The organism is Marinoscillum pacificum (assembly GCF_024714495.1).
GTDB lineage: Bacteria > Bacteroidota > Bacteroidia > Cytophagales > Cyclobacteriaceae > Marinoscillum > Marinoscillum pacificum.
The window spans coordinates 115,343-171,110 of sequence record NZ_JAMZMJ010000013.1 but is presented as its reverse complement, the minus strand read 5'-3'; the positions used below and the strand labels follow the sequence as shown (position 1 = coordinate 171,110).

At 39.8% G+C, this 55,768-nt stretch carries 43 protein-coding genes (1 of these 43 only partly in view); 12 read left to right on the top strand and 31 right to left on the bottom strand.

All coding sequences use genetic code 11. The annotated features are described in order from the left end of the window. Positions 1 to 445: 445 nt before the first annotated feature. From NXS00_RS22260 to NXS00_RS22235, 6 genes are all read left to right on the top strand, one after another. Positions 446 to 931, top strand: a complete 486-nt coding sequence (locus NXS00_RS22260) for a DMP19 family protein (protein ID WP_258101490.1) — start codon at positions 446 to 448, stop codon at positions 929 to 931. A gap of 87 nt (positions 932 to 1,018) precedes the next feature. Next, entirely contained in the window at positions 1,019 to 1,759 is a 741-nt protein-coding gene (locus NXS00_RS22255; protein WP_258101489.1) for a hypothetical protein, read from the top strand. Positions 1,760 to 1,816: 57 nt separating this feature from the next. Then, the gene (locus tag NXS00_RS22250) at positions 1,817 to 2,758 is read left to right on the top strand and encodes an SH3 domain-containing protein (protein ID WP_258101488.1); all 942 of its coding nucleotides are present in this window, start codon (positions 1,817 to 1,819) and stop codon (positions 2,756 to 2,758) included. A 194-nt stretch (positions 2,759 to 2,952) separates the two neighbouring features. Further along, a complete protein-coding gene (locus tag NXS00_RS22245) occupies positions 2,953 to 3,591 on the top strand; it encodes an MOSC domain-containing protein (RefSeq protein ID WP_258101487.1) in 639 nt (212 codons plus the stop codon). 155 nt (positions 3,592 to 3,746) lie between these two features. Next, positions 3,747 to 4,370: a DUF3575 domain-containing protein gene (locus NXS00_RS22240; RefSeq protein ID WP_258101486.1), complete on the top strand. Its 624-nt coding sequence runs from the start codon at positions 3,747 to 3,749 to the stop codon at positions 4,368 to 4,370. A 195-nt stretch (positions 4,371 to 4,565) separates the two neighbouring features. Then, entirely contained in the window at positions 4,566 to 5,363 is a 798-nt protein-coding gene (locus NXS00_RS22235; RefSeq protein WP_258101485.1) for a glutaminyl-peptide cyclotransferase, read from the top strand. 104 nt (positions 5,364 to 5,467) lie between these two features. Here NXS00_RS22235 and NXS00_RS22230 read toward each other — a convergent pair whose 3' ends face one another. The 3 genes from NXS00_RS22230 to NXS00_RS22220 all read right to left on the bottom strand — a co-directional run bounded on the left by NXS00_RS22230 (position 5,468) and on the right by NXS00_RS22220 (position 7,495). After that, a complete protein-coding gene (locus NXS00_RS22230) occupies positions 5,468 to 5,965 on the bottom strand; it encodes a DUF6169 family protein (RefSeq protein WP_258101484.1) in 498 nt (165 codons plus the stop codon). Next, a complete protein-coding gene (locus NXS00_RS22225) occupies positions 5,931 to 6,080 on the bottom strand; it encodes a hypothetical protein (RefSeq protein WP_258101483.1) in 150 nt (49 codons plus the stop codon). Before NXS00_RS22225 ends, NXS00_RS22230 begins: the two co-directional genes overlap by 35 nt. Before the next feature lie 212 nt (positions 6,081 to 6,292). Next, entirely contained in the window at positions 6,293 to 7,495 is a 1,203-nt protein-coding gene (locus tag NXS00_RS22220; RefSeq protein ID WP_258101482.1) for a GAF domain-containing sensor histidine kinase, read from the bottom strand. 93 nt (positions 7,496 to 7,588) lie between these two features. Here NXS00_RS22220 and NXS00_RS22215 point away from each other — a divergent pair, with 93 nt between their 5' ends. Continuing rightward, positions 7,589 to 8,527, top strand: a complete 939-nt coding sequence (locus NXS00_RS22215; RefSeq protein WP_258101481.1) for an FAD-dependent oxidoreductase — start codon at positions 7,589 to 7,591, stop codon at positions 8,525 to 8,527. 213 nt (positions 8,528 to 8,740) lie between these two features. On the opposite strand, the gene NXS00_RS22210 is transcribed toward NXS00_RS22215, so the two are convergent. The 3 genes from NXS00_RS22210 to NXS00_RS22200 form a co-directional block, all read right to left on the bottom strand. Beyond that, positions 8,741 to 9,715 carry a glycoside hydrolase family 43 protein gene (locus tag NXS00_RS22210; RefSeq protein ID WP_258101480.1) on the bottom strand — a complete coding sequence of 325 codons (975 nt, stop codon included), beginning with the start codon at positions 9,713 to 9,715 and terminating at the stop codon, positions 8,741 to 8,743. Between the two features lies 1 nt (position 9,716). Beyond that, positions 9,717 to 11,234, bottom strand: coding sequence for a sulfatase family protein (locus tag NXS00_RS22205; RefSeq protein WP_258101479.1), 1,518 nt, complete (start codon positions 11,232 to 11,234; stop codon positions 9,717 to 9,719). Positions 11,235 to 11,450: 216 nt separating this feature from the next. Beyond that, on the bottom strand, positions 11,451 to 13,868 hold the full coding sequence (locus NXS00_RS22200; protein WP_258101478.1) for an ABC transporter permease: 2,418 nt from the start codon (positions 13,866 to 13,868) through the stop codon (positions 11,451 to 11,453). Positions 13,869 to 14,125: 257 nt separating this feature from the next. On the opposite strand from NXS00_RS22200, the gene NXS00_RS22195 reads away from it, so the two are divergent. After that, positions 14,126 to 14,764 carry a hypothetical protein gene (locus tag NXS00_RS22195; protein ID WP_258101477.1) on the top strand — a complete coding sequence of 213 codons (639 nt, stop codon included), beginning with the start codon at positions 14,126 to 14,128 and terminating at the stop codon, positions 14,762 to 14,764. Between the two features lie 2 nt (positions 14,765 to 14,766). Here the strand turns inward: NXS00_RS22195 and NXS00_RS22190 are convergent, their stop codons facing one another. The 12 genes from NXS00_RS22190 to NXS00_RS22135 all read right to left on the bottom strand — a co-directional run bounded on the left by NXS00_RS22190 (position 14,767) and on the right by NXS00_RS22135 (position 39,087). Continuing rightward, the gene (locus NXS00_RS22190; protein WP_258101476.1) at positions 14,767 to 16,512 is read right to left on the bottom strand and encodes a glycoside hydrolase family 9 protein; all 1,746 of its coding nucleotides are present in this window, start codon (positions 16,510 to 16,512) and stop codon (positions 14,767 to 14,769) included. Between the two features lie 67 nt (positions 16,513 to 16,579). After that, positions 16,580 to 18,619, bottom strand: coding sequence for a hypothetical protein (locus NXS00_RS22185; protein ID WP_258101475.1), 2,040 nt, complete (start codon positions 18,617 to 18,619; stop codon positions 16,580 to 16,582). Positions 18,620 to 18,631: 12 nt separating this feature from the next. Further along, positions 18,632 to 19,891, bottom strand: a complete 1,260-nt coding sequence (locus tag NXS00_RS22180; protein WP_258101474.1) for a glycan-binding surface protein — start codon at positions 19,889 to 19,891, stop codon at positions 18,632 to 18,634. Between the two features lie 10 nt (positions 19,892 to 19,901). Continuing rightward, positions 19,902 to 21,614 (bottom strand): RagB/SusD family nutrient uptake outer membrane protein, encoded by a 1,713-nt coding sequence (locus NXS00_RS22175; RefSeq protein WP_258101473.1) that lies wholly within the window; start codon positions 21,612 to 21,614, stop codon positions 19,902 to 19,904. Between the two features lie 18 nt (positions 21,615 to 21,632). Then, positions 21,633 to 24,851 carry a SusC/RagA family TonB-linked outer membrane protein gene (locus NXS00_RS22170; RefSeq protein ID WP_258101472.1) on the bottom strand — a complete coding sequence of 1,073 codons (3,219 nt, stop codon included), beginning with the start codon at positions 24,849 to 24,851 and terminating at the stop codon, positions 21,633 to 21,635. Positions 24,852 to 25,330: 479 nt separating this feature from the next. Continuing rightward, entirely contained in the window at positions 25,331 to 26,437 is a 1,107-nt protein-coding gene (locus NXS00_RS22165) for an endo-1,4-beta-xylanase (RefSeq protein WP_258101471.1), read from the bottom strand. A 1-nt stretch (position 26,438) separates the two neighbouring features. Then, complete coding sequence (locus NXS00_RS22160) at positions 26,439 to 27,662, bottom strand: endo-1,4-beta-xylanase (protein WP_258101470.1); 1,224 nt, start codon at positions 27,660 to 27,662, stop codon at positions 26,439 to 26,441. Further along, positions 27,659 to 29,845, bottom strand: a complete 2,187-nt coding sequence (locus NXS00_RS22155) for a glycoside hydrolase family 3 protein (RefSeq protein WP_258101469.1) — start codon at positions 29,843 to 29,845, stop codon at positions 27,659 to 27,661. The genes NXS00_RS22160 and NXS00_RS22155 overlap by 4 nt, the downstream gene beginning before the upstream one ends. Positions 29,846 to 29,971: 126 nt before the next feature. Next, entirely contained in the window at positions 29,972 to 31,666 is a 1,695-nt protein-coding gene (locus tag NXS00_RS22150) for a glycosyl hydrolase (RefSeq protein WP_258101468.1), read from the bottom strand. Between the two features lie 221 nt (positions 31,667 to 31,887). Beyond that, positions 31,888 to 35,940, bottom strand: a complete 4,053-nt coding sequence (locus NXS00_RS22145; RefSeq protein WP_258101467.1) for a hybrid sensor histidine kinase/response regulator transcription factor — start codon at positions 35,938 to 35,940, stop codon at positions 31,888 to 31,890. A gap of 92 nt (positions 35,941 to 36,032) precedes the next feature. After that, a complete protein-coding gene (locus tag NXS00_RS22140) occupies positions 36,033 to 37,925 on the bottom strand; it encodes a sialate O-acetylesterase (RefSeq protein WP_258101466.1) in 1,893 nt (630 codons plus the stop codon). A gap of 7 nt (positions 37,926 to 37,932) precedes the next feature. Further along, complete coding sequence (locus NXS00_RS22135; protein ID WP_258101465.1) at positions 37,933 to 39,087, bottom strand: glycoside hydrolase family 26 protein; 1,155 nt, start codon at positions 39,085 to 39,087, stop codon at positions 37,933 to 37,935. A 303-nt stretch (positions 39,088 to 39,390) separates the two neighbouring features. Between NXS00_RS22135 and NXS00_RS22130 the strand changes: the two genes are divergently transcribed. Next, positions 39,391 to 40,095 carry an SIMPL domain-containing protein gene (locus NXS00_RS22130; RefSeq protein WP_258101464.1) on the top strand — a complete coding sequence of 235 codons (705 nt, stop codon included), beginning with the start codon at positions 39,391 to 39,393 and terminating at the stop codon, positions 40,093 to 40,095. A gap of 68 nt (positions 40,096 to 40,163) precedes the next feature. On the opposite strand, the gene NXS00_RS22125 is transcribed toward NXS00_RS22130, so the two are convergent. From NXS00_RS22125 to NXS00_RS22100, 6 genes are all read right to left on the bottom strand, one after another. Then, positions 40,164 to 40,760, bottom strand: a complete 597-nt coding sequence (locus tag NXS00_RS22125) for an HD domain-containing protein (RefSeq protein ID WP_258101463.1) — start codon at positions 40,758 to 40,760, stop codon at positions 40,164 to 40,166. 155 nt (positions 40,761 to 40,915) lie between these two features. Beyond that, complete coding sequence (locus NXS00_RS22120; protein ID WP_258101462.1) at positions 40,916 to 42,988, bottom strand: glycoside hydrolase family 3 C-terminal domain-containing protein; 2,073 nt, start codon at positions 42,986 to 42,988, stop codon at positions 40,916 to 40,918. A 206-nt stretch (positions 42,989 to 43,194) separates the two neighbouring features. Continuing rightward, positions 43,195 to 45,831, bottom strand: coding sequence for a DUF5916 domain-containing protein (locus NXS00_RS22115; protein ID WP_258101461.1), 2,637 nt, complete (start codon positions 45,829 to 45,831; stop codon positions 43,195 to 43,197). Between the two features lie 174 nt (positions 45,832 to 46,005). Beyond that, positions 46,006 to 46,131 carry a hypothetical protein gene (locus NXS00_RS22110; protein ID WP_258101460.1) on the bottom strand — a complete coding sequence of 42 codons (126 nt, stop codon included), beginning with the start codon at positions 46,129 to 46,131 and terminating at the stop codon, positions 46,006 to 46,008. Between the two features lie 62 nt (positions 46,132 to 46,193). After that, positions 46,194 to 47,585: a hypothetical protein gene (locus NXS00_RS22105; RefSeq protein ID WP_258101459.1), complete on the bottom strand. Its 1,392-nt coding sequence runs from the start codon at positions 47,583 to 47,585 to the stop codon at positions 46,194 to 46,196. Then, positions 47,563 to 48,123 carry an RNA polymerase sigma factor gene (locus NXS00_RS22100; RefSeq protein WP_258101458.1) on the bottom strand — a complete coding sequence of 187 codons (561 nt, stop codon included), beginning with the start codon at positions 48,121 to 48,123 and terminating at the stop codon, positions 47,563 to 47,565. The genes NXS00_RS22105 and NXS00_RS22100 overlap by 23 nt, the downstream gene beginning before the upstream one ends. A gap of 166 nt (positions 48,124 to 48,289) precedes the next feature. On the opposite strand from NXS00_RS22100, the gene NXS00_RS22095 reads away from it, so the two are divergent. Next, positions 48,290 to 49,582, top strand: coding sequence for a type IX secretion system plug protein (locus tag NXS00_RS22095; RefSeq protein WP_258101457.1), 1,293 nt, complete (start codon positions 48,290 to 48,292; stop codon positions 49,580 to 49,582). On the opposite strand, the gene NXS00_RS22090 is transcribed toward NXS00_RS22095, so the two are convergent. The 4 genes from NXS00_RS22090 to NXS00_RS22075 all read right to left on the bottom strand — a co-directional run bounded on the left by NXS00_RS22090 (position 49,562) and on the right by NXS00_RS22075 (position 53,044). Beyond that, complete coding sequence (locus NXS00_RS22090) at positions 49,562 to 50,371, bottom strand: CRISPR-associated endoribonuclease Cas6 (protein ID WP_258101456.1); 810 nt, start codon at positions 50,369 to 50,371, stop codon at positions 49,562 to 49,564. The genes NXS00_RS22095 and NXS00_RS22090 overlap by 21 nt on opposite strands. 77 nt (positions 50,372 to 50,448) lie before the next feature. Beyond that, positions 50,449 to 51,546 (bottom strand): redox-regulated ATPase YchF, encoded by a 1,098-nt coding sequence (gene ychF, locus NXS00_RS22085; protein ID WP_258101455.1) that lies wholly within the window; start codon positions 51,544 to 51,546, stop codon positions 50,449 to 50,451. A gap of 3 nt (positions 51,547 to 51,549) precedes the next feature. Beyond that, positions 51,550 to 52,641 (bottom strand): AI-2E family transporter, encoded by a 1,092-nt coding sequence (locus NXS00_RS22080; protein WP_258101454.1) that lies wholly within the window; start codon positions 52,639 to 52,641, stop codon positions 51,550 to 51,552. A 55-nt stretch (positions 52,642 to 52,696) separates the two neighbouring features. Then, positions 52,697 to 53,044: a DUF3276 family protein gene (locus tag NXS00_RS22075; RefSeq protein WP_258101453.1), complete on the bottom strand. Its 348-nt coding sequence runs from the start codon at positions 53,042 to 53,044 to the stop codon at positions 52,697 to 52,699. A 171-nt stretch (positions 53,045 to 53,215) separates the two neighbouring features. Here NXS00_RS22075 and NXS00_RS22070 point away from each other — a divergent pair, with 171 nt between their 5' ends. Beyond that, complete coding sequence (locus NXS00_RS22070; RefSeq protein WP_258101452.1) at positions 53,216 to 54,121, top strand: DUF58 domain-containing protein; 906 nt, start codon at positions 53,216 to 53,218, stop codon at positions 54,119 to 54,121. On the opposite strand, the gene NXS00_RS22065 is transcribed toward NXS00_RS22070, so the two are convergent. From NXS00_RS22065 to NXS00_RS22055, 3 genes are all read right to left on the bottom strand, one after another. Continuing rightward, positions 54,118 to 54,528, bottom strand: coding sequence for a PIN domain-containing protein (locus tag NXS00_RS22065; RefSeq protein WP_258101451.1), 411 nt, complete (start codon positions 54,526 to 54,528; stop codon positions 54,118 to 54,120). The two genes, NXS00_RS22070 and NXS00_RS22065, sit on opposite strands and share 4 nt — an antisense overlap. Further along, positions 54,521 to 54,769: a DUF6364 family protein gene (locus tag NXS00_RS22060; protein ID WP_258101450.1), complete on the bottom strand. Its 249-nt coding sequence runs from the start codon at positions 54,767 to 54,769 to the stop codon at positions 54,521 to 54,523. The genes NXS00_RS22065 and NXS00_RS22060 overlap by 8 nt, the downstream gene beginning before the upstream one ends. Before the next feature lie 107 nt (positions 54,770 to 54,876). After that, positions 54,877 to 55,224 (bottom strand): 4Fe-4S dicluster domain-containing protein, encoded by a 348-nt coding sequence (locus NXS00_RS22055; protein ID WP_258101449.1) that lies wholly within the window; start codon positions 55,222 to 55,224, stop codon positions 54,877 to 54,879. 84 nt (positions 55,225 to 55,308) lie between these two features. Here NXS00_RS22055 and NXS00_RS22050 point away from each other — a divergent pair, with 84 nt between their 5' ends. Further along, positions 55,309 to 55,768, top strand: partial view of an acyl-CoA reductase gene (locus NXS00_RS22050; RefSeq protein ID WP_258101448.1) — the 5' portion only. 539 nt of this gene lie beyond the right edge of the window; 460 of the gene's 999 nt are visible here — the first part of the coding sequence; the start codon lies at positions 55,309 to 55,311; the stop codon falls past the right edge of the window.

Sequence of the window (55,768 nt, the reverse complement as noted above, 5' to 3'; positions counted from 1 at the left end):
TGATGTTTGAAAGACGCTCGATAACCTGAGCCTGATTTGTATTTTACCAAGTCATTTGACTTTTCTTGTTTATCCATTTTTGACACTGTTTGTGTCAACCTATTTCAGGACCTGACCACGTATCCGGCAACAACAAAAACGCTCTCGACAGTGATAAAACCGCATCCGACAATCATAAAAACGCTCTAGGCAATCACAAGTGACCAGAAGAAAATCATCTATCACCGCTCGGCAACCACCTACCTCCTATCGGCAGTCATATATCCTCTCCTGGCAATCATTAACGACCATCAGGAAATCATTCACCTCCATCCGGCAATTACTGACCACCGGTGATTTGTCATTTTTTTTTGATAACGAGTGGTTTGAGGTGGAAGGCTTATCTTTAGGTGGTAATAGTTAATCTATTGAGCGTTGATCAAGACAAAACCTAAAAACTTAGTCATTGGAATACATTTCTAATTCCGAGCTAATTGATAGAATCTATGACTCTGCTGGTGATCATTTAAGAAACACGGTAACAGACTGGTCAAATTATATGCTCTGGAGAAGTGCAGTCAAGGAACTTAATAACGTTCAGCAAACAGTATACCTAATCGGGGTACTCAATCAACAAGTTATGAATGGTGGGCTCTGTCAATACTTTGACAACTCCTATGGAATATTTGGTTATGAAACCTTAAAATCTCTACGAGAAGTTGGAGCAAATCAATTTACTCAAATATTGGAACAAGCACTAAAAATTGTTAACCCTCAGAACCTTTCCGAACTTGAATTTTCAAGATTTATAGCGGAAAACGTAATTGACGATGAAGACATGGAAGATAAACTTGACGAGCTTGATGATCAATATTACGAATTGGAAGGCGATGAAGATTTAGAAGTCCTTCTTGCAACATGGATTAAAACCCATCCAAAACCTATTACCTGATTTAACATTCTCTAGCTAAGCATCCTTCCTTATCTTTAGGTGATTAAAGCAGGTAACTTCAATACTAAAGACTAGCCATAATAGAATATGAGAAAGACTTTATCATTCATCATTTTAATTTCAGTTTTGACATCTTGTACACCAAGCAAACAAAAGGATAAGGAGGCTGAAGTCTCAACAATCCAACCTGCAGAGGATTCTGTAGCAACGCAAACCGAAGTAATTTACCTTGACCCCATTGTTAATCAAGATTCCATTGATAACACTTTACAAGACTATACATCAATCATCGACTATGTCAAAAGCAATGTCTCTATAAGAACCGACACTTTAGACTTCAGAGAAGCCTTCCCATTTAATAAAAACTACCATAGACTGCCTAATGAATTTCGTGATCAGCTAGATGGACTCCCATTACAAAATGCATATAGACAAACACTTTCAATTGATGAATATAATCGATATAACATCATAGACTATTTTGAAGATAATCGCTATTTCTACTTCCGGATACTCATTGATGATGAGAATTGCTGTAGATCACTTTACTTAATCACAATGGAGCCAGAAAATGAACAAATCTTCAATATTTCATTTCTTGGATTAAAAGGAGGAGATGGTGGTTGGGGTGAATTCGATACTGAATACTGGACTTCTGATTCTACACTTCTATATGTGAAACTTTCAACCTATGACCAAGATATAGAACAAGATAGCTACCTAAGATCAACTGACTCAATGATCGTTGCATATTCCATTATCAATGGAAAAGTTCACCGAGAACTACTTGATAGTATCCATTATGAACACAAGATTACCAGTAATTAGAACTCAACTTAAATTCTCCTCCCTTCCTTATCTTTAGACAGCCAGAAGATTATTACCATGCGAGCAGCCCTAGTTCTAATTCTTTTATGTTCTCTACTTGATACTGTTGCTCAACAACCTATTAAGCCAGAGAAATTATACCGAGTAATTCCGGTTAATGGCTTAAATCTAAGAGAGCAGCCAAGTTTAAATTCAAGAGTACTCGTTTCTGTGCCTTTTTCAGAGGAGATTTCCACCACAGAAGTGGTTGGTTCCGACACAATCATTGATGGCAGTAAAGGACATTGGATTAAAGCAAAATACAAAAACCATTCAGGATATGTTTTTTCTGGGTTTATAGAAAATTATAAATATGTAAAGGCAGGCATCTTGAATTCCCAATATAGAATACAACCTGAAGGGTTAATCATAACTGAACTGAGTTATGATCCAGCATTGAATTGGTATGGTCTTTATCATGACCTGACGAGTGATATGTTCACTTTAGAAAATGTTGAAATTGTGTTAAAATCCTACAAATCGTCCGTCAATGGGCTCTGTGCGGATCTGAGTATTGAAAATCCCAATAGAAAGGGAAACCCAGGTTTCTTCATTGGATCTGATAAGAAATTTCATCACGGAATCATGAGAATTACAAGAACTGATCTAATGAAATGTACAACAGACACATCTGGTTGCAAGCTTAACATGGGTAATAATTACTATTTGATCTTTGTAGATTCGAATGACGAAAAAAATCTTAAATCAATCAAAGTATCCTCGAAACAAGTAGAACAGACGCTGGTTTCCGAAACATCAAAAAGTTCTTTTGTAAGGATTGAATTCGCTGAAGACCTGGACAATGATCAAAATATAGACCTGATTTTGAATATCTATGAAGACATTGGTGATGGAGCTCAAGGTGGTAAATATTATTTATTTCTGAGTTCGGAAGCTAAGGGAAGCAACATTGTTGAACTTGTATCAACGTATTCCTGGAGAACTGGAGGATGCGATTAATGGTTCTTACCTCCATCACCCTGAATTCACCTCCTTCCTTATCTTTAGAGTATTGAAACTGGTCTTGGTATATAAATAGCTCAATCAGACTAACTCTAGCTAGTCCTCGTTTGTAACGAGGACTCACTAATTATCAAGTTTGCAACTTGAAACCCTAAAGTCTCCGCCCTTCCTTATCTTTAACCTAACACACCATGAAAGTAATCTCCACAAATATTGGAAGCCCTACCACCTTCATTTGGAATGGCAAAGAAGAAACGACAGGGATCTATAAAAAGCCAACGGATGAGCCCATTTATTTGACAAGAAATGATGTTTCAAATGATGAAATCTCCAACCGGTTGAATCATGGTGGTTTCTATAAGGCGTGCTATGTATTTTCTTCCGAACAATATCCTTATTGGAAAGACCTATATCCTGACCTTGACTGGAATTGGGGAATGTTTGGAGAGAATCTGACCGTATCTGGATTTGACGAAAGACAAGTTTATATTGGAGATATCTATCAGGTAGGTGAAGCCCTGGTTCAAGTGTCGCAATACAGAGAACCATGCTACAAGCTGGGGTATAAGTTTGGAACTCCAAAAATGATCAAGCAGTTTATTAGTCATGGATTTGGAGGCACATATTTAAGTATTTTAAAGGAGGGGTTCGTACGCCCTGAAGATGAATTCACGTTAATAGAACGTCCAGAAACCAGCTTGACTGTAGCAGAATTGTTCCATTTGGTATTCGCCAAAGAGAAAGATCAGGAGCTATTAAAAATTGCCGCTAGTAGTCAAGCCATACCTCGTAAGAAACGACTATTGCTAAGCTCATATATCACTTCCTGAGTATCACCGATTCTGTATGCTACCTGCTTCTAATTCTTGGCTCCAAGATGATAGCGTCAGGCACATGCTATTTAGCCAGATTAATTCCTTTCAGAAATACCTTTTAGGTTAAATTACCACACTTTAAGAAGTTTACCTGATTAACTAATAACCAAATGAATAGAAAACTATTTGCCATAGCACTGTGTGTCTTTGGATTTTCACCTGTACTCAAAGCACAGAACTTCAGCCTTGCATTTAACCCATTACACGTACTCACTGTCAAACCCAATATTTATCTGGAAAAATACCTCGGAGAAAAAGATGCGTTGGTCCTGATGTCTGTTTATAACATAAACCAATCTGAAAAAAATGGGTATTGGTTGGAATTTGGCTACAGAAGATATCAGAAGGCGAATGCCAAAGGACTGTTTTATGGCATTCAAGGAAAATACGTTAACAATACCATGCCTAGCTATAAAAATTTCACCTATTGCTCAGGTAATGATTGTGTAGATTATGTTGAAAAGGATGTGTATTACATAAAAAGCTTTTTAGCAGGTGGCAATATCGGCTATCGGTTCAAATTAGGTGAACGAATGAATATTTCGGGATCCTTTGGGGTATCAATCCCCTTAAAACTGGACGATGAATATATTTTAGATGAATCACACCCACAATATCATCGCTCTGGCACGACACGTGCTGAAACTGAGAAAAATGATATTGCCATAACAAAAGCTTTTAATCGAATATCGACGATCACATCCACAGAGGTTACCCTGGGTTGGTCCTTTTGATTGCTACTGAACCTTCTTGTCTTATGACCAAGACAGCACCTAGTCCTCGTTTGTAACGAGGACACACTATGTCTCAAGTTTGCAATTTGAATTCCTTAATCTCCCATCCCTTCCTAATCTTCAGCAGATTCCATCTGTTTTCTTTAGATGAATTTATAAAAAACATTACCTTCAACTCCTCAGTTTTATCCATCGATGAATAAACTAATACATTTCTTGTTTTTGGCAACTCTATTGTTCGGTTGCTCCAAAAACACCTCTGAAAAAGATACTACAGAGGAATCTGTTCCTCTATTGCATGTGTCTTATGCTGGTGAATACCCACACGATACCAATGCCTTTACTGAAGGTCTACTCTTTCATCAGGGTGAGCTTTTTGAAAGTACCGGAGCCACCGATCTACCACAAACGCGCTCACTTTTTGGCACTATTGACTTGAATACTGGGGCAATTGATGTAAAAGTGGAGCTGGACAGAGAGCAGTACTTTGGGGAAGGCATTACCTTTCTCAATGGACGTGTATATCAGTTGACCTACCAATCTCAGAAAGGCTTTGTCTATGATGATTCAACCTACGAGCAAATACAGGAATTCAGCATCCCAAGTGAAGAAGGCTGGGGATTGACTACTGATGGCACGAGCATCATCATGAGTGATGGCACGGCTCAACTAACCTATCTAGACCCTGTATCATTAGCTGTTACCAAGAACCTAATAGTGAAAGAGGAATATTTCTCTAAAGAGAACCTTAATGAGCTGGAGTATGTAAATGGCTTCATTTATGCCAATATCTGGATGACCAACGAGATTGTCAAAATCGATGCTAAGGATGGAAATGTAGTAGGTAAGATGGATTTGACCTCCTATGCGACTGATGCCAAAAGTACTTTTCCGAATTCTATGGAAATGAATGGAATAGCCTACCACCCAGAACGAAAAAGCTTTTTCATTACCGGCAAGCTATGGCCAAAGATTTATGAAGTAAGGTTCTAGAGAATTTCATCGTCTGATTTCGCCTTCACCTAGTCCTCGTTTGCAACGAGGACTCACTATGTCTCAAGTTTGCAACTTGACCTATCAATACAATATTTTCCTGATCATTTTGCGTTTAGGACATCATTAATCAGATAAATTGCATTGAATATTTCTTGCTCACCCAAATCGTTTGCTTTATCAAAAATCACACTCGCTTTAATTTCTTCATGAGCAAATTCAAAATCATATTTATTTAACCTCTGATGGTGAGGGCTATTTGAATACCAAATTTTAAACATTCTATCTCTAGCCAAATGTCTATCATCTGATGCGTCACAAGTATAAAATATGATTCGATTTTTTATTAAAAAGAAATGTTCTACAATTGAATCTAAAGTTTTAGAAACATGGATGTCTTTCACCCCATCTCCGCTCTGTAGTTTAGTTACAACTAAATGAAAAGTATCAGCACCTTCTAAAACTGTACCAGAAAATATCGAATTTTCAGATTCAAAAAAGACGCCATAAATAGCGCCTCCTGCAGTATTGAATTCATATGAATTATTTTCCGTATTTAACCTTACCTTATAGTGGCATGGTAAGCTTAATTCCTTTATCATTCAATTGCTTCTTAGTTAATTCCCCCTTGGAATATCTGATGATATCCTTCTTGTCCTGAACTAATTTTTTAGCCGCCTGAATGATTTTCTCCTTATCGTCTTTAGAAATGCTCATGATAAGTGTGTTAGTGTTACTTCACTGCAAAGTAAGTGAATATCAAATAGTTTTATTATAAATACGCTTTAAATTAACTATTAGTTCACTAATTATCAATCCATTAACTCTTCCTCCCTCAGGAACAATTAACAACTGAACCTCATCTAATCCTCGTTTGCAACAAGGACTCACTATGTCTCAAGTTTGCAACTTGAAATTATTAAAGACACCTACTTCTTCGGAAGTGAAAACTCAAACGTAGTTCCTACCCCTACTTCTGATTTCACACCTATCTCACCTTTCATCGCGGTAACCAGGTTCTTTACAGTAGCAAGACCAATTCCACTGCCCACATTACCAAAACGATCCTCCTTGTGAACCTTCGTGAAGATATCAAAGATCTTGGTCAGATGTTGTTCAGGAATTCCCATCCCATTGTCAGACACGCTAAAGTGGTAGCATTTATCATCCGAGGTAGCGTTTACAGTAATCGATATGGTCTCTTTATCGTTGTACTTTATTGCGTTGGTTATCAGGTTGAGCAAAATTTGCTTCAGCCCTATTGGATTAGCCCAAATCCTCTCCAGATCAGATTGGATGCTCAAGCTTTCTTTTGCAAGGGAAGGGAACAACAATCGCAACTCAACAAAAAATTCCTTCACTTCGAATTCCTCATCAGCCAGCTGTCTATTGGAGTTTCTACTGTATTCCAAAATACCATCCACCAGGTTCACAACGTTTTTGGAAGATTTGCTAACCACTCCCAGTATCTCTTTCATCTCAGCGGAAAGCTCATAATTAAACCCTGTTGACAAATGATTGGTCAACCCCGAAATAGCTGTCAATGGCGATCGAATATCATGAGCCAGGATTAAGGCAAACTTTTCTAAATGCTGAATTTTACGATGCAATTCAAATGTCAATTGTTCCATCTGCTCACTCTTTCTCCGCATTTCCATCAGGTTAATGACCTGATGGGATAAAGCCTTCAAAGTTTCTCTCTGAGTAGTAGTAAGTCGTTTGGGTTTTTGATCAATCACACACAGTGTACCCAACGCAAATCCATCATGATCCACTAAAGGTACACCAGCATAAAAAGCGATGTGCGGGTCGTTCACCACATTTGGATTGTCATGAAACCTTGGGTCTTCCGCAGCATTTTCTACTTCCAATATATGATCTGGATCATTGATGGCATGAGCACAAAAGGCATTATTTCTAGAAGTTTCGGATTTATCCATCCCTTTCTTCGCCTTAAACCACTGTCGATCCTTATCTATCAGGGAGATAGATGAAATGGACGTGCCACATATCTCCGAAGCGATGGTGACAATGTTATCGAAATCCGGATCCGTTATCGTATCCAGAATGGAATAACTATACAAAGCCTTTAACCTTGCCTCCTCATTATCTGGTATCTTAGGAGTAATCATAAAATAGGATCAAATGATTGCACTAATTAATTTAGTCTATTTCATTTAAACGGAAAACCTGGTCAATGCATCTTACTGATAATAGATTTATTTATGAATAAAGTAACTGTGGTAGGTTCTGGAATTGTTGGTCTTACAACAGCCATTTGCTTGCAAGAGAAGGGGTTTCAGGTACGAATCGTTGCCAGGGAACCACATTTAAATACGTTATCAGTTAAGGTTGGGGCTATTTGGTTTCCTTTTGAAGTACACCCTGCTGAGAAAGCACATAGATGGGCTTCGTTAGCCTATCAGCGCTATTTGATGGAAAGAGATCATGATTGTGGAGTATCATTCATCCCATTTATTTCGGCCTACACAGCAGAGAGCGACAATAGTTGGATCAACCAATTGCCAGCAGGGACCGTCAGAGAATTAAAACCTGAGGAATTACCAAAGGCCATTCATTTCGCTCATGAGGCAATAGTCCCCCTTGCAGAACCTCATAAATACCTACCATACTTATTCCATCGTTTCATAGAAAACGGCGGATCATTTGAAGAGAAAGCGATCGAGAACCTTCAGGAATTAGCTCAATTGAATGAACTGGTGATCAATTGCACTGGATTAGGTGCCAAAGCCTTGTGTCAGGATGATGATTTACATCCTATGCGTGGACAGATTTTAAGATGTGAAAAATTGAATGTTCCTGCCATTGTCAATTCTACCAAGCGCGGATCACTTAGCTATTGCATCGTTCGTAGTGATGATTGCATCATTGGGGGAACAGATTATGAAAATGATTGGAATAGCACTATCAACCCTTCTGATACTCAGATGATCCTGGATCGATTTAACACTTTTGGTTTTGACCAACAAACTCCAGTAATCATTGAGGAAATCGTGGGATTGAGACCAAGAAGAAGTGCAGTCAGGTTTGAGTTTGACACCCATTACACCAATGTCTTTCACAATTATGGACATGGAGGCGCTGGATTCACGGTAGCGTGGGGATGTGCCGAAGAACTCTCAGAAATTGTATCCAAGAGCTAACCCGATTTTCTCATCTACGTACCAGAAAAGAACAAACAGTTCAATCATTTGCAAACAAAGCTTAATTTCATGTTTGGTGTTTTGCTACTATAATCCTTATCTGCTCATAGTCCTATACCTAAAATGAAAACAATATGAGGGATAGGTTCAGCCATAAGGACTTCTTAAGAAAAGCAAAACACCAAACTAAGATTAATCACTTCATTCTTGTACTTACTTAGTTACCTGAACAGGAACAATCACTTTATTGGCTTTCACGCTAAAGTCATACACTCCTGTTTTCTTGTTCCACTTCATGTTTACGGGCACAATTCGCGTTCTTCTAGGTGACACCTGATCTTTGCTATTGTGCACATGATACACGTAATACAACTGATCATCCAATCCGGTAAACAAGTCTCCATGACCCGATCCATTTTCGCCAACTATTGATCGGTGAATGATTGGGCTACCTTCATATTTTGTCCAGGGCCCCATTGGAGAATCTGCCGTTGCATAACCTACTGCATAGTCGATGTTCATGAAATGATTGGCCGAGTAGAACAAGTAATACTTACTCTTAAGCTTGATTACAGTTGGTCCTTCCATGATTGGTGCAGACTCGTAATTTGGAGTAGCTTCCCAATCTTCTGTCTGACCAAAGCATTGCTTTAAAGTAGATGGATCAATGGTGCCTGTTTCCATATCAAACTTCGCTACCCATAGGTAATTGCCGTTATTGAATCGCACATGATACAAGTAGTGCTGTCCATCCTCATCCTGATAAATGAACGAATCAATGTTCTTTTCAGAACCATCAATTGGACCCACTTTTTCCTGACGGAATGGTCCTTTTAGTGATTGTGACTCAGTTAAAACAGTTTGCTCATTGGCTGTATGTGTCAAGTAATAAGTAGATCCTTCTTTGAAGATTTGAGGTGCCCAAAAGCCTTTGTCACCAAACGTATGATCACCCTTGTTGAGAATCATGAACAAAGAATCCGTAGATCCTCCAGGTACTGTCCAGTTCTTCAAATCCTTCGACTCCAATATGGAAAAACCCAATGGAGGTCTATTCTTGGTACCTACGAGATAATATTTACCATTTTCAACATAAATGGTTGGGTCCGCCAGGAAAATCTCACGCTCCTGCGCGAAAATTCTAGTTCCTACTACGAGGAGTACTACAATGATCAACAGTTTCTTCATGTTACTTTTTATTCAATACTTGTGTTAATTTTTGATCTAATTCCTTCACCTTTTCTGGATAAGTAGCTGCGAGATTTTCACTCTCTTCCTGATCTTCATCCAGATTATATAACTGCGGTTCATCTGTCAAACCAACAGCGATATCTTTATTGGCTAGCCAGTCTGGTGTATTGCCATCAAAAGGCTTGATGTATTTCCAATTTTCTGAGCGAAGCGCCAGCGTAAAAGACTCCTCCAGCATCTCTTTTCTTCCTACCAGATCCTTGCCCAGCCATACATCCAGATAGTTTTCACTATCAATCACCTCATCACTCACTGTTGCACCCGTCAAAGCTGCCAACGAACCCAATAAGTCAATCTGGGAGATGAGCGCATCCGATTCCAAAGCCAGTACTTTTCCTTTCCAATAAACAATCGTGGGAACACGTGTACCTGCTTCATAAGCGGAGTACTTACCTCCTTTGTAACCGCCACTTGGATCGTGAGATCCTACATTTTCTACAGCACCATCGGAGTAGCCATCGTCCAACACTGGCCCATTGTCACTAGAGAAAATGACGAGGGTGTTTTCTAACAAACCTTTCGTTTCCAATTCATCTAAAATATCGCCAACAGCCCAGTCCATTTGGGCAATCGCATCTCCACGAGGCCCCATGGCGGTAATGCCTTGAAATTTTTCATTAGGCACTCTCGGCACGTGGATGTCATGAAATGAATAGTATAAGAAAAAAGGCTTATTAGGATCTTTAGTGATAAATTCTTTCGCTTGACGATTGAGCACATATGGAAATTCTTCATCCACCCAACGAGCAGCGTAGCCACCAGCCATGTAACCAATGCGGCTAATGCCATTCACCACCGTCTGGCTATGCTGGGTATCTGCAAGCTGCTTCAAACTATCAGGAATCTCCAATCCGATTGGGTTAGGGTCTATGTTCTCTTTGTAACTAACCGTAATAGGATCATTGGGATCAAGACCCATCACCAATCCATCCTCAACGAAGACAGTAGGCACCCGATCACCTGTTGCAGGAATCAAAAAGCTGTAGTCAAAGCCAATCTCATTAGCTCCGGGAGAAATTTGTTGATTCCAGTTGATCTGACCATACCCTAGACCCAGGTGCCATTTGCCCACTACTGCAGTTCGATAACCAACAGACTTGAGCATTTTCGGCAAAGTCTGAATTGCCGTATCTATCAACAATGGAGCGTCTCCAGGAAGGATAGCCGCATTATTTCTAAACGCATAATTCCCAGTTAGTAATGAATAACGAGAAGGAGTACAAGTCGCTGCAGTACAGTGACCGTCGGTAAATCGAACTCCTCCAGCTGCCAGTCGATCCACATTAGGCGTTTTGACGGCAGTAGCTCCATAACTCCCTACATCTCCATAACCCAGATCATCCACATAAAAGACTATGATATTCGGCTTTCCAACAACAGTCTCATCTTTCGTAGTTGAACACGAAAAAAGCATAACTGGGATGATTAGTGTTGTATAAATGATGTTTTTCCTCATGTTCATGACTTTTAACAATAAGGAAATTCAAATCCCCTTATTTTATCAATTAGCCTATAGCTCAAGCCAAACCTTACTCCATTTTGAAAAGTTAAATATAAACGTAATATAAACGCTTATTTTGAATACATAAAAAAATCAATGGATAATCCATTGATTCTTATGCATAACTCATTCGAAAACTTACAATAACAATTCCGTTAATTGAAGACTAGATCACTCACTCCGCAGCGAATTAACAGGATTAGAAACCGCTGATTTATAGGCATAAAAAGTTACCGTAATCCATGAAATGATCATCACTGCAACTCCTGCAAGTATCAAAACGAAAACTGAATTATCGATTCTGAAAGCAAAATTATCCAGCCACTTCCCTAAACCCCACCATGCTAATGGAATAGCGATGGCCGAAGATATTACTACTAGTTTGATATAGTCCTTAGATAGTAAGATCATGATTTGACTAATATTGGCCCCCATTACTTTACGGATACCAACTTCTTTAGCACGTCGTTCCACCACGAATCCCATTAAACCGAACAGCCCAAGACAACAAATAAAAATGGCTAGCATGGAGAAAAGGATAAATAGCTTACCTGTGAGTTTTTCCGCTTCATAGTATTGAGCCATGGACTCATCCAGATAGTTAAAAGAAAACAATTGATCTGGCGCAAACATCGCCCAAACTTCACCTAGAGCGGCAATAGATTCCTGCATGTCACGTGGGTTCAATCGAATAGCAAGAGACCTAACTTTATCTGGATAGTTTTTACTTTCAATAATAAATGGTCCGACTGGTTGATGAAGTGACTCCAAATTAAAATCTTCCACCACGCCAATGATGTTCAATGAGTTATCTCCATCCATAAGCACCTTACCAATTGCTTCTTCAGGAGTCCACCCCAGATACTTGACCCCAGTTCTATTTAAGATCACTTGAGTGGATGGTTCTTGTGAGCGTTCAATCTCAGATGACCGTAAATTTCTACCTGCTATCAGCTCCAGACCCATCGTAGGTATGAAGTACTCATCGGTACTCAGACAATTCATATTGACCCAATTTTCAGCTTCATCTACATTTCTAACCGCCATACCTGTACGAATTCCATCAACAGGAAAACTAGTTACAGCAACTTCACTTACACCTGAAATTTCCATTGCCTTTGTACGGAATACATCTATTCGATCATCACTGAACGGAAGCATCCCAATACTAATCAGTTGATCTTTGTCAAAACCTAGTGGCTTGGTAGTGATGTAATGCATCTGACGATAGACAGTGGTAGTTCCTGCAATGAGTATGACAGCAATACACAATTGACCAATAACTAGTACATGACGAATACGCTGTTTTCCATGACGTACCATCAGCTTCTGAAAGATTGATGAAGGTCCAAAATTTGATAAATAAAGAGCAGGATAAATACCCGCCAAAAATCCCAGTAGCACTGGTGAGGTTATCAAAACTAAAGCGGCCACTGGATCAGTAAAAAACTCCAAAGAAATCGACTTACCAATCACCTGGTTGAAATATGGAATAAACAGCTGGGTCAAGGGTAATGCAATCAGAAGCGCAATGAAACTAATTACTGTTGACTCAATGAGAAACTGGATCATCAAATCACCACGACTAGCTCCTACAGTTTTTCGAATTCCAATTTCCAATGTCCGATGAGAGGCTCTCGCTGTGGCTAGATTGATAAAATTCACTACCGCCATTAAAAGAATAAACACTCCTACAATTGCGAAGAAATAAACGAAAAACTCACTTGAATTGGCTTCAAACTCACCTCGTAAATTGGAGGTTAAATGGATATCGGTAATCGGTTGTAGAAAGTAACGGTAATAGTTCCCAGCATCTAGCCAGGCTTGGTACCCAGAATCCCCCTCTCCTTGATGTGCCTCAGATATCTTATTGATCTTCTCAGCTAGCTCTAATGGATTTGTCCCTTCGTGTACCTTGATGTATCCGTACATTGCCCAGGTTCCCCAGGATTTCATGATCCATTCAGGAGGATGAATACCTTCTACGCTACATAGTATCTCATAGCTGAAATGTGAGTTGGGCAAAGGATCCTCAATGACGGCTGTAACAACCATGGGTTGTCTCGTGTCAGCCAACATAAAATTGAATACCTGACCAATTGGGTTTTCATCTTGAAAGTATTTTTCAGCCACAGACTTTGTTAAAATCATTCCATCTTTTCTTCTGAAAAATTCACTGGAAATCTCACCCTTCACTATTGGCGCATGAAATAAGTCAAAAAATCCTGAATCTACCATCGTTACTGATTGCTCTTCCAATTTCTCTCCCTCCGGAGCAATCATGAGCATGTCAGGCATTATTCTAGTATAACTTTCTACTTCAGGCAGATCATCAGTTACAGTTGGGGGCACAATGGGAGCTATAGCAGCCCAATTCTTTTCTTGATTTGGGTAGATTCTATTCAGAGCAATCCGATAGGTATTACCAACATCCGGGTGATGTAAATCGTAAGAAAGCTCATAGTGTACATAAGCGGCGATCGTTAAGCACGCTCCTAAACCGACAGCTAAACCGATTACGTTAAGAAACGAATGTAGTCGATGTTTGATAAGGTTTCTCCAGGAAGCGAATAGGTATTGGTATAACATAGCGATATGGTTTTATGACAGACCCACTCACTATTTCCAACACAATGCCATAACCCTAAATTACTGAATAATAACCACTTACAAATCAAACAAGACAAAGCAAGTGTTTCACATTGGCACAACCTGTTTCAATTTCCTACAATATTCTCAACTCGTAACACCTTACAAAACAACTAATTAAGGGTTAAAGAAAATCATTTTGGATTTATAGAAGAACCACCAACCTAAACCCCATTTTTCGCGTAAATTGCCCTCGTATGAAAAAGAACGTTCTCATCGGCCTAATTGTAGTATTTGCGTTTTATGGAATTCTTTATTTCTGGAATAGAGAAGAAAAAACGATGAAAAAGCACCCTACCATACATAGTTCTGCTGCTAAACCTGATGATTTTCTTTTGGAAGCAAAAGACTATGAGGAAATGAAGCGACATGACAAAAGTGTCTACAGTATAGAACAAGCTATCCAATCTATTTGGGGATTGGAAAATGATGTGGATGACGAAAGTTTTGAGAGACTGGAACAAACGATCTCCAAGCTTGAGAAAGTTCATCGAAGAATTTTAAGAGACTCCATTCCATCAGAGGAATTACTTACCGCATTTGAATATGCCTTAGGCAATCTCGCCCATGCCGAACTAGAAGTAGCTGAAAAATATAGCAAATCTAACCAGACAGCAGAGGCCAAAGCGGCGCTCAAATATGCTCAGGTTCACATTAAAAATGCATTGCTATTGCACCAGGCTGATGATTCCACAAAGTCAACTGAACTACATTTACTGAAAGAAATGGATAGCCTTTTCAGCTTGAAGAGCCTAAGTGACCCAAAAAACACCGAAGTACTCGATCATCTTATCAAGGAAGTGGACGAGCTCATTACTAGAGTAGACCAGAATTGACCCTAGTTCATTTTAAATCGTTCTGAATAGATCGAATGAATACTACTACTTACGTAAACTAAAGGGGCATTCCAGTTGATAGCTACTTCATTTGTAGAATAACTACACTCTTCATCGATATAACATTTCGCAGGAACTGAACTTGGATAAGCAGTAGCTCCACAATCCTGATAAATATTTCGTGGATTAGGACCACCTACCAGAAATCCAGGTATTGGAGCCTCAATATCATCGGCAGCAGATTGTCTATGATGTATCTTCAACGGGGATAAACCTCCAAAACCAGTAACAAAACAGTAACCTGTTGCATTACGACCTAGAACGTAATCTAATCCAGAAACTGCAGCTTCGAAATATTCCAAATTGCCCAATACTTTATAGGCGTTTAAAAGTATCATGCTTTGATTCATCACCTCGGCATTGCTACCCCACACGAATTTATTGATTGTCACTCGATATGGAGATTCTCTCCATTGACTAATTAACCGCTCAGAAAGCACCATCAATTGATCTGAAGCTCTTTTTTTCAAAGCATAGTTGATATCATTGGTTGCCAGTGATATCAAACCCAAAGACTCTACAGACGCCCAGTTTGGTACGCCAAAATGATGAACATCCTGAATAGGAACATGCTCAAGATATTTAGGATCAGAAGTAGCCAAATACAGCTCCACGCCCGCCCAAAAAAACTCATCTTGAAAATGATCATCACCATACTCACCTGTTTGAATGGAAGGATAGGCTGGATCGGTACTTATTGGATTTTTGAAAGCAACCTCAGGATGTTCCAACGCCCACTTCCAGGCAGCCTTTGCCTTTACCAACAACTGATCGGAATAGTTAGGGTCTGTCTGTCTCAAAACCAGACTAGCCCTGGCCATTACTCCAGCAAAATCCAGTGTAGCCGCGGTACCTTTCTTCACTACAAACCTGGTAGAAGTCGCCTCTGAGGCCTCCTTAAATGCTTCAAAATTAGCGGTTGTGGTTTTATGGAAAACACCACCATCTTTTTGGTCTTGCATTGTTTCCATCCAGCGTATATTCCACAAAATCTCATCTAGTAAATCTGCTTGCTTATTGGTGCTCTCCGGGATGTTCCATGTCAGCATATCAAAGAGCTCCCGATTATGTTCATAGGCCATTAGCAAGGTATAAGTGGTTATGCCTGAATTCACGACATATTTATTAAAATCACCTGCATCATACCATCCAAACGGTGTGGAAATAGATGTTCCAGCATTAATGAAATCTCCAGCTGCCGAGGCGTGTATCATAACGGCAGTATCCGGATGAGCATAAGGTCTGCTATAAATCCCTGCAAATTCTTCTGGCAAATCGGTAGTAGCTCTATTGAAATAATAGGTTTTTACTGAGGCCTTAATCAAATCAATGTAAGGATTATCTTTTAGAACAAACTTCTCTGATTTCACCTCACCACATTTTAAATAATAACTACCTTCCAACATAAAATCGGAAAAATCCAGAATAGAAACATCTTCCTCAGACATGTCCCAAAATTTAGAAGGAAGTACTTCTCCTGAGTACACTACTTGCCCTACGGAATCCAGTATCTGAAATGTATCCTCTGGAGGAGATGAGATAATAGCCACCTTCAGCCCTTGATGATGAAAACCAACCTGATTCACTTTAATCTCAGATTCAGAGGTACCGTATTTAGATGTAAAGGCACACTGTGACACCACAAGTGATATCAGAAGCATCTGCAAGAAATGTAAGAATCTGTTCATTCTAAGAAAGTGGAAAAAAGAATGTGCGGCCATTACAGCCGACACATTCTGTCATATGAAAATAGTTCTACTTTAGTCCTATGTGATCTATGAAAATAGTACCCGACCAGTCAGTATCTTGAAACTGCAGCTCAAAGATGCTACCTGGACTTCCTAAAGAAGATAATGGAATTTCAAAATCAGTCCATTCATTTGCTTTAAGGGTTACTTGAGCAGAGCTGGAAGTTCCTCCTTCAGTTGGAATAAGGTTGACTTGGAGACTAACCTCTCCCGAAATGTCTGCTCCGTAAACTGAAAATGCCAAATTGGTCATACCTGAGGTAGTCAATGGAGTATTGCCCCATGCACCAAATTGTGCAGCGCCGCCCCAGCCACCTACGTAGGTTACTTTTATGGCAGATTCACCACTTCTAGAATTTTCACTATTCGCAAAATCAGTAGTGGTACCACCCCAACCTCCGCCTTGTCCAAACGGACTCGACACAGCATCATTGTATATGAAGGTTACAATATCAGGAACCAACCCTAGCGGAACATCAACTGTCAAACCAATCTCATCAACAAATACCACTGTATTATTGTCTGCAGCATCACCATTGTTGTTCTTAATACGCAACTCGCTGACGTTATCAGAACCTTCCAGATCAGCCAATGGCACTACGATCTGATGCCATTTATCTCCTACAAAATGAGCTGGATAGAAGTCTCCATTGTTATCAATCTGAGCGATGACATCAGACTCTTCTCCTTCCACATACACGTAGAACACCAAATAGTTGTAGCCGCTAAATACATTGGCTGCACTCGTATTATGCAACTGGATAGCTCCATATGCATCATTAAATACGGCCTTGATGGCTATTTCTCCACTGGCAGGATTTTCGTTATTGGCAAAATCCTGACTCACATGGCCCCAGCCACCCCAGGCTTCCCAACCATTTTGGAAACCATCATTGAAAATGTAATAATCCAAAGTAGGGAAACCTCCTGTTGGTGGTAGTTTTAGCAATGCGCCTTCTAACGCAGACTCATATCCATGAATTGTCACATAGTTTAGCGCACCCTGTGTCGCAGACTCAGGAATTGCGAACGAGATTTCTGTTGCACTCTGAGAGGCAAACGTACTAATAGAACCCGCTCCCGGTAGCACTATTTCTGCAACCAAATCCAAATCTGTACCTGTAATCACCATTACGTCCTGTCCAGGAACAGCTGGCGAAGGTGTTACTGAAGTAGCAACCGGTAAGATGATTGTTAACTCCTGACTGGTTACCACATCCACAGGTGATACTTGCTTTAAAGTTACCGTTCCTTTCACAGTTGTAGCAGGGACACTTAAAACAATTTGCGTTTCTGATTGACTTTTAAACTGCGTAATACTTACCTCTCCAGGCAATACCACTTCCGTTACCAAATCAAGGTTGGTACCGTTGATAGTTAGATCTTCAGTATGTCTTATCGACTCAGGACTTAAACTAGTCACTGCCGGTAACGATACAGCTAATTGTGTTTCTGTACCAAATGTTAAAGGCTCAGTACCACCTGATGAGAAGGTAATGAATCCTGATTGTGCATCCATTGGAACCGTCACTACCAACTCTTTCAAAGATTGACTAACAAAATCATCTTTATTTACAGTGAGATCAGATGGAAAAGTAACTGTTTCAATCCAGTTAAGTTTATCTCCTGTTATAGTTAGGTTATTGCCCGGTTTTACCTCTCCAGTAAACGAACTAATCACAACAGGTACCTCGAAATTCAGAATGGTTTTCGTCTGTAACGTATCACCGTCTGTTGTTTTCAATACGACTAATCCAGCCTCCGCTGCATCCGGCACCGCCAATTTAATTTGCGAAGAACTTTGAGCAGTGAAAGCATCACTACTGATCTCTACAGATGGCTTGAAAACTATGGAGGATACTTTATTTAGATTATTTCCTATGAAGGTAATCTCCTCGCCATGCTTCACTCCTGCAGGTCCGAAACTCAACAATTGCACCTCAGATGTACCGATTTCGTCTTCCTCACAAGCAGTGGTGAAAACCAGCGCCAGCACCACCATTAATGATACTGACCACTGAAAAATGTATTTAAATGTATTTTTCATTTTTCTGCTAGTTTATGGTTGAACAAATCGAATGTTGTCAATGTACATTTCCACATAGTTTCCAGTATTCTCTGGTGAACCAATGATCCATGTACTTAGCGATCCCGCAGCAGACTCAATAAACTTCTGATTGCCGGTATATACAATTGCATCTGGTGCCTCTATGAAATATTGGAATTCTGTCATTGGTACTACCATAGTAATCCATTCACCATCTGTGGAGAACTCTTCACCTGTCTCTTCCCACGGTGCCCAGATTGCCCTGGCATTGATACTATTAGACCAGATTTCCTGGTTGCTTCCGGTATGATCCGGTGGAGCCAAACAGAAATTCAAATGACCACCATACCAGGTATTGACCTTTACTTCAAATTTCATCACATATTCCTGGTAAGAGTTAGGATACAATGGGTAGAAGTTTTCTGTTCTGTTAGGATCACTACCACCCCAGTATTCCATTACCTTACTTGATTCAGAAGGTGCTCCTGGCCCTTCATCTCTTTCATTGGCGCCAATCTCGCCTCCTACTACTAAATAATTCCCATCAATTGGCCCATCGCTATTGTCTGTCATTCCGATTCTCCAGCCGTTTGCAACTAAATCATCAAAATTCAAGACCACATTTCTAGAATCCCAAACATGGAATGTAGATGTAACAGAACCAAAATTGGTGGAAACTGTAACCGGCCCTTCTTGTGCTCCTTCTGGTACTGGCACTTCCAGTTGGTTCTGATTGAGCAAAGTAGCTACACTCTCTACTCCTCCTGAGAATGACACGGTAATTGGTGTCACATCAAAGAAATAGTCTCCATTGATAATCAAGCTTTCTCCCGCTTGTGGCCATTCATTTTTGGCACTTAGCACTACAGGAGCCGGAATAGTCACTTCGAAAGGATAAATCAACGTATCCAGGTTATCATCTACCAAATACAATTCATCCGTGATATTTAATGGCGCCACACTTGGTACAGAAACAATAATGGTCTCGTTGGTAACCCAGGATGGGTTGACATTTGCAAGACGATCATTAAACCAAACCTCTCTGGTACCTCCCAGGTTTTCACCCATAATCACTACGCCTGCTCCTAATTCTGCTCTTACAAGTAACGAATCACTTTGTTCTGGATTAGTCACACGTATATAGTTGATGGAAGGCGATCCATTTGGCTCTTCCAAAGGCACTCCATCATCATCTTCACATGAAGCAAAGAAGAAAGTACTGGTTATCATCATAACCGGAAGTACTTTATATATCCAATTATTTCTTTTCATGTTGTTTGAATTAATCATTGAAACTATATTCCACGGCTTGTTCACTAGCTGCAAGCAGCGGGTTTACGGTTACCTGCGCTGCAGGTAATGGCAATACCATATCTGCTTCAGTGAAAGTCACTCTCGGGTCAGTATTGACATTGGACGGATTGCTTCCTACTCCTCCGCCTCCTTGTACCAACTCATAGCCATCATTGTCATTCTCCATGTCATCATTAGGATCTATTCGGTAATACCGGGCTGTTCTGTTTTGATTATTCAGGTATGCAAGAGCATCCGCAGCATTTCTATAATATCTACGTCTCACATCTATCCATGCCTGACCTTCAAGACCGAATTCTACTCTTCTTTCATTGAATAAATCTGCATATGTCATATTTCCGTCAGCAGGAGCATCAAGATCTGCTCTATTCCGAACTGCGACATAAGCTTCGTATCCTGGACCACCATTCAAACTATTGCTCGATCCAAGCATTGCTTCAGCGTACAACAAATACACATCTGCTAACCTCAACATATACATGTCTAGTGGAGAATCTTGATTGGAAATAACATAACCATGATCAGCAACTCCTCCAACTACGTATTTTTTCAAACTATTGAGAGTTGGAGTAGCTCCTTCCAATTGCACACCATCGTCATCTCTAGATACATTCTCATACAAATAGCCTTCACCAATGTAGCTGTAATAATCATTGTTCTGCATGTAGATAGCTCTTCTACGCAAGTCGGTAGCACCTTCAGCATTGGCTTCCAGGTTTTGAACATAGTTGACGGTCATTCCTTTTCCACCACCCCATGCCTGGGCATCACCAGTTATTCTGGAGTGACGTGCATATCTTGCCTGACGGCTATTTCCAGTACCATAACCCTGGTTAATGAATTGGATGCCCCAAAGAATTTCAGGATCGTCTTCATTAGAAATTTTGAACAAATTTTCATAATCAGGTGCAAGGCTTAAGCCACTGTTGTTGATCACATCAGCCGCATAATTGGCTGCCGTTTGGAAATCTTCAACAGATCCAAAAGAAGCACCTCCATGAGCTCTTTGCCCAAGAGTAACATGCAACTTAGCTAACATCCCTTTTGCTGCCCACTCTGTGATACGTCCAGCTACATCAGATGCAGGTAAATTTTCAGCTGCAAACGCTAAATCTCGTCTTGCAAACTCATAAATACTTGCTGCTGTATTTTTTGGCTGGAACAAATCACCTGCCGCTATTTTAGGTGCAGGTTGTTCAATAATAGGTACCTCCTCAAAGTATTCTACCAAAAGAAAGTATGCTGCTCCTCTAAAAAATCTGGCTTCAGCCAATGCTGCGTCAATCACTTCCTGACTCACACCATTACCACTAGCAATAGTCGGCATATCGTCAATGATCAAATTGGCATAGGAGATCACATTGTAAAGCCCTTGAAAACCTCCGTTGATATAAGGGTTGCTTTCATTGAAAGATTTGTAAAAGAATTGTCCTTCCTGGTCCCAGTTGTGATGCATATCACCCGCTAGCAAATCTCCAGCTAACCAGCCAAACTGATCTTGAAAACCAAACCAAGGATCGTGATATAGAGAAGCCGTAGCCTGTCTTATCTCTCCTTCATCTCTATACCAACCCGCCACTGTAGACGCATCCTGTGGCACATATTCTAAGAATTCTTCGCCACAAGCACTTGTTACTAATAAGAACAAGCTCAAGAAAATGTTGTATATATAATTCTTCATTTCTTTAATATTTTGTGATTAGAAGTCGACATTAACACCTAGAGTGAATATCCTTGGCGCTGGATAGCGACCCAAATCCCAGTTTTGTCTCATGGAATTTTGATTGAACGCACCAATAACCGGATCCAATCCAGTGTATTTAGTGAAAGTGACTACATTTTGCACGTTACCATACACTTGCACTCTAGACATTTTCACTACCGATGCCCATCGTTGAGGAAGGTTATAAGTCAACTTCAAGTTCTGAAGACGTACATATGAACCATCTTCTATCCATCTGCTTGACATGACATGGTTTTGGTTCTCTCCACCGTTATCAAACCTTGGAATATTGGTATCAGGGTTGATTAGCTCTACGTCATCGATGTTGTTCATATCCGTACCACCCTCTTTCAGTTGAGTTCTGGCACGATCAATTACAGTCACAGATTGATTAGCAAAGTTACCAGTCATGGCCTCACCTCTTGCTCGGGTATAGTTAAGAATGTCTCCACCCACTGATCCAACAAAAAATGCATCTAAAGTGAACTGACCAACGGTAACGGTATTAGAGAAACCGAAAATAAAATCAGGATTGGGATCACCGATAAACGTACGATCATCTGGAGTGATTCTTCCATCTCCATTCACATCTTTCCACTTCACATCACCAAGCCATAAACCGACTGTTCTATCTATCAGGTTTTGACCTTCACCATTGTCTATTTGTACTGCGTGATTTTCGATTTCTTCCTTAGAGGTAAAAATTCCTTCCATCACATAACCATAGAATTGTCCAATAGGCTGGCCACCTCCGACTGTATTCGTTGCCTGATCAAACCCTGTGTACCAGTAAACTGCCTCATAAAATGGCAAATCATTTACATCCTTCACACTGTTTCTGTTGATGGTAATGTTGGCATTGGACGACCATTTGACCATGCCCTTATCAATATTCACAGAGTTCAAAGACAACTCAATTCCCTGGTTTTGAAGGCTACCAACGTTGGCATATGGACCTCCAATTCTGTTACCGAATGTTCCTGGTAATTGCTGTTGCAACAATAGATCAGATGTATATTTTCTGTAAACATCAGCAGTCAGGTCAAGTCTCCCTGCAAACAATCCGATATCTAAACCTACGTTGATCGTCTCTGATGATTCCCATTTCACAAACGGGTTGGAATAACGCTGATTTCTTACTGCAGGACCAAACTCTGTATTAAGAGCGTTCAAGGCTGAACCAAAGGCATAATTTCCAATAGCTTCGTTACCCACTCTTCCCCAACCTGCACGCAACTTCAAGTTGTCAATAATGTTGGTTTGAGGCATGAAAGCTTCATTGGATATTCTCCAACCGAAAGATGCAGATGGGAACCATCCCCATAAATACTCTGAACCAAATCGAGAAGATCCATCACGACGTATAGTAGCGGTTACTAAATATCGATCAGCAAATGAATAGGTACCTCTCGCAAATTGTGAAAGCAGGGAGTTCCATCCTTTGTAACCTGTGTTAGCAATATTAGAAATATCACCTTGATTCATAGTTTGGATGTCATTCGGCAAGTTGATTTTGTATGCCGTAAACCCTTCGTAGTTACTCTTTTGCGCTTCATTACCCAGCATCACTGAAAAGTCGTGATCACTGATTTTCATATTGTAAGTAGCAAATGTTTTAGACAACCAGAAGAAGGATTCTGAATTTCGCTGAGCAAACTGACTAATTTGATTTTCAAATGTTCCCCATTTAAAAGTTGGCAAGAATGCCTTATTAGTTCCGTTGTTGTAATCAATCGCTAACTCTGTTCTTAATTTCAACCCACTAATGATTTTAGCCTCTGCATAGAGGTTATTCATTACACGGTTTGACAAATTGGTATTGTTACGCACCATCGCCATAGCAACAGGGTTGTTACCTACCTGCGCTGATGGGTTTTGCTGCTCAGGACCTGCAAATGTTCCATCAAAATTTCTTACCGGAATGTGTGGTGGCATCGATGCAGCCTGTGCAATTACACCATCCCCACCATCAGAATTGATGATTCGCTCATCTTTTCGTGAAAGTGACATACTTGTACCCACTTTTAACCAGTCGCGCACCTGATTGTCAATATTCAAACGAACGTTCACACGATCAAAATCCGAACCTATGACGATACCATCTTGCTGAAAGAAACCTGCAGATAGTAAATACTGAAGTTTCTCCTGGCCTCCTGTGAAAGTCACTGAATGACTTTGCATAGGAGCCAATCTGAAAATAGCAGCTTGCCAGTCGGTTCCTTCTCCAAGCAAACTTGGATCCGCGAAATTTGGATTCGAATTTATGGTTGAAACTTCTTCAGCTACTTCATTATTGTACTCTGCGTATTGTCTTAGGTTCATCATGTCTACAGTTTTGTAAACACTTTGCACCGCATAAAAACCATTGTAAGACACTTTAGAATCTCCGGTTTTACCACGCTTGGTTGTAATAATAATTACACCATTCGCAGCACGTGATCCATAGATCGCCGTTGCTGAAGCATCTTTTAAGACTTCAATACTCTCAATATCATTTGGGTTGATAGAAGCCATAGGGTTACTTGCAGCAGCCTGCTGACCACCTGTACCACCTTGCCAATCGAAACCTGTGATGCCCTGCGCAGAACCACCAATCTGAATACCATCAATTACATAAAGTGGTTCACTACTTTGTGTAACAGACGTAGTTCCTCGAATACGAATGGAGGTGGCTCCACCTGGTTGTCCAGAATTTTGGGTAACCTGAAGTCCAGCCACACGGCCTTGCAAACCCTGATCCACACTAGTATTGATAGATTGCATCAATGCCTCTCCATCGAGAGAAGCAATCGATCCTGTTAGGTCACTTTTTCTCTGTGTACCATAACCAACGACAACTACTTCTTCTAAAGTAGAAACATCTGTTTCCAAACTAATATTGATGGCAGACTGATTGCCAACTGTGATTTCCTGTGTTTTAAAACCAACAAATGATACAACCAATGTGGCACCAGAACCATTCACAGTAATTTTGTAATTACCGTCGATATCAGTGATTGTTCCATTTCCTGTTCCCTTTTCTAATATGGTCACACCCGGCAGCGTACTTTTATCTTCGGCTGAGGTGATGACTCCTGTAACCGTTTTGTTCTGTGCCATGGCGGTTAGCCCCATGAGCACAAACAAGAAGGCAAACATTGAAGACATCAGCCGCTTTTGCGGTCGATAGCCCTCATGTGTAGAATTACTTCTCATAGATCATCATTTTGTTTAGGATAAATATTTCTTCAGTTCTCGTATTGAAAACCATATCAATATTACCCAGATGATCTACACTACATATACATCATTTGAGCTCAAATAGGTATCAAAATGTCAAATATTACTTTTAAAGCACTAAATAGGCCTTAAAAACCAAAATAGCCCTTAACTATTGTACTTTATCAAGTCAGCAACACACACCATCTCTCACCAACCTACCATAAAGCCACTCCAATTGCGAAATTTTCAACAATCGATTGTTTTCATTAAATCATTCAATGCCATGTATCCATTTACACAGCAAAACTTTTAACATCAACCTCGAACAAACACATCTGATGCCCCTTCAAAAAACAAATAGTACTGAAACGAAGTTATGAACAGTGCCAAATCGTTCTCCTTAATACAAAAAAAAGGCTACACATGATGCGTAGCCTCTGCCTTAGTAAAAGGGCAACTGCCCTTCTCTCCATTTAAAAGTCTATTACATGATAATAGGCTTCTTTAGGTTGATGGTTCTGATCAAACAGTAGCGGATAATCTTTTCTATCAGGAACAGGAAAATGATCCAACCAACTGTACTTATCAGATATATTCCAAAAAGTAACGGCATTCAGATCCTGCTTATATTCTCGAAACACCTTAAAAATCATCTCATATTGCTTGATTTGAAGCTCCTTTTGCTCCTCTGTAAACTGATCTGAATCAGATTCAAGCTTCTCACGTAGTGTATGCTCTTTTGGATAAACGGAGACATCCAGTTCCGTAATCTGCACTTTCAAGCCCAGAGATGTAAATTTCTCTATAGTCTCGCGCAATGTTTCCTCTGTAGGTTCATAAATAGACCAATGCCCTTGTATTCCTATACCAGTAATGGGGACACCTGAGTCTTTGAGTTTTTTCACCAGTTGATAGATTTTTTCCCGCTTAACCGGATTAATTACTTCATAATCATTGTAGAACAGATCCGCATTGGGATCAGCTTGATGAGCATATTCAAAAGCTTTAGCAATAAACTCTTCACCACAGATCTCATACCATTTGGTGTTTCGATAAAATTCATCTTTACTATCAGAAATAGCTTCATTCACTACATCCCAAGCGTAAACAGATCCTTTGTATCGAGAAACCACAGTCATTATATGATTCTTAAGACGCTCTAACAGCATTTCTTTTGAAACATATTGGTTTTCATCATTTGTAAAGATCCAGTCAGGAACTTGATTATGCCAGCAAAGTGCATGCCCTCGCATTTTCAACTCGTTTTCCTTTGCGAATTCCACAATATCATCTGCTGAGGACCAGTTATATTCGTCCTCTTTAGGGTGAATCGGCCCCATTTTCATCACATTCTCTGGTGTCATGCTCACAAAATGTCTTTTAATCAATTCTGCTTCGGGACCACCTTTTAATGCTTCTGGGTATACAGCTACTCCTACAGGAAAATACTGTGCATAATAATCTTTCAGTCCCTTAGTTGATGACTCAACCACAGTAGATTTCTCTTGATTTTTAGGAGAGCTACATGCTGAAACCCACAGGATTATGAGTGAAAGCAACATATATTTCATAAAGGACATACTATTGGATTTTAAGTTTTGAAGTAACGAGAGATCCATCTTTATGGACTGCTGTAAAAATGTAATACCCCTTTGGCAAATCGCCCAAATAGACCTTTTCTGTCATAATCTGTTCGTTCGCCCACACTTCATTTCCTGTTAAGTCAATAATACGAGCCTTCTTAATATTCCAGCTTTCATTAATGAATAAGTAATCTGAAACAGGATTCGGATATATTAAAATGGATGAAGTCTTAAAGTCAGCGAGTGGCCCTAAAGTCAAATCTGTGGTTTCCACATATTCTCTAAGCCATTTCAGAGCACTACGTTCTGTTCCATCTGTGTCAATCAAATAGGCTTGTTCTGCATTTCGCCATAGTCCGGGCCGAAACCCCCAAAGTGTGATTCCCATTACAGCTTGATGTTCCCATAGCAAGGGAAAAATTCGTTGATAATCTTCTAACTGTTTCGAGTCAGAAGGCCCATCTATATCCAGCTCCGTTACCATAACTGGCAATCCGGTATCCTCCAACATATCTAACACAGATTTCATCACTTCATTATCAGCTGTTGTCGTGAATGCATGTGCCTGCACACCAATTATATCTATCAAACCTTCTTGTTGCAGCTCAGAGATCGCATTTATGTACGTTGTAGCTCTTCCAGGACTGTTCAGAATATTGTATTCATTGACCATGAGTTTGGCATTGGGAAAACGTTCTCTAGCCATTCTAAATCCTGTAATCATCCAATCAAATCCTGTTACACCAGTACCTCCCAGAGCATTTAAGTAATTACCATTCCCTGTTCCATAGGGTGGATCATTTAGTGGTTCATTGATTACCTCCAGGTAATCAATGTCAGGATATCTCGCTGCAACAGTATCCATCCACTCTATAATCTCCTCCAACTGCTCTTCTGCAGAAAGTCCTTCTATCCAGCTAGGCTGTTGATTTCCCCACAGAAGCACATGGTATCGAAATGGAAAATTGTTGTTGTGAGCGAACTCATAAGCCTGATCGAGCTGAGTCCAGTTATAAACGTCTTTTGTGCTTTCCACACTTCCCCATTTGCCTGCGTTTTCAGGAGTGACCTGATTCCAATATTTCTCAAAATCCTCAATCTGCGAGGTACTGTGAATTCCGCCCAAAAACTTAGTCTTTCCTTCAGCAATGGGTGATTGTCCTTTTGCATTGATAAAAAAGACAAACGAGAAACATATCCAGAACAACTTAACGTGTTTCATTTCAATTGTAGTTTAGTTGTAACGAACGAAGATGCTCCCAAGTCAAGGCTTCTTTGTGTGGGGAGAGAACCTCCAATAGACACCGTAAAACTTCCCTTTTCTAGTCTTGCCACTCCTTCTTCATCAATTAACTTCAGCATATCCGATGTTATCACAAATTTTACAAGAGTGGATTCACCAGCTTCTAAATTCACTCGTTTTACACCTTTTAAATCATAAAAAGGAACTCTCACAGAAGCTTCATCATCCGTGAGGTACATCTGCACAACTTCTTCAGTTTCAGTTTCGCCTGTGTTGGTCACTTTCACAGTTACTTCTACCTCCTCTCCTTCTTTGATTTTATTAGCCGAAACTGAAAGATTGCCATATTCAATTTTTGAATAACTCAATCCAAAACCGAAAGGATATAATGGCTCCTGACTCATGTACTTGTAGGTCCTACCAACCATAGAATAATCTTCATAAGCAGGGAGCTGATCAAGAGATTTAGGGAACGTAATAGGTAATCTACCACTTGGTGAAGCTTCACCAAAAACAATATCAGCAACCGCATTGCCTCCTTCTTCTCCTGGATACCAAACCAGTAAAACAGCGTCAGCAATCTCATGCACTTCCGCCAGATTCATGGGACTACCACCAGTAACTATTGCTATTACAGCATTGTCATTACCATTTTTCAATTTTCTGAGGTAATCAATCTGATTTTGGGGAATGTTGTAATCTAACCGATCACCATAATGTTCAGAAGCAATAGCGGCTCCTTCTTCTCCTTCAATATCTCCGGTAAGTCCCATTACCATGAAGGTAGCTTCGGAAGTTGCTGCAACCGGTGATGCCCAGTCAATTGGGTTGTTGTTGGCAGTTTCCAGAAAAGTCCCTGTATTGTATTGCACCTGACTCGCGGGAGAAATAGCGCCGGCAATACCCTCTAAAAATGTAACCATATTTGGATTCACACCGAAGTAGTTTCCAATTAATGGATTAATCGTTGCTGCATTTGGCCCAGTCACAAAATAACGTTTGAAGTCGTTTCGCATGGGTAGAACACCATTATTCTTAAGTAAGACTATTGATTTAAGCGCAGCTTCCTTAGCCAAAGCCCGGTTTTCAGGACTATTTACCACTTCCTGACCAATCTTGTTATATGGATTAGAGTCATCACTATCAAACATGCCAAGTTTAAATCTGGTTACTAGCAACTTCACCAGGGCTTCATCAATTTCTTGTTCAGTGATTAAGCCCTTTTCAACAGCCTCTACAAGTGCTGGATAAGAATCACCACAATTGAGGCTTACTCCAGATTTAACTGCCATAGCAGATGCTTCAGCTGGGCCACCCGCTAATCCATGTCCATTCTCAGCGAAAAAGTCTACTATTGCCCAACAATCGCTTAAAATATGTCCATCAAAGCCCCACTGTTCTCTGAGTAAATCACCTAGGAGCGTTTGGTGTGCACAACAAGCCTCTCCATTGGTACGGTTATAGGCACACATAATAGACTCTACGTCTGCATCAACCAATGCTTTGAATGCGGGAAGATACGTTTCAAACATATCCTTGGGTGAAGCAATCGCATCAAACTCATGACGCAATCGTTCAGGACCGCTATGCACAGCAAAATGCTTACCACAAGCAGCTGTTTTTAGGTACTTAGGATGGTCGCCTTGCAAGCCTTTCACAAACGCCACACCTAATCTAGAAGTCAGAAAAGGATCTTCACCATATGTTTCTTGTCCCCTTCCCCAACGTGGATCTCTAAAGATATTGACATTTGGAGTCCAAAAAGTGAGCCCGCTGTAACGAAGATAATTATCATTTTTAGAGGCGGCATTATACATTGCTCTAGCTTCATCAGCTATAGCCGAAGAGACCCGATAAGCTAAATCTTCATCAAATGTAGCTCCCAAACCAACTGCCTGTGGAAAAACCGTTGCAATACCTGCTCGTCCTACTCCGTGCAAAGCTTCGTTCCACCAGTCATAAGGCGGAATGTTCAAGCGATCTACAGCTGGTGCATTCATGACCATCTGCTGTACTTTTTCTTCCAGCGTCAATTGACTTACCAGGTCTCTAGCTCTTTCTTCATTGGTTAATGACTCATCAAGATACGATTGAGCCGATACGGAAATGGCACATCCCAGGGCCCATGCCATCAAGAGTAACTGAAGGGGCTTATTCATCATTTTTTTGAGGTTGTTAGAAATTCAATCACCAATGTAATCCCTCAAACCCTTAACCATTGTCCTACTGGACAATCTGTAACCCTATAATTAACAAATGATCTATTCGGTAATGTTTTATACCGAAAACTACCTGACTACTACTTTTAATCCTTTGGGGCCTTGTGCGGTCCAAACACGTACCAGGTACACACCGCTGTTCAAAGACCTCATGTCTATTAATTGTCTACGTCCATCAGATACTGAAGTAATCCGCATCTCAGAACCTTGTAAATCATAAACCTTTATTTGCTGGACGTCAAAATTGGACTCAAGGTATAAATAATCACTCGTTGGGTTGGGATAAACACGAGCTTCCAGTATACCAGGAAAAGAAGAAAGAACTCCTTCATCTGCAAAATCAGGGCTCACATAATTATAAAAGTCCGGAAGTTCATCCAGCGTAATCACATACTCATGCTGATAAGTAGTAATTAAATGATCTACATCATTTTTCACTCCATCCATGATAAAATCACCACTCCAAACTACAAACCAACTCCATCTGGCTTTTTGGTCATCCATGTCTGATGCATCTGGAATAGTTCCTGTCTCGGATAGTGTGATAATTTTCTGCCCTTCATGAATTCCAGCCATGTTATCAAACATGCTGAAGCTGGTGGCATAATTTCCATTTTCTAAATAGATATCTGCGCCCACAATATCCACATAATCATCTCCGGGATACCACTCCAAGGCGTCAGCAGAATCTGTTCCTGTCCAAACCCAGATCATATTATCCAGCCCATGATGGTTCGTCAGACGATCATACATAACCTTCCAAAGCCACACACACACTTCAGGCCCCTGGCTGCCCCACCAAAACCAACCTCCCTCTGCTTCATGGAGCGGACGCCATAAAACCGGCACTTTAGCTTCCTGAAGTTCCTTAAGCTCTTCAGCAATTACATCTATATCACTTAGTATCAGTTCATATTCTTCAGAGTTGGGATCATTCATCGCTATGGTTGGATCAAAGGTGGTCGCATAAGTGTAAAATCCACTCCACCACGGGGCATCATCAGTATCTAATAAATCTTTTGGTGCATTCCAGTGCCACATCAGAGAAACTATACCCCGATCTTGCTGCCACCAGTCTATTGCCAACTCTGTCTGACGAGATGTGGTACCATTCGCAACACGGGTCGGGGAATAATCTATCAAATCAAACCCTTTGATAGCCGGCAACTTGCCTGTTTGCTGCTGGATATATTCCAGCTCATTTTCACCACCTGCATCTGCTTGCTGACCAGAAATAATACGATGACCATAATAGTCTCTTAAAAACAAGTAAAGTGTTTCTGCTTCGTAACTAGAGCCTGAAGTGACCAACTGATCCTGATAATTGTGAATTTCATTAGCTGATGTAGGCGAAATTCTAAAATAGTCCACTTCAAAATAGCCCCAGTTTTTAACGACTTTCAGACTATTTGTACCCTTTTTCAGAAATACTTTACCAAAATACCCTTCATCAAAGGCTTGTGAACTTGGAAAAATTTGACTCCCAACATAGTCTCCGTTTACATGAATATCATTGGTTTTTTCTCCATTAGGGGCTGCAAATGCGATCCACAGGTCATACAATCCACCATTATCAAGCGTTACCTGAACGGATACGGCATCTCCATCTTCATCAAACCCTGTAACATATCCATCTCCAGAAAAACCGGTTCGGCTGTTGGCAACGATGGTGCCGGTAAGAGAGCCTCCTTCTGCTTCAATTTTTTGAGCAAGAGAAAGTAGAGCACTACTAATAGTAAGGACAAAGAGTAAAGGTCTTAACATAGCTGATAAAGTAAATCGGGCAGCAGATGCCGCCCGACTAGTATTCCCAAAATATTTAGCGAAACATGTACAATCAGCTCATCATGAAAAAGCTTATTGACAATTACTCAATTTTAACTCTTAAAAAGGCATGCAACATGCATCATTTTAATCCAGAGTAGGTGCAAAATGTATTTATCTCAACAAACACCACAAAATCAATAGCTTTAACACATCTTTTATCAGCTATTTGTATGCTTGTCAGAAGCCATAGAGGCATATTTGGATGGCAAGACCTTATAAGCTTTCTTAAAATACTTAGTGAAGTATTTTGGATTATTAAAACCAACATTATATGCTACTTCAGCCACGTTGAGCTGGCTTCGTTCCAGCAAAGCTGCTGCTCGTTTGATTCGAACTTCTCTGATGAATTCTATGGGTGTCTTTCCCGTCAACTCAAGTACTTTTTTATACAACTGCCCTCGACTTACCGCCATCTCGCTACTCAGCTCCTGTACCGAAAAATTTGCATTGGAGATATTCGAGTTCACTACTTCCAGTGCTTTCGTAATAAATTTCTCATCAAGTGAAGTAATCTCTATCTCTTGAGGCTTGGCCTCCACACGATGCTCCTGAGCATGAATAAGTTTCTGCAGCTGAATGGCCGATTTGATAGTTTGCACCAAAATTTCAAAATTGAATGGCTTGGTAATGTATTCTATAGCTCCAGCTTCAAATCCTTCTAATTTCTGATCATCAGAGTAATGTGCGGTCAATAAAATAACAGGGATATGCGCCGTACGTGGATCATTCTTAATTTTCTTACATAAGTCAATACCATTGACTTCAGGCATCATGATATCCGTCACCACCAGATCAGGTAATTTTTGTAGTATTTTCCTCCATGCCTCCTTACCATTTGGCGCTTCATAGATATTATAAACCTCTTTCAGGTTGTCCTTCAGATAAAAACGAAAATCCGCATTATCATCAGTAAGCATGATAGTAGCTTTATCATCTTGATGTATCACAGGTGAATCATCTTCTTCTAAATGATCTACCACATCTTCTGTATCCAAATACTCAGTCAGCTTTTTCATCGGCAGCTCAAAAATGAAGCTACTGCCTTTATCTACTTCACTTTCCACCCAAATAGTACCTTCATGCATTTCCACAAACTCTTTCGTGATGGATAAACCAATTCCACTTCCATGATTAAGGTGAAGCGATGAATCATTGTCCAACTGGAAAAAACGATTAAACACATCGTTTAATCTCTCCTGCGGGATGCCAATACCAGTATCCTCCACAGAAATTCGAATAGTATGAAGTTCTTCACGATATGCAACGTCCCGTACAGAAACATCTATTTTTCCTCCTGAATGAGTGAATTTGAAAGCGTTGGAAAGCAGGTTAAACAAAATTTTCTCCATTTTATCACGATCAAAAAGCGTCAAAAACTCATTCATATTCGAATGAAAATGTAATCGCACTCGACGATCATTAGACAAATCTGAAAACGACTCAGTTATGCTTTTGATAAAATCAATCAAATCACCTGTAGCCAATGACAATCGGTGTTGGTTGGCCTCCATTTTGCGGAAATCCAAAAGCTGATTAACCAATGTCAACAGTCTCTTGGCATTACGATGAATCATCTGATAATGCTTCTGATTTTGAGGATCAGAAGTAGTTTTCAAGAATCGCTCTATAGGAGTTAGAATCAACGTAAGTGGCGTTCTAAATTCATGGCTGATATTGGTGAAGAATTTAATCTTCATGAGATCTAATTCATGTAAACGCTTGGCTTCCAATCTATCCTGAGCAATTCTAGCACGGAATCTTTCCTTATTGATAATGGATTTTCGAGTTAGAAATAACAGAACCACCAAAATCAACACATAGCTGGTATAGGCATAAGGAGTTTGCCACCATGGTGATAAAATTTCAATATTCATCACCTTGGCTTTACTGTTCCAACGCTGGGTTTGATCACTAGCCATTACTTCAAACTGGTATTTACCAGGATCAAGGTTGGTATAATTAGCTCTGTGAATATTTGGTCTGACCACCCAGTTATCATCAAATCCTATCAATCGGTATTTGTAATTAATATTTTCCTGTCGGTAGAAACTCAGCGCCGTAAACTCTATAGTAAAAGAGTTTTCATCATGTTTTAATACAAGGTTCTCCGTATTGTTTAGTCCATTTTCAAACCAAACACGTTCATTGAAAGTGTCTCCAGGCTTTACCTGCTGATTCGAAACAAAGAAGTTTAAAAAAGCCAACTCACTTTCCTCATCCGGAACTCTAATTTTCTCTGGATCAAACACATTCAATCCATTTTTTCCTCCAAAAGCTAAATCTCCATTTTTTAGCTTAAGCACGGAGCGTTCGTTGAAAACATCCCCTTGCAATCCATCCGATAAATCAAAGTTGTGAAACATGGGTCTGCCTTCTTTGAATGTTAATTTGGAAAGTCCTTTAGGTGTGCTTAACCAGTAGTTTCCATCTGCATCTTGCTCTATAGCAGCTACAATGTTTTCCGGCAATCCATCCTCTTTGGTATAGGTTGTGAAACTATCCGTGTTCGGGTCGTATTTACTCAACCCATACATGGTCCCTATCCACATATTATTGTCCACATCACAAAAAATATGAAGCACAGAGTTGTTGCTGAGCGATTTAGAATTACCCGTTTCCCTTAAGATATGACGAAGCGTATCGCTACCGTCAAATACCTGCAAGCCATAGCCTGTACCGATCCACATATTTCCGTTTTGATCTTCACAGAAACTAGTGATATAGTCTGAATTAATCTTTTGATTGCTCAACCCAAAATGATAGAGCTTCTTGAAGTTTTGGTCATACACATCTACGCCACCTTTTAGCGTACCAACCCACAAGCGCTTTTGACTATCCAATAGGATATTCCACACACTGTTATCTGAAATACTGTTAGAATCCTTATCATCGTGATAATAGGTTTTAAAACTCTTGCCATCAAAATAATTGAGTCCGCCAAAATAGGTGCCCAACCACAATCCACCCTTTGCAGCTTTACTCATGCTCACCACAATATCCGAACTCAAGCTATTGGGATTCTCTGCATCATGAGTGTAATTGGTGTACTTTCCAGTCTTTAAATTGAAGTAGGTAATCCCCCCTCCATCTGTACCTAGCCATAAATTCCCTTTCTCATCTTCAACAATTGGCCAGATATCGTTGGCATTAGTTGGATGATTACCCACCTGCTTGAAGAAATTGAAAAACACAGCTTCACTAGAAAAGTAATTCACCCCTCCTTTATTGGTTCCTAACCATACCAATCCATTGTCATCCTGATACATGCAGATGATACTGTTGTGACTAAGTGATTTAGGATCGGAAGGATTATTGACAAAATTGGTATAGCTCCAGTTTTGCTTATCCAAAACGGTCATTCCTCCATGATCTACTCCTATTATGATGCGGTCATTCTCATCCTGTAAGATCCCAGAGACAATATTGGAACCTAACTCATTGACTCCATAGTGTTTGTGGTCTTTACTGGTAGCATGATAATAGCATAATCCAAAACTTTTATTTTCACTGTAAAACCAAAATCCACCTGTATTATCCAGAAAACTCATCAAATCATTGATCCCCTTGAGATGATCAGGATAGGTCAAAAATGTGGTATTCCCCTGATCTGTTACATCCACCAGTTCAATTTCTCCATCAGAATGTACCAATGCCATATTTCCATTATGATCTAAATTGATACTTGTCACATCTCGATAAGACCCTCCATAGTGATAGATTTGATTTGTTGAAGTAATGTATTTTTTTACCCCAATGTTTTCTATCACAAACCAATAATTGCCTAGTGGATCTTTGACGATATCCCGAAGGTTGTAGTTATTTATTTGAAGCTCTGAAAGTAATGCCGTGATATCTACAAAACGTTCTTTATGGATATCATAAGCATATACACCATAATGGGATTTCAACCACACACGTTCTTCAGGGCCTTCTTTGAGCCATACCACATTAGGATCACTCGGTGAGAAAGGATTATTCTCATCAAATTCCAACAATTCGATATTATGACCATCATATCGATTGAGTCCTGATCGGGTACCGAACCACATAAAGCCATAATTATCCTGATAGATTGTACCTACTCGATTATGAGACAATCCATCTCTTATATCAAGGTGCTCAAATCTAATCTGAGGAGTTTGCGACCAGGAGTTTAACCCAGCAAATAACAGCAGAGCTAAAAGGCCAATATTGAAGGTTCTTAACATCATTTTCAGGGGTAGGGTACCTAATAAATTTAACGAAATCGTAATTGGGTAGAGAACGATTTCCCTTTTTTTCTTACATCATCACTCTAATTTACTCATTGAGGCTTTATTTCTGCCTTAAATGGAACAGCAGGTAATCCTTCTCTATTGTAAAGGTTTGCCTCAGGGTTATCTCCTAATGCATAGGATACCTGCACCGGATCGGATACATTGTCCGAACTCAAAACAATCTCATTATTCCGAATTTCAGCTTCAGCCCAATACCACACATCATCTTCACCTGCCAGTGCAAAGCCCTGAACTGGACCCTCACTATTTAAACCTCCGCCTAGGTGATCAAACTTTACAATCACATCGTGACCATTTCTTGCGACTGAACTAAATGATGGTCCAGAATAAACTACTTCATCACCAAAGCTCACTTTCTTGGCGGCCAACCACAATCGCTCACCTACATCCTTTTTATTTCTCGGATGAATGTCATCTGCATTTCCAATATCAATAGTTACGGTCATAGCCGTTTTAGGAAGTTCCAAAGTTTGGGTTTGCGCTTCACGCAATTGAGCCCAATTACTATTAATTGGTAGTTCCTGTCTTTGCATAAAATTAGCCAACTGAACATACAAGAATGGCATTTCATAGCCCCATTCCCTTCGCCAATCTTTGATCATGTTCGAAAACAGCTCTTTATAATACTGTGGTTTGTCTGCATTGGATTCTCCTTGATACCAAATAACTCCACGTACAGTATATCCCGCAATTGGTGCTATTTTGGCATTGTATAAGAATGAAGGCATCTGAAACATCTTAATCGCCATTGGGATTTTAGGCTCTATGGCATTACTATATTTCCAACTTCCCTCTAGTGATATTTTTGATCCATTGACTGCTAGCCACATTTCATCAGGTCTCCCAAAGTACACATTATTGTCCCAGGAATTAGCTACCCGATAAGTGATGACATTTTTGCCTTTGCGAATCAAATCAGGTGAAATGACCAAAGGCTTGGTATCTTCATTCCACTGTTTACTCCATATCAATTCACCGTTGAAAAACACAAAAGCTTCCTGAACAACATTACTTACAAATAACTCTACAGAAGAAATGGTATCAGGATCTAGACTTACTTCACGACGCAACCAAGTCAAATCTGTCATTTTGCAATTACACGGCAGGTCATAAACCGTCCACTTACTATCATCAAAATCCACAAATTGGGCTCCAGTAGCTACAGCACCTTCCTTGTCACGCATCAACTCCCATTTGCGCGCATCCTTTTGTTCATTTTCCTTCTCAATCTCAGACCATGGGGTATTAGGATTGATAATGGTATCCGCGATCGTTTCATAACCAGGAGTTTTCGCAAGTGTCTCAATTGTTGTCCAAGCCTCGGCAGGTGTCCCACCCCAATGACTTTCTACTATTCCAACAGGCACCTCTTTTTCCAGATGATTCTTTTTAGCAAAAAACCAGGCAACAGCCGAAAACTGTGGACTATTTTCTTCATTGGCCAGCATCCAACTACCTCCATTTATATCAGATTGTGGTGAAGAAGCATACTCATTTGGAACTTTGAAAAATCTCATCTCAGGATAATCCGAATCCTTTACTTCATCTTCCCAATTGTTCACATTCCATTGTAGTTGCCACTCCATATTGGATTGACCACTAGCTACCCAGACATCTCCTACAAGTACATCATTAACTACTATGGCAGTATCTTTATTGGAAACCGTAAGCACAAATGGACCACCGGCTCTCTGAGCATCCAAATAGCTTTCAAAATAACCTTGCTTATCTGACTTCACCTTTTTGCTTTTGCCATTAAAGGCCACTGTAATGCTTGAGGCTGGTTTACTCCACCCCCAGACTTTTATGGGTTGATCCCGTTGCAAAACCATATGATCGGCAAACAACCTTGGCAACTTTAACTGAGCATTCGAAACCGATGCTCCAAGCAATAATAGAATAGCTATATAATTACGCATAAATATCTCATTTGAGGGCTTTACCACTCTTATAAGGATTTTTTAAATCTCTTTCGAAATAAGTTAATGAATCAGCTTCAAAAAGTTGAAAGTCAGGAACACTTGGATGATCAGCATAAGGAGCATAGTGGTGAGTATTATTTGCATTTCGCCAAACTAGAACCCAGGCGATAGCAATTTCTGAACGATGTTGTTTCACTGGATTCAGAATGATGTTGGTAAACCAATCTGATTGTGTAACACCTTCCAATCCGGTCTCTGTTAATGCAGCGACCTTGCCTTTGTCTCGAGCTATTTTTGTAATTAGCTTTAAGCTTTCGACAAAATTATGTGCCTGCCGCTCTGCACTTTCCAATCCTCCAAGACGTCCTACATCGCCATAATTATCAATACCAATTATGTCAACATAATCATCACCTGGATATCCCCAAAGATAGTTCTGCTCAGGAATGGTATCTAACCTCAGTCTGCTTCTATCCGGACTAAATGCATATAGGAGATGATGAAGTTCTTTCTCATTCTTCAAGTAATCCACAGTAAACCGAAAGAGTTCAATATATTCTTCCTCAGAGACATTCCCTTTGCCCCACCAAAACCAATCTCCATTATGCTCATGCCATGGACGAAAAATGATTGGAATCTTGTCAAATCCCGCATTAAAAGAATCAAACATCTCAGCTAGAAGATCCAACTGCTCCACAAACGCTTGATGTTTTGAACCTCCAGGTAAAAGATCATGCACTGATGGAGTTTTATCCCAGCTATTACCTCCTGTAGTGAGATTATCCAGATGCCAGGAAAAGGTGTTGATTGAGCCCATTTTGTAGGCCTTTTTCACCCATTTGCGCATGTTATCAAAACGAACCTGATCGAGATTACTATCTTTATCCAGCCTACTACCAACATCCCATCCATGAACAGCTGGAAAGGTTCCAACGGATTCCTTCACATCCGAACGACCTTTTTCTTCCTTCCATCCAACTCCATATGCCTGGTCATCTTGATGCCCAAACATAAATCCACGCTCTGCAATCAGATGCAAATTGGTAAGAAGACTTTTGGTTCTTTTAGTTGCCTGGTTGTCTATAGGTTCCTGACTAATACTTACAAGCGGCACATAGAAAATTGCCGCCAGTATTATAATTCGTAAACTGCTCATCATCTGGTTAGTTGCTTATACTTCTTGTTATATGGGTGAGGAAAAGCAAAGGGGTGATTTCGCTTCACCCCTTCGTCACCAAAATCTGAAGAAGTATAACTTTCATCAAGATTAATTCTAATCCTATTAGATGATAATCACTGCATTTGTAAACATTTGAACCACCTAAAAAAGCGATTTATGACACCACCTCAACTCGAACTTTCCGGATTTGTGGCAGGATATAATTCTGAACGAAGAGGTTACCTAATGTTGTTACATCGTATTAATCCAAAATAATCTTTAATTATTAATATTTTCATCGCCATGAAAAACATAATGATTCTGTGCCTACTGGCACCCACTTTGGCCTTTGCGCAAAATGAAAGCCGATCCATCACTGTATATGGTACCGCCGAACAAGAGATTAAGCCAGATGAGATCTGGCTCGACGTAGAATTCTCAGAACATGCCAAACTCAAAAATTCTGTCATTGAAGATCAAGTAAAAGAATTTCAATTGATCTTAACTAAGTATGAGATTTCTGCCGAACAGGTTGAGATGACAGATTTTTCGAGCTCTAGATATAACTACAATAGCTCCAGCAAGCGCGTTTCTCTGGAAAAACAATATCGAGTTAAACTAACCAATTATCGGATAGTCAACCAGCTGATCATGGACATTGTATCCACGGGAGCTGAGCGGGTATATATTTCAGACCTAAGATATAACGACATTGAAACCATGAAACTTGAGGTTACAAAGGAAGCCATTGCTAATGCCCGAAACAAGGCAGCAATGATGGTGGAGGCTCAAGGTGATCAATTAGGTAAAACATTATCCATTAAAGAGTTTGGAACGGATGATAATGATTCAGATTATGGGTCTTATCGCTATGTTTCCACGTTTGACTATAGATCCAGATTGAGTGCATTTGGAGCAGTCAGTAGGTCTGTTTCTGGACCTGAAGAAATCAACGTAGAAGATGTAACCATCAATTCTAAAGTAAGAGTCACATACATGTTGGAATAGCCTGACAGCTTTATTGTGTTCAAATACTAAAAAGGCCGTGCCAACATGCGGCCTTTCTTTATTTCCTTTCAACCTTTAGGAATGATTCCTTTTGAATGGTTGTCATCAATTAAATCTTTGGCATAACTCCACAATACGTTTGAGCCTTTTTCAATTTTCTGAGTTTTATGAATGACAGTACTATATGGAACCTGAAATTCTGCCCAAGTACCTCCATCATTGGATGCATTCTGCATAATTGGCTCTAACCTGTCCAACGAATGTGCATATCGCGCTTCAGCGGTTTCTCCTTCCTCAAATTCCAGCCAAATATTTATTAGTTCATTAGCCTGTTCGGCAGGAAGCATTCCAAAAATTTCTTTAGCAGCTTTTAGCTCCTCCTCTGTATTGTCATGGTTTTTGGTTGTGTCATAAAGAAAAACATCTCCCGCATTGATTTCTACAATATCATGAATCAATAGCATTTTGATAACCTTCAGAAGATCCACTTGCTCATTCGAATGCTCTTTGAGCACCAAAGCCATCATTGCTAAATGCCAGCTATGCTCCGCATCATTCTCATGACGACCACTACCAAAAAGGCGTGTTTTTCGAGTGATGTATTTAAGCTTGTCTATGTACTCGATAAAGGCAATCTGCTGATCCAGGCGTGAATTAGTACTCATAAGTTTCTTAGTTAGCGATTGGCTAAATGAAACAATCGAGAATAAATAGCAAAGGAATTTTGTAATAAAGGGTTAGATAATTGCGGACATTTTTCCGAGAAATAAAAAAGCACCATCCGTTGCCGAATGGTGCCCTGTGCAATCGCTATCAAATATCAATCTAAACTAACTGATACTTCACTGCGAATATCTCTTGAAGAAGCTCCTACCCAAACTGTATATTCTCCAGACTCAACTTTCCAACTAGAAGTTTCCACATCATAGTATGCCAATTCCGAAACAGGCACTTCCACACTTAATTGCTGTGTCTCACCGGCCTTCAATTCAACTTTAGCAAATCCTTTCAACTCCTTAGCTGCGCGTTCAATTGATGAGTTGTTCTTTCCAAAGTACACCTGTACTATTTCTTTACCAGCTACATCTCCAGTATTAGCAATATCTAATGATAAAGTAATTGTACCTCCATTATTCATGACTTTTGGTTCGGAATAATCAAAAGTCGTATAAGACAATCCAAAACCGAATGGATAAAACGGCTCTACATTCTTAGTATCAAACCATCTATATCCAACGAGAATACCTTCTTGGTAAGTCACCACGTCTGGGCCACCAGGAAAACTATTTGTTGCATGAGCTGGAGAATCCTCCAACTTTTTAGGGAAAGTGACTGGAAGTTTGCCGCTTGGGTTTACTACTCCAAACAATACATCTACGATTGCATCTCCAGCTTTGGAACCGTTAAACCAGGACCAAACTAGTGCATCTACTTGCTCGTGCACGTTGGAAACATCGTAAGGCGCTCCTGCAATCATCACAACAATGGTATTTGGATTCGCAGCTTTAACTGCTGCAATTAACTCTTCCTGAGCAAATGGAAGACGTAACCCTTTTCTATCTTCCGCTTCTGTTTCTACCAGTCTGTTAGATCCCGCAAAAACCACAGCTACATCAGAGTTGCTTGCTGCTTCTACTGCTTCTTTGATCAAATTAGAATCTGCTGAATAATCAATTGGGAGCCCCCAGGAGCGATCAAGGTCATTTGGCAAATACTTCTCTTCGTATCCTTGAGCGTAATTAACTTTCACGTTCGGGTACTTAGTAGTAATCGCATCAAAAGGAGTTACTTCAGTCTTGGTTTTTACTCCAGCCCCAAATCCCTGGTTAGCATGTTTTCTTTTAGCATTATCACCGATAACAGCGATACTTTTTACCTGATCATCTTTTAGTGGAAGGAGATTATTCTCATTCTTTAGCAATACAATGGACTCCTTTGCTACATTGTACGCTACTTCCAAATGTTCCGGAGTATTGATAGAGCCTGATTTTCTACCAGTAGTATCAATAGCGTGAACCTGATTCATTGCATATAAAATGTTCTTCACCTTGGCATCGATCACCGCTTCGTCCACTTTTCCATCTTTCACTGCTCCAATTAATGCTTCTGAGAAATACCACTGATCGTAATCATCTATTTCAGTTCCCATCTCAATATCCAAACCATACTTAGCAGATTCTACGGTAGAATGTACCGCTCCCCAGTCGGACATTACAAAGCCCTTGAATCCCCACTCATCTCTTAAGATCGTATTTAGCATGTAATCATTCTCAGACAAATAAGCACCTCTAAACTGATTGTAAGCACTCATTACCGAGTAAGCATTTCCTTCCTGAACCGCAGCTTTAAATACTGGTAAGTACATCTCACGAATAGTGCGTTCATCAGCTTGCACATCAATAGAACCTCTGAGGGTTTCCTGATTGTTAATGGCGTAATGCTTTACACACGAAATCACATCCTGTGCTTGCAAACCTAACACATACGGCACGGCCAATTGCTTATTTAGGAAAGGGTCTTCTGTAAAATACTCAAAGTTTCTTCCTCCAAGTGGAGAACGTATAAGATTAACTGCCGGTGCTAACAATACATGCTTATTTCTTGCTCTTGCTTCCTGCCCGATCGCCTCACCATATTGTTTAGCAAGATCCAGGTTCCAGGTAGCAGACAATCCTCCTCCTGCTGGAAAAAAAGTTGCAAAGTCATTATCCCATCCTGCTGCTGCCCAGCTATCATTCTGAATCTCTTCACGTACTCCAAGTGGACCATCAGTAGATGTCAAAGCTGGAACACCTAATCGCTCTACTCCTGCAGAAGTAAACTTACCACTACCATGGAGCATGTGAACTTTCTCCTCCAGCGTCATCTGGGAAACTAATTGATCTATACTCATAGTGTTATCTGTCTCTTTTGTCGTAGAACAGGCTATCATTAGAGTCAAGCCAAGAAAAAATAAATAGCTACGCATCACCTTTATCGTTTGTTTTGTGCAACAAAAGTACATTAGCAACCCTCCAATGCTGGGTTGCTTTTTGACTAGAAAAGGGTAATGAAATGTATCCCATTTGTTTTAGGATACAATTTGAGACATAATTGCTATTACAAGATAAATCGGTAAGTATACTTCAATAAGAAAATATTACTCCCATTGACTTTATTCAGGTCATTGGTCAATTCTGAGAAACTGTTCCGTCTTGAATTATGATATTCTGACGCATTAGATGTCCAAACCAGAAACAATGTTGACCCAGGAATATACTCCCAGCGCAACACACAGTTTGATCGGAACTGCATGAAATTGAAATTAGGGTCGTCTAATACATAATCGACTTCACCATTTCGATCATGATCTATATGATACACCAACTCATCTTCCATGAACATGATTTGATTAGCATCATATGGGAGATAACGTTGATTATATTCATTTGCATTTGGATCTAATACTCGTTTAAAATTGGAATATTCTCCACTTGAGATAAAAGGCTGTCCCCAATATTCGATGGACAGATTTGGAGTGATAATGTAATTAACCCTCACAGACGCACTGTAGGTCACTTGTTTGATATTTCCGAGTATATATTCTCCATTACCTCCAGACTCATAAGAATCTACATATTGTAGTTCATCGTCATTGGTACTTATTCCTGGAGAAACGGACAGTCTAAGTGCATCCGTAGGTTGATATCTTATTCCTATATCTATCCCTTTCCCAATGAAATTATCATGGCTTCCATATGCAATCCATGGATTCATATCCATATAAAACTTCTTATTGTCATTGCTACTCAGGTAAAGCCAATACTCATTACCTCCAGGATAGCGAATGGATGGGCCACCTCTCAAGTCTGCATTCGACACGTTTTTGCCATAGATAGAACTGCCCATTCCCAAAAACCATAGATTTTCGAACTGCATATGCATATTAAAGTTGAGTGCCTGATAGATATTCACTCCATCAAAATCCCAGGTCAGGTACTGGTTTCCATTCAACCTAAACCATCTAAATATCCCAAAAGGCTTCAAAATACGATACTGAGCCCACGTCCATTGCGAGATGTAATCCGACTGAACCAGGAAACCAACATCGTTTAGCTCAAACTCTGGAGAGCGCATAGTAGCTCCAGTTTGGAAAATAATATTTCCACTTCGCTTTCCCAATGCCGCACTCGCTGAGGTCCCGGTGAGGCTTGTTCTTGTACTATCTACCTGACTTCTTCTATTGTCTGGACGTTGGAAGAATCGTTCACTGGATGTTTGGGTCTGATAGATCGAATAAGGACTTCCTGTTACATGACTGAATACTCCATTCAAAGTAACATAGTAGTTCCTATCGTTAAAATTCTGAGTAAAATCTATTCCTCCAGAATAGGCGTCATCGTGTAAATAATCAAACCGATCCTCATCCAAATTCCTATTGGTAGCCGTGACCATTGCTCCAATCAATGCATTCCCCTGATTGATATCTTGTTGAACACGACCTACCAGGTAATTGGTCAAAGGCTCAACTGTTTCCATCCTGGAATCCCCAAGTGTATCGGTAATCTCTACCTTTTCCTTGTTCGTAACCGACTCCAGAACTCCCCATGAAAAACCATTCTTATTCTTTCCGGTCAATTTTGCAGCACCCAGTATGCGAGTATTTTCTATTTGATCTACATAAGCTATATCACCATCCTCCGGATAATAAGAGGGTTTACCACCAATTCTTCTCGAGTAAAACAAATTATCATTATTGAATGGACCTCCAGCCACTGATTCAGTTAGTCTGAAGTTTAGAATGTTATTACCTTCCAAAAAAAACGGTCGTCGTTCTTGAAAGAAAAGCTGAAATGCGGATAGGTTTACTCTGGATGGATCTGCTTCTACTTGGCCAAAATCAGGATTAATAGTTAAGTCAAGTGTTATATCGCTTGTGAGACCGATTTTAGCATCAACACCCAGATCTATGTCAGAAGAACGGCCTGTTGCGTATGGATTTCCCTCCTCTTCTTCAGAAAACTCTGTTTTGGCAAGCACATACGGCTGTATCTCAAGTTGCTTTTGAGGTTTTATGCCTCTAATGCCGTGCATCTCTCCAAACAGGTGAACCCAGCCTGGCGCTCCTTGTTCGATAGGTTGCCAATAGGAACGTTCCTGTTCTCTAAAAAGCATGCGCATTACCTGGATTCCCCATACATGGGACTCCTTATCTGCAAACCTTAACTGAGATAGTGGAATTTTAAATTCAGCTATCCAACCAAACTCATCTAAACTAGTCTTTAAATACCAAATAGGATCCCATGTAGCATCCCAATTTTCCCCATTATTAGAGATATACTCTTCACCTTTTACTCCTGAAGCTGAAGCAGAAAAACTGAAAGCGGTACGCTTATCAGCATAGCTATCTATATTTACTTCAACGAAATCACCTTCAAAACCATCTCGTCTGGACATCCGCCGAACAACCTTATCAGGTTCTGTATCGAAGGCCCTTATTCCTATGTAAAGGTATTTAGCATCGTAAAGTATTTTGAATTGTGTCTGCTGTGACGGAGCAGCACCGTCTACTGGTTGACGTTGAATAAAGTCCCCAGCCCATTCTACTTGTTCCCATGCCGGATCGTCAAGTCTTCCGTCTATTACAGGAACTTCTCCATCAATACTTGCTGTTTGATAGGTTCTGCGTGGGTCTTCTGATTGAGCAAACGACATGAAGCCACCAGCCAATAACAGATAGGTTATCAGATATTTCATTAGTTGGGTCAGATCAGCTTACGCTGAAATTTAGTTTAGTTAGTTGCCTTACTAACGAAATACTCCTCTGAATCGCACAGGTTACAAAAAAAAGAATGACCGGCCCAAATAAATGACTAATGGTTAACATTAAATCATAAACTCAAGCCGGTCAATCCGTTCAGATCCTATTTTTTAACCTACATAAAGTAGCGATAAGAAAATTAGAACCAATAAAGTCAAAGTGGATAATCTAATCAATTCGAGCACGCGTGGTTTCTCCTCCACCTGCTCAGTGCTGGTTAGTCTGTCTTCTGTCATATCTGGCGTAATTAGTTATCGATTATGTTATAGACCCTAGTTGAATCTATATGGTTGTAAAGTTAATTGAAATTATATCTAAGACCCGTCATAAATCCGAATCCTGATGGTGTAGTGGAAAAATTACTGGATGACTTGGTCAATGTGTTGATTGATTGTCTATAGTTCGGCTCTACGATTACATCGATTTTTTTCATAAAACGGTAACCTAGTTGAACCCCTGCCAATCCACTGAAACTCAAATCCCTATATGGAGAGGCATCTCCTGGCCCTATCGTTAGTTCAGCTACATCTGGATTATCGGTAGTCAACCTATTACCTAAGTAGATATTAGTTACCACTCCAGCGTTAACTTCCACACTAAGTTTTTGATCAAGAATTAAATAACCCGCTTTTACAGGAATGGAAGTAAACTCAAACACATTACTCATATCCACGTCTTCATAATCATACTCTACCACGTTTTCACTAGCCACTAAATGAGCCACTGCTGGTATATTTTTTCCTTGCCCTGTTGCTGGAATTCCTTCCTGAAGTGTAGATGTTCTTACCAAAATATTAGTTTCAGTTGTAGCACCAGCTCGAGCATATTGCACCCCACTGTGCAATCTCCAGCGATCTCCAAGCATTATTCCAAAGTTCACTCCCATGGATACTGTCTCACCTGGTGTCATATTCTCTCTTAAGTTTGGCGACTCACTATCAAACAAACCATTGGAATTCTGAGAAAAACCATTGGCTGACGATACTCCTAAACTTTCCAAAGAACTAACATTAGTATTATAGTTAGGGTTAAAACTACCAGAACCAACGTCTATCCCTGCCCAATATTTTGGTTCGTCAGACATTTGATATTTTTTACCACGAGAATTTACAGGAAGAAAGTAAATAAACTTCTCTTCATGATTCGATGAAATGGTCGTTTCAGGACTGTATCCAATAGCATTCAAATCAATTAATGCTACTTCTATTTTTTCAAAATCATCGGTATTAGCAAAATCAATAGTATTTGATCCGGACTCATTTGAAGAATTATCCTCATAAGTAATCATTCCAGTCTGATAAGTAGACCCTGAACGACCAAATGAGTCATCCATTCCATTACCTCGCCTAAAACGATTCACTCCATTACTGATTTCCTCGTTTTCCTGAAGTTCAATAGCACCTACTCTAAGTTGATTAGGCGAATCAATATCCGCTGCAGCACTTATCACGTAAGTGGTTGGCTGCTCGCCAAAGTACTGTATGGTCCCAAATGAAAAACTTAACAATATAGCAGCAGCTGCTACCCATTGATAAATAACTACCTTGGTCTTGTAGGTTTTAACAGCTTCATAAGCCAAACGACGATCTATATCACGCCATACGGCAGATGGTGCTTCCTCGCTCCACCCATCAAAGGCGCCTCGCCATTCCTGCTCAAAGTTATCCTCAGAATTCTCCCGCCCTGTCATAATCGATGTTGTTACTTTCTGATATCCATTCTTTCAACAAGCTCTTTGCCCTGGCATATTGAGATTTGCTAGTCCCTTCACTGATATTTAACTTATCAGCTATCTCATGATGCTTAAAGCCTTCTATTGCGTACAGGTTAAAAATCACCTGACAGCCAGTAGGCAACCTACGAATCATGGCCAATAGTTCCTGGTAAGTAAAATTAGAAAGGGTAAGCTCAGGGCCTGTATGATTTCTTAAGTCGCCGATATCTACCATTGGGTAGAGGTACAACTTACTACGCTGATGGTTCAAAGCGGTATTGATGACAATACGCTTGATCCAATACGCCAATGACGAGTCTTTTCTAAAGTCTTTAATGTTCTTAAACACTTTAATAAAGGCTTCCTGCAGAATATCTTCTGCTTCCTGCTGCATTTTTGAATACCGTAAGGCAATAGGATACATCTTAGAACTGTATCTCGCATACAATTCTTCCTGTGCTTTACGTTTTCCTTTAGAGCAGGCTTCGATTAGGTCTTCGTCACTGAAACTCATTCAGTATAGTTTAAATCAATAGACTCTGATATCTTGCAAATCGTTGGAATCGCAATAACAAATTTATGAAATGAGTATCAAACTACCCTTTCTTTAATTTCTCAACTAAGATTAAGAGTGGTTCTATACCAATTCCAAGTGACTATATAAACTCTTACAATCACACATGAAATATCTTCCATCCATTATGATAAGCTTAGTACTAGCAAGTTGTGTGCCAGTTAGTACGACTACTGATACAAAATCTCAAAAAAAACTCGTACATGACGATTTAAATTATGAGCCAGCTATTGGAATGGTCCAATTGTATCCTTATGGAGAAAATCTATCAAACACTCTACAATATCCTACCCTTCCGATTTCGAATACATCCGGATTACGACTAGAATTTGATTTACTCCAAAAAAACGCCGATTATGTCAATGTACGATACATTCATTGCAACTATGACTGGAGAAAATCAAACCTTAACGACATTCAATTTTTAGATGAATACAATGAGTTCTCTGTTGATGAATACAATTTTTCCCAGAATGCTCGAGAGCAATATGTGAAGTATGGCGCAACACTTCCAACCCCCACAAAATCAGGAAATTACATTTTAGTTGCATATAGAAACAGTGATAAATCAGATTTACTCTTCACCCGAAGGTTTTTAGTATACGATGGTGGTGTATCTATAGAAGGTTCTGTACGAGCCAGCAACATGGTCTCCAAAAGAAATCAAAATCAACAAATTGAATTTCAAGTGCAGTATGACGGCCTGGATAATATCAACCCATATAATGACATCAAGGTAACCGTGTTACAAAATCACAACTGGCACACAGAAATAACCGGATTACAACCTACCAACATTAGAATGTCTGAAGGATTGCTGATTTACGAACATTTTAATGGGGAAAATAATTTTCCGGCCTGGAATGAGTTCCGCTTTTTTGACCTCAGATCCACTGAATATCGTGGAATGAATGTCGCCAATGTTCAATATAAGGAAAATGAAGTGGATGCTTTCCTTAGCTTCGACAAATCCAGAAAAGGCCTGGCTTACACCCAATTTCAGGATGATATGAATGGCGGATACTATCTGGAAAATAGAGATCCTAATGACAGCCAACTCGAAAGTGAATATATCAAAGTACACTTTGAACTCATCACAGAACCTATCAATGGAGACGTTTATATAGCAGGAAGACACAATAACTGGGATCTATCTCCAAATAATAGAATGTATTATGATGAAGCCGTAGGAAGCTACAAAGGTCAACTTTTGTTGAAACAGGGGTATTATGATTACCTGTATTGGGTAAGCAGTGAGTCACTACCTGTCACCTATTTTGAAGGCAGCCATTTTCAAGCCATCAATAATTATGAGATTCTGGTGTATTACAGAAGTCCTTTCAACAATTATGATCAGCTAATCGGATACCGTTTGATATCAAGCAGAAACCAGTTCTGACTTTTTCATGAAAGGAACTGTACGCTCCACGGGATTGGAGTTGGCAATATCCAGCATTCCGAACCCTTTGCAGCACATGGAGCCAAGACCACAGGTGTACACAAAAGCTTGTACCTCCGGCGCAGCAAAAAGTGTGAATGGAAACGTGTATCCACGAACTTCCAGCTTCTCACCATGCTTGTACATTGGATAAATTCTGGCAAACTTCTTATTTGAAGATTTTAGCTTATTCAAATACTCTTTATCAGGAACAAGTTGAAATTTTTGAATATTTGGGATCGAATCTACATCAATACCATAACTCGTCATTCGATTGATCGTGGCTTCAAAAAGATAATCTGAGAAGGTATCCGATGTCGGGTCTATGAATTCTTTGGCTGAAGCTGGATCATCTTCTGGAGAGATAACTACTAGCGGACTTATACATAAAAATTTTGCTTCTCCATCCAAACCTACTGATACTTCCTCTTCAGCAAGCTCTGGAGTAATGTTAAGATCAGCAATTTGTATCGCATCCTGCTTTAAAAGCAATCCAACCAGGTGACTAATAAATGGTTCACTAACAGAGGAAACAACAATAGTCACTTTCTTAGAATTATAACGCAAACCATTTCTGCTAAGTCTGGTTTGACCTTTTAATCCAGAGAAACTATAAAAAGGATAATTCCTGAATTCATCGGAATTATCCTCTTCCAAAATATTTCTGATAACCTCAGAAATCAGATATTGATGATGAAAAGGAACCAGTCCTCCTCTATTATTGACATTGAACGTTATTCTTATTCTCACGGCACAAGTCTTTAAAAAATATAACTACGACCGCAACACAGTGTTAAGATTTTTTGTTCGGCTATTTATCGAAAAACTTACACGTTGAACCTGAAGTGCATTATATCACCGTCATGCACCACATATTCTTTACCTTCTATGGATAGCTTTCCAGCTTCTTTACAAGCATTTTCTGATCCATACTGCTCATAATCAGCAAGTTTTATCACTTCTGCCTTGATAAATCCACGTTCAAAGTCCGTGTGAATCACACCCGCAGCTTGCGGTGCTTTCCATCCTCTTTTGATCGTCCATGCTCTAACTTCCGTCACCCCTGCGGTAAAGTAGGTAATCAAATCAAGTAATGAATAAGCCGCTTTGATCAAACGGTTCAAACCTGATTCAGTCAGTCCATATTCATCAAGGAACATCGCCTTATCATCTTCATCGTCAAATTCAGCAATTTGAGCTTCCAACGCTGCAGACACTTTTACAACCTGAGCATTTTCTGGAGCAACAAACTCTTCAAATTTCTTGCTGTGCTCATTTCCAGAATTCACATTCTCTTCCTCCACGTTCGCTACATAGATAATTGGCTTATCTGTAAGTAACTGCAAATCACGAATTACAGAACGTTCTTCTTTGTCCATCTCCAAAGCACGAGCATTCTGACCAGACTCCAGGTGCTTTTTAAATGCCGCTAAGGTCTCCAATTCCTTTTTAGCCTTGGCGTCACCAGTCTTGGCTATTTTCTCTACTCGCTGTATTCTTTTATCAACAGACTCCAAATCTTTGAATTGAAGTTCTGTATCAATTACATCCTTATCTTCTATCGGGTCTACACGTCCTTCAACGTGTACAATATTGTCATTTTCAAAACATCTTACTACGTGAATGATCGCATCCACTTCACGGATGTTTGCAAGAAACTGATTACCTAGTCCTTCACCTTTACTTGCCCCTTTTACCAATCCTGCTATGTCCACAAACTCGATGACGGTTGGAACTACTTTTTGAGGATTTACAAGTCCTTTCAACACATCCAAACGCTCATCTGGCACTGTTATCACACCTACGTTTGGTTCAATCGTACAAAATGGAAAGTTTGCCGCTTCTGCCTTAGCATTCGATAGCGCGTTAAACAAAGTGGATTTTCCAACATTCGGAAGCCCTACAATTCCACATCTTAATCCCATAGATCAGCTCTTACTTTTAAATACTCTGTATTGATTAAATCCAGCATAAATCTCTGTAGATGAGACTCTTAACACAGTATACACCGGAATAGCTGCTACCATCCCCGGAATCCCGGCTATGGTTGCGCCCACAAAAATAATGACAAATATTTCTAAAGGGTGCGCTTTCACACTTTTCGAGAAAATAAGTGGCTGTAAGACAATGTTATCGATGGCTTGAACAGCTGCAAAAACTGAAAAGACTTTGACTATCAAAATGATGTTCTCATTGCTAAACGAAAAATCTCCAGAAGTACTAAAAGCCACCAAAATACCAAAACTACCTCCAAGCAATGGCCCTAAATACGGAATCAAATTAGCAATGGCTGCAAAAACCGCAATTGTTACCGCATAATTCACTCCAGCTATTGATAACCCAATCGACGCCAAACTGAATATGGAAAACATCTGAAACAGAATGCCAAGCAAGAAATTGGAAAGTAATCGCTCGATCTTATACAGTGCTGAAATGAATACCTCAAAATATTGATTGGGAATTAATGCAATGATCTGTCTTCGGATCAAGCCGTTTTCATAGAGCAAAAAGAATGTGATGAAAGTTACGGCCAGCACTCCCACAAAGAAACTCCCAGTGAAACTAAGCAACTGATTAACGACATCTGTAAAATTGATGCCTTGAATGAATTTAAGAAGTCCTTGTCTGGTAGAATCGACAATAAAACCGGGCTCCTGCTCGGTGAGATGATTCGTAACGAGGTATTGCTCAAACCACTTCAATGGTGCTACCATTGAATCATAAACCACATTGAAATTGAGCGTACTGAGTACTTCAATTTGCTCAGAGATCAAAGGAACAAAAAGCAATACGAATAGAGATAGCACTGCAACAACCACCGCGTAAGAAGTAATAATGGCGATAAATCGTGGAATCTTTCCTCCGAATACTTGAAAGCGATTGATCTGATTAGTTAATGGCCGCAAGACGGTGGCTAATACTATCGAAATAGTCAGGTAAGCAAAAATGGTAGAGAAATACCAAATAGCTACACCTAGTAACAAAACGAATCCGATAATAGCGGCCAGTGTACGATTCATGGCCTAAAAATAAAAAAAGCTCCTTAGGTTGGAGCTTATTATTTCATCTATTGTATTAATCCCACTTAAGATCAGAATCCTCATCGGCGATTTTCATTTCTTCCGCATCAGACTCTTCATTCTCAAATTGTGTAAAATCGACATCTGGTAGCAATTCTGATTTTACGTGATTTACAGTTTCGTTTAGTGCCTCGAGGAATTTGTGAAAATCCTCTTTGTACAAAAAGATTTTATGTTTTTCATAGAAGAAGCCGTCATCTTTGAACCTTCTTTTGCTTTCAGTGATTGTCAAGTAATAATCGTTTGATCTAGTAGACTTCACATCAAAAAAATAGGTTCTCTTTCCCGCTCTCACACGCTCAGAATAAATCTCGTCTCTCCCTTTTTCCTTATTCTCTTCCACAATTCTAAATGTTTGTTTGGTCTTAAATTGTTACTGATATAGGTTCAATCAATTTGCAGTTAAATATAGCATTTTAAAATTGACAAATGCAAACCTCAATCTTTATAAGAGTTGCAAGGAAAATCGTTACTTTGGAGATCAATTGAAAAGAAAAATCGTTTAGGAAGTACAATGAAGGACATCAGACTAGCGGACATTAAGCAATTCGAAAACCTGGAACTACTCGCCAAACAGCTGGTAGAAGGATTCATTACGGGTCTTCACAAATCTCCCTATCATGGCTTTTCAGTTGAATTTGCAGAGCATAAACTGTACAATTTTGGTGAAAGCACAAGACATGTAGACTGGAAAGTGTATGCCAGAACAGATCGGTTGTATACCAAACAATACGAAGAAGAAACCAACCTAAGAGCTCAAATTCTGCTGGATGTTTCCAATTCGATGCATTATCCTAAACCTGGCAATGATAAGTTGCAGTTCTCCGTTGTTTGTGCCGCAGCTATTGCTTACCTCCTATCGTCACAGCGAGATGCCGTTGGGCTAACCACTTTTTCTGATAAAATTATCTACCAATCAGCACTTAAAACCACTAAATCACATCTAAGTCAGCTGATAACTCACTTGAATGAACAACTAAACTCCGAAGGGGATTCTGCAACAGACGTAGCGGCAGTATTGCATCAGATAGCTCAGAAAATCCACCGAAGATCACTTGTGATCATATTTAGTGACATGTTTCAGAAATCAAATGATCTGGACGAAATCTTCAAGGCTTTACAACACCTAAAACATAACAAACATGAGATTCTTATATTCCATGTTACAGACCATGCGACAGAACTAGAGTTTGATTTTGATGATCGCCCACATCGATTTATTGATATCGAATCAAACGATGTGGTGAAGCTAAATCCTAGAGATATTAAGGACGCTTACAAGGAAAAAATGAGTCAACTATATCATGAACTCAAAATCAAATGTGGCACTTACAAAATCGACATGATAGAGGCGAATACAGCAGACACATTCGATAAAATACTTGGTGCTTATCTGATCAAAAGAAAAAGAATGCGCTAGACCATTTCTAGAAAAAGTGCAGGACTCATGATAGACAAACCACTATTCTTGTAATCCTTATGTCGCCGAGTAATTAACACTTTTACGTTATTACTTTCCACACAATAATTCTGAATGCCATCTATCAGGTTATTAAAGTTAGAATTTAGTGCACTTAAGACGGCTTTTTGATCCAAAGTCCCTACTTCTACTAGTTGCGTTAAGAGCTGTAGTTTCTCTACCACCTTCTCATGGCTCGCATATTGCTTTAGGATCAAATACAGATTACTGAACGCCTGTGCTGAAACCAAAAGCTTCACTTCGTTACGCTCAGCCAATGTAAATATCTTAGCAGATTCTCTTGATTGAGGCTGCTTATCCATTAAAAACTCAAGTATCAGGTCTGGATCAATAAACGCTTTAATCATCAGTGGCTTTCCAATTATCAGTTAGTACTTTTTCAATATCTACAGAACCATTTCCTTTGATGGATCCAAGTAATCTAGATGTCAACGGAGTACTTACTTCATTATTTGCATCTCCAGAAGAGGTCAAACCAATTAAGTAGGACTCTATTAAACTAGAAAGGCTTCGTCCGCTGGCTTTTGAATATTCCTTCGCCTTACGAACTACTTCTTCATCAATAGACAATGTTAGTTTTGTAGACATACGTATTAATTCAAATATAATTATACGTACAATAAATTCAAACCGATAAGAAAATGATAGACATAAAAAAAGCGGGTCAAGCCCGCTTTTTTCATATCTTTAGGTGATTACTCAACGTGCAACCACTCTTTTTTAGCATCGAGCTCTTCTTGAGTTTCCTCATAATCTGGATCCGGCACACAACAATCTACTGGACAGACCGCAGCACACTGAGGCTCCTCGTGGAATCCTGTACACTCTGTACATTTCCCCGATACGATGTAGTAAAATTCATCTGAAACAGGCTCCTGGTCTTCAGATCCATCAATAACAGATCCGTCCTCCATTTCAACCTCTGTCAGATCAGTACCGTCAGACCATTTCCACTCCACTCCACCTTCGTAGATAGCAGTGTTTGGGCATTCCGGTTCGCATGCACCACAATTGATGCATTCATCTGTGATCATTATTGCCATGTTGAAACTATTTTATGTCGTACAACAACAGTGAACAAAATTATCTACAATAAGTTTGCGTGCAAATAATATTGATACAATTAAATGACTCTAAGCGAAAGAATTGAAGCATTTGCTGCATTAGGTGAGAAAATCGGAAATATTTCGACTGAAGAAATGACCGAATTCGCCTATCGTGCGCAATCCGAAAACCAGTGGTTTACAGAAGACAATGTCAAAAGAGCGTTTGAAGGTAAACGATATATGCTCGAAAAACCAAAGTTGGAAGAGTGGGTCAACCGATATGAAAACCTAGATCCGGAGGTTCCAAAAATCATTGGGATTATCATGGCAGGGAATATTCCGTTAGTCGGTTTTCATGATTTGATGTGTGTTTTGATTTCAGGGCATTTCGCAGCGATAAAAGCTAGTTCTCAAGACAGTTTCCTGACTAAGTTGATCATTAATTGGCTACTGGAAATAGAACCACGACTCAAAAAGAATCTGGAGCTCAGAGAAAGACTAAATAGTGTAGAAGCATTAATTGCGACAGGCAGTGACAATA

Coding starts and splice junctions, on each gene's coding strand:
- NXS00_RS22255 (WP_258101489.1), top strand. CDS start 1,019: ATGAGAAAGACTTTATCATTCATCATTTTAATTTCAGTTTTGACATCT.
- NXS00_RS22070 (WP_258101452.1), top strand. CDS start 53,216: ATGAAGGACATCAGACTAGCGGACATTAAGCAATTCGAAAACCTGGAA.
- NXS00_RS22065 (WP_258101451.1), bottom strand. CDS start 54,528: ATGATTAAAGCGTTTATTGATCCAGACCTGATACTTGAGTTTTTAATG.
- NXS00_RS22215 (WP_258101481.1), top strand. CDS start 7,589: ATGAATAAAGTAACTGTGGTAGGTTCTGGAATTGTTGGTCTTACAACA.
- NXS00_RS22250 (WP_258101488.1), top strand. CDS start 1,817: ATGCGAGCAGCCCTAGTTCTAATTCTTTTATGTTCTCTACTTGATACT.
- NXS00_RS22165 (WP_258101471.1), bottom strand. CDS start 26,437: ATGTCCTTTATGAAATATATGTTGCTTTCACTCATAATCCTGTGGGTT.
- NXS00_RS22055 (WP_258101449.1), bottom strand. CDS start 55,224: ATGGCAATAATGATCACAGATGAATGCATCAATTGTGGTGCATGCGAA.
- NXS00_RS22225 (WP_258101483.1), bottom strand. CDS start 6,080: ATGAGCATTTCTAAAGACGATAAGGAGAAAATCATTCAGGCGGCTAAA.
- NXS00_RS22240 (WP_258101486.1), top strand. CDS start 3,747: ATGAATAGAAAACTATTTGCCATAGCACTGTGTGTCTTTGGATTTTCA.
- NXS00_RS22160 (WP_258101470.1), bottom strand. CDS start 27,662: ATGAAACACGTTAAGTTGTTCTGGATATGTTTCTCGTTTGTCTTTTTT.
- NXS00_RS22155 (WP_258101469.1), bottom strand. CDS start 29,845: ATGATGAATAAGCCCCTTCAGTTACTCTTGATGGCATGGGCCCTGGGA.
- NXS00_RS22205 (WP_258101479.1), bottom strand. CDS start 11,234: ATGAGGAAAAACATCATTTATACAACACTAATCATCCCAGTTATGCTT.
- NXS00_RS22115 (WP_258101461.1), bottom strand. CDS start 45,831: ATGAAATATCTGATAACCTATCTGTTATTGGCTGGTGGCTTCATGTCG.
- NXS00_RS22210 (WP_258101480.1), bottom strand. CDS start 9,715: ATGAAGAAACTGTTGATCATTGTAGTACTCCTCGTAGTAGGAACTAGA.
- NXS00_RS22175 (WP_258101473.1), bottom strand. CDS start 21,614: ATGAAGAATTATATATACAACATTTTCTTGAGCTTGTTCTTATTAGTA.
- NXS00_RS22105 (WP_258101459.1), bottom strand. CDS start 47,585: ATGACAGGGCGGGAGAATTCTGAGGATAACTTTGAGCAGGAATGGCGA.
- NXS00_RS22245 (WP_258101487.1), top strand. CDS start 2,953: ATGAAAGTAATCTCCACAAATATTGGAAGCCCTACCACCTTCATTTGG.
- NXS00_RS22150 (WP_258101468.1), bottom strand. CDS start 31,666: ATGTTAAGACCTTTACTCTTTGTCCTTACTATTAGTAGTGCTCTACTT.
- NXS00_RS22170 (WP_258101472.1), bottom strand. CDS start 24,851: ATGAGAAGTAATTCTACACATGAGGGCTATCGACCGCAAAAGCGGCTG.
- NXS00_RS22130 (WP_258101464.1), top strand. CDS start 39,391: ATGAAAAACATAATGATTCTGTGCCTACTGGCACCCACTTTGGCCTTT.
- NXS00_RS22190 (WP_258101476.1), bottom strand. CDS start 16,512: ATGAACAGATTCTTACATTTCTTGCAGATGCTTCTGATATCACTTGTG.
- NXS00_RS22195 (WP_258101477.1), top strand. CDS start 14,126: ATGAAAAAGAACGTTCTCATCGGCCTAATTGTAGTATTTGCGTTTTAT.
- ychF (WP_258101455.1), bottom strand. CDS start 51,546: ATGGGATTAAGATGTGGAATTGTAGGGCTTCCGAATGTTGGAAAATCC.
- NXS00_RS22145 (WP_258101467.1), bottom strand. CDS start 35,940: ATGATGTTAAGAACCTTCAATATTGGCCTTTTAGCTCTGCTGTTATTT.
- NXS00_RS22235 (WP_258101485.1), top strand. CDS start 4,566: ATGAATAAACTAATACATTTCTTGTTTTTGGCAACTCTATTGTTCGGT.
- NXS00_RS22200 (WP_258101478.1), bottom strand. CDS start 13,868: ATGTTATACCAATACCTATTCGCTTCCTGGAGAAACCTTATCAAACAT.
- NXS00_RS22180 (WP_258101474.1), bottom strand. CDS start 19,891: ATGAAAAGAAATAATTGGATATATAAAGTACTTCCGGTTATGATGATA.
- NXS00_RS22230 (WP_258101484.1), bottom strand. CDS start 5,965: ATGATAAAGGAATTAAGCTTACCATGCCACTATAAGGTAAGGTTAAAT.
- NXS00_RS22060 (WP_258101450.1), bottom strand. CDS start 54,769: ATGTCTACAAAACTAACATTGTCTATTGATGAAGAAGTAGTTCGTAAG.
- NXS00_RS22185 (WP_258101475.1), bottom strand. CDS start 18,619: ATGAAAAATACATTTAAATACATTTTTCAGTGGTCAGTATCATTAATG.
- NXS00_RS22080 (WP_258101454.1), bottom strand. CDS start 52,641: ATGAATCGTACACTGGCCGCTATTATCGGATTCGTTTTGTTACTAGGT.
- NXS00_RS22220 (WP_258101482.1), bottom strand. CDS start 7,495: ATGATTACTCCTAAGATACCAGATAATGAGGAGGCAAGGTTAAAGGCT.
- NXS00_RS22100 (WP_258101458.1), bottom strand. CDS start 48,123: ATGAGTTTCAGTGACGAAGACCTAATCGAAGCCTGCTCTAAAGGAAAA.
- NXS00_RS22120 (WP_258101462.1), bottom strand. CDS start 42,988: ATGAGTATAGATCAATTAGTTTCCCAGATGACGCTGGAGGAGAAAGTT.
- NXS00_RS22140 (WP_258101466.1), bottom strand. CDS start 37,925: ATGCGTAATTATATAGCTATTCTATTATTGCTTGGAGCATCGGTTTCG.
- NXS00_RS22110 (WP_258101460.1), bottom strand. CDS start 46,131: ATGACAGAAGACAGACTAACCAGCACTGAGCAGGTGGAGGAGAAACCA.
- NXS00_RS22095 (WP_258101457.1), top strand. CDS start 48,290: ATGAAATATCTTCCATCCATTATGATAAGCTTAGTACTAGCAAGTTGT.
- NXS00_RS22135 (WP_258101465.1), bottom strand. CDS start 39,087: ATGATGAGCAGTTTACGAATTATAATACTGGCGGCAATTTTCTATGTG.
- NXS00_RS22125 (WP_258101463.1), bottom strand. CDS start 40,760: ATGAGTACTAATTCACGCCTGGATCAGCAGATTGCCTTTATCGAGTAC.